This is a genomic window from Methylocystis sp. IM3 (genome assembly GCF_038070105.1).
Taxonomy (GTDB): Bacteria; Pseudomonadota; Alphaproteobacteria; order Rhizobiales; family Beijerinckiaceae; genus Methylocystis.
The window spans coordinates 1314997-1370706 of record NZ_JBBPBZ010000002.1 but is presented as its reverse complement, the minus strand read 5'-3'; the positions used below and the strand labels follow the sequence as shown (position 1 = coordinate 1370706).

General features: G+C 65.8%; 53 protein-coding genes and 1 pseudogene (2 of these 54 cut by a window edge). 29 read left to right on the top strand and 25 right to left on the bottom strand.

Annotated elements, in window-relative coordinates; genetic code table 11:
• Both WOC76_RS08475 and modA read right to left on the bottom strand, forming a co-directional pair.
• On the bottom strand, positions 1-222 hold the start of the coding sequence (locus WOC76_RS08475) for an alginate export family protein (protein WP_341431373.1). It extends 2370 nt beyond the left edge of the window; only the first 222 of its 2592 coding nucleotides appear in the window; its start codon is at positions 220-222; its stop codon lies off the left edge, out of view.
• 34 nt (positions 223-256) lie between these two features.
• The gene (modA, locus tag WOC76_RS08470) at positions 257-1039 is read right to left on the bottom strand and encodes a molybdate ABC transporter substrate-binding protein (protein ID WP_341387974.1); all 783 of its coding nucleotides are present in this window, start codon (positions 1037-1039) and stop codon (positions 257-259) included.
• Between the two features lie 210 nt (positions 1040-1249).
• On the opposite strand from modA, the gene WOC76_RS08465 reads away from it, so the two are divergent.
• Positions 1250-2149 (top strand): helix-turn-helix transcriptional regulator, encoded by a 900-nt coding sequence (locus WOC76_RS08465; protein ID WP_341107615.1) that lies wholly within the window; start codon positions 1250-1252, stop codon positions 2147-2149.
• A 151-nt stretch (positions 2150-2300) separates the two neighbouring features.
• On the opposite strand, the gene WOC76_RS08460 is transcribed toward WOC76_RS08465, so the two are convergent.
• From WOC76_RS08460 to WOC76_RS08450, 3 genes are all read right to left on the bottom strand, one after another.
• Positions 2301-2810 (bottom strand): c-type cytochrome, methanol metabolism-related, encoded by a 510-nt coding sequence (locus WOC76_RS08460; RefSeq protein ID WP_341107616.1) that lies wholly within the window; start codon positions 2808-2810, stop codon positions 2301-2303.
• A 99-nt stretch (positions 2811-2909) separates the two neighbouring features.
• Positions 2910-4823 (bottom strand): lanthanide-dependent methanol dehydrogenase XoxF5, encoded by a 1914-nt coding sequence (xoxF5, locus tag WOC76_RS08455; RefSeq protein ID WP_445730641.1) that lies wholly within the window; start codon positions 4821-4823, stop codon positions 2910-2912.
• Positions 4824-5035: 212 nt separating this feature from the next.
• Entirely contained in the window at positions 5036-5533 is a 498-nt protein-coding gene (locus WOC76_RS08450) for a hypothetical protein (protein WP_341107617.1), read from the bottom strand.
• A 133-nt stretch (positions 5534-5666) separates the two neighbouring features.
• On the opposite strand from WOC76_RS08450, the gene WOC76_RS08445 reads away from it, so the two are divergent.
• Positions 5667-5963, top strand: a complete 297-nt coding sequence (locus WOC76_RS08445) for a SemiSWEET family sugar transporter (RefSeq protein ID WP_341431372.1) — start codon at positions 5667-5669, stop codon at positions 5961-5963.
• A gap of 29 nt (positions 5964-5992) precedes the next feature.
• On the opposite strand, the gene WOC76_RS08440 is transcribed toward WOC76_RS08445, so the two are convergent.
• Both WOC76_RS08440 and WOC76_RS08435 read right to left on the bottom strand, forming a co-directional pair.
• Positions 5993-7174 carry a hypothetical protein gene (locus tag WOC76_RS08440; RefSeq protein WP_341107621.1) on the bottom strand — a complete coding sequence of 394 codons (1182 nt, stop codon included), beginning with the start codon at positions 7172-7174 and terminating at the stop codon, positions 5993-5995.
• 13 nt (positions 7175-7187) lie between these two features.
• Positions 7188-8381: an SGNH/GDSL hydrolase family protein gene (locus WOC76_RS08435; protein WP_341107624.1), complete on the bottom strand. Its 1194-nt coding sequence runs from the start codon at positions 8379-8381 to the stop codon at positions 7188-7190.
• Between the two features lie 229 nt (positions 8382-8610).
• Here WOC76_RS08435 and WOC76_RS08430 point away from each other — a divergent pair, with 229 nt between their 5' ends.
• Together WOC76_RS08430 and WOC76_RS08425 are read left to right on the top strand one after the other, a co-directional pair.
• Entirely contained in the window at positions 8611-9057 is a 447-nt protein-coding gene (locus WOC76_RS08430; protein WP_341107626.1) for an archease, read from the top strand.
• A gap of 24 nt (positions 9058-9081) precedes the next feature.
• Positions 9082-10511: pseudogene (locus tag WOC76_RS08425) on the top strand (RtcB family protein).
• A 6-nt stretch (positions 10512-10517) separates the two neighbouring features.
• On the opposite strand, the gene pncA reads toward WOC76_RS08425, so the two are convergent.
• The 3 genes from pncA to WOC76_RS08405 are packed head-to-tail and all read right to left on the bottom strand — an operon-like array spanning position 10518 to position 12904.
• Positions 10518-11162 carry a bifunctional nicotinamidase/pyrazinamidase gene (pncA, locus tag WOC76_RS08415; RefSeq protein WP_341107628.1) on the bottom strand — a complete coding sequence of 215 codons (645 nt, stop codon included), beginning with the start codon at positions 11160-11162 and terminating at the stop codon, positions 10518-10520.
• Entirely contained in the window at positions 11159-12511 is a 1353-nt protein-coding gene (locus WOC76_RS08410) for a nicotinate phosphoribosyltransferase (protein WP_341107630.1), read from the bottom strand. Before WOC76_RS08410 ends, pncA begins: the two co-directional genes overlap by 4 nt.
• A gap of 54 nt (positions 12512-12565) precedes the next feature.
• Positions 12566-12904 (bottom strand): STAS domain-containing protein, encoded by a 339-nt coding sequence (locus tag WOC76_RS08405; protein WP_341107632.1) that lies wholly within the window; start codon positions 12902-12904, stop codon positions 12566-12568.
• Positions 12905-13021: 117 nt separating this feature from the next.
• Between WOC76_RS08405 and WOC76_RS08400 the strand changes: the two genes are divergently transcribed.
• The 3 genes from WOC76_RS08400 to WOC76_RS08390 are packed head-to-tail and all read left to right on the top strand — an operon-like array spanning position 13022 to position 16640.
• Complete coding sequence (locus WOC76_RS08400; RefSeq protein WP_341431370.1) at positions 13022-14935, top strand: MFS transporter; 1914 nt, start codon at positions 13022-13024, stop codon at positions 14933-14935.
• Positions 14932-15351 (top strand): ATP-binding protein, encoded by a 420-nt coding sequence (locus WOC76_RS08395; RefSeq protein ID WP_341107636.1) that lies wholly within the window; start codon positions 14932-14934, stop codon positions 15349-15351. The genes WOC76_RS08400 and WOC76_RS08395 overlap by 4 nt, the downstream gene beginning before the upstream one ends.
• Positions 15348-16640 carry a PP2C family protein-serine/threonine phosphatase gene (locus WOC76_RS08390; protein ID WP_341107638.1) on the top strand — a complete coding sequence of 431 codons (1293 nt, stop codon included), beginning with the start codon at positions 15348-15350 and terminating at the stop codon, positions 16638-16640. The genes WOC76_RS08395 and WOC76_RS08390 overlap by 4 nt, the downstream gene beginning before the upstream one ends.
• A 4-nt stretch (positions 16641-16644) precedes the next feature.
• Here the strand turns inward: WOC76_RS08390 and WOC76_RS08385 are convergent, their stop codons facing one another.
• A complete protein-coding gene (locus WOC76_RS08385; protein ID WP_341107639.1) occupies positions 16645-17736 on the bottom strand; it encodes an SGNH/GDSL hydrolase family protein in 1092 nt (363 codons plus the stop codon).
• Between the two features lie 190 nt (positions 17737-17926).
• On the opposite strand from WOC76_RS08385, the gene WOC76_RS08380 reads away from it, so the two are divergent.
• The 10 genes from WOC76_RS08380 to WOC76_RS08335 all read left to right on the top strand — a co-directional run bounded on the left by WOC76_RS08380 (position 17927) and on the right by WOC76_RS08335 (position 25847).
• Complete coding sequence (locus tag WOC76_RS08380; protein WP_341107641.1) at positions 17927-19204, top strand: cystathionine gamma-synthase family protein; 1278 nt, start codon at positions 17927-17929, stop codon at positions 19202-19204.
• 122 nt (positions 19205-19326) lie between these two features.
• A complete protein-coding gene (gene atpD, locus WOC76_RS08375; RefSeq protein ID WP_341108816.1) occupies positions 19327-20742 on the top strand; it encodes a F0F1 ATP synthase subunit beta in 1416 nt (471 codons plus the stop codon).
• A 13-nt stretch (positions 20743-20755) separates the two neighbouring features.
• Positions 20756-21211, top strand: coding sequence for a F0F1 ATP synthase subunit epsilon (locus tag WOC76_RS08370; protein ID WP_341107642.1), 456 nt, complete (start codon positions 20756-20758; stop codon positions 21209-21211).
• A complete protein-coding gene (locus WOC76_RS08365; RefSeq protein WP_341107643.1) occupies positions 21208-21495 on the top strand; it encodes an AtpZ/AtpI family protein in 288 nt (95 codons plus the stop codon). Before WOC76_RS08370 ends, WOC76_RS08365 begins: the two co-directional genes overlap by 4 nt.
• Positions 21492-21776, top strand: a complete 285-nt coding sequence (locus WOC76_RS08360) for an N-ATPase subunit AtpR (RefSeq protein ID WP_341431369.1) — start codon at positions 21492-21494, stop codon at positions 21774-21776. The genes WOC76_RS08365 and WOC76_RS08360 overlap by 4 nt, the downstream gene beginning before the upstream one ends.
• On the top strand, positions 21773-22486 hold the full coding sequence (locus tag WOC76_RS08355) for a F0F1 ATP synthase subunit A (RefSeq protein ID WP_341387956.1): 714 nt from the start codon (positions 21773-21775) through the stop codon (positions 22484-22486). Before WOC76_RS08360 ends, WOC76_RS08355 begins: the two co-directional genes overlap by 4 nt.
• Positions 22473-22718, top strand: coding sequence for a F0F1 ATP synthase subunit C (locus WOC76_RS08350; protein ID WP_341107644.1), 246 nt, complete (start codon positions 22473-22475; stop codon positions 22716-22718). Before WOC76_RS08355 ends, WOC76_RS08350 begins: the two co-directional genes overlap by 14 nt.
• A gap of 9 nt (positions 22719-22727) precedes the next feature.
• Positions 22728-23489 carry a F0F1 ATP synthase subunit B family protein gene (locus tag WOC76_RS08345; protein ID WP_341107645.1) on the top strand — a complete coding sequence of 254 codons (762 nt, stop codon included), beginning with the start codon at positions 22728-22730 and terminating at the stop codon, positions 23487-23489.
• A complete protein-coding gene (locus WOC76_RS08340) occupies positions 23464-25023 on the top strand; it encodes a F0F1 ATP synthase subunit alpha (RefSeq protein ID WP_341107647.1) in 1560 nt (519 codons plus the stop codon). Before WOC76_RS08345 ends, WOC76_RS08340 begins: the two co-directional genes overlap by 26 nt.
• A complete protein-coding gene (locus WOC76_RS08335) occupies positions 25020-25847 on the top strand; it encodes a F0F1 ATP synthase subunit gamma (protein ID WP_341107649.1) in 828 nt (275 codons plus the stop codon). The genes WOC76_RS08340 and WOC76_RS08335 overlap by 4 nt, the downstream gene beginning before the upstream one ends.
• Before the next feature lie 3 nt (positions 25848-25850).
• Here the strand turns inward: WOC76_RS08335 and WOC76_RS08330 are convergent, their stop codons facing one another.
• The 7 genes from WOC76_RS08330 to WOC76_RS08300 all read right to left on the bottom strand — a co-directional run bounded on the left by WOC76_RS08330 (position 25851) and on the right by WOC76_RS08300 (position 32547).
• Positions 25851-26336, bottom strand: coding sequence for a hypothetical protein (locus tag WOC76_RS08330; RefSeq protein ID WP_341107652.1), 486 nt, complete (start codon positions 26334-26336; stop codon positions 25851-25853).
• A gap of 71 nt (positions 26337-26407) precedes the next feature.
• A complete protein-coding gene (locus WOC76_RS08325) occupies positions 26408-26932 on the bottom strand; it encodes an ABC transporter permease (protein WP_341107654.1) in 525 nt (174 codons plus the stop codon).
• A 350-nt stretch (positions 26933-27282) separates the two neighbouring features.
• Complete coding sequence (locus WOC76_RS08320; RefSeq protein ID WP_341107655.1) at positions 27283-27726, bottom strand: hypothetical protein; 444 nt, start codon at positions 27724-27726, stop codon at positions 27283-27285.
• A 162-nt stretch (positions 27727-27888) separates the two neighbouring features.
• Positions 27889-28974, bottom strand: a complete 1086-nt coding sequence (gene hrcA / locus WOC76_RS08315) for a heat-inducible transcriptional repressor HrcA (RefSeq protein WP_341107656.1) — start codon at positions 28972-28974, stop codon at positions 27889-27891.
• Between the two features lie 106 nt (positions 28975-29080).
• Positions 29081-29875 carry an outer membrane protein gene (locus WOC76_RS08310; RefSeq protein ID WP_341107658.1) on the bottom strand — a complete coding sequence of 265 codons (795 nt, stop codon included), beginning with the start codon at positions 29873-29875 and terminating at the stop codon, positions 29081-29083.
• Positions 29876-30058: 183 nt separating this feature from the next.
• Positions 30059-31291 (bottom strand): glycosyltransferase, encoded by a 1233-nt coding sequence (locus WOC76_RS08305; RefSeq protein ID WP_341107660.1) that lies wholly within the window; start codon positions 31289-31291, stop codon positions 30059-30061.
• Complete coding sequence (locus WOC76_RS08300; protein ID WP_341107662.1) at positions 31288-32547, bottom strand: glycosyltransferase; 1260 nt, start codon at positions 32545-32547, stop codon at positions 31288-31290. The genes WOC76_RS08305 and WOC76_RS08300 overlap by 4 nt, the downstream gene beginning before the upstream one ends.
• 50 nt (positions 32548-32597) lie before the next feature.
• Between WOC76_RS08300 and WOC76_RS08295 the strand changes: the two genes are divergently transcribed.
• From WOC76_RS08295 to WOC76_RS08285, 3 genes are all read left to right on the top strand, one after another.
• Positions 32598-33491 carry a hypothetical protein gene (locus WOC76_RS08295; RefSeq protein WP_341107663.1) on the top strand — a complete coding sequence of 298 codons (894 nt, stop codon included), beginning with the start codon at positions 32598-32600 and terminating at the stop codon, positions 33489-33491.
• A gap of 61 nt (positions 33492-33552) precedes the next feature.
• Positions 33553-34707, top strand: coding sequence for an LptF/LptG family permease (locus tag WOC76_RS08290; protein ID WP_341431368.1), 1155 nt, complete (start codon positions 33553-33555; stop codon positions 34705-34707).
• 138 nt (positions 34708-34845) lie between these two features.
• Positions 34846-35259, top strand: coding sequence for a hypothetical protein (locus WOC76_RS08285; RefSeq protein ID WP_341107668.1), 414 nt, complete (start codon positions 34846-34848; stop codon positions 35257-35259).
• A 3-nt stretch (positions 35260-35262) separates the two neighbouring features.
• Here WOC76_RS08285 and WOC76_RS08280 read toward each other — a convergent pair whose 3' ends face one another.
• From WOC76_RS08280 to glmU, 4 genes are all read right to left on the bottom strand, one after another.
• A complete protein-coding gene (locus WOC76_RS08280) occupies positions 35263-36003 on the bottom strand; it encodes an ABC transporter ATP-binding protein (protein ID WP_341107669.1) in 741 nt (246 codons plus the stop codon).
• Positions 35993-36817, bottom strand: coding sequence for an ABC transporter permease (locus WOC76_RS08275; protein ID WP_341107671.1), 825 nt, complete (start codon positions 36815-36817; stop codon positions 35993-35995). The genes WOC76_RS08280 and WOC76_RS08275 overlap by 11 nt, the downstream gene beginning before the upstream one ends.
• A 119-nt stretch (positions 36818-36936) precedes the next feature.
• Complete coding sequence (glmS, locus tag WOC76_RS08270) at positions 36937-38769, bottom strand: glutamine--fructose-6-phosphate transaminase (isomerizing) (RefSeq protein WP_341107673.1); 1833 nt, start codon at positions 38767-38769, stop codon at positions 36937-36939.
• Positions 38770-38881: 112 nt separating this feature from the next.
• A complete protein-coding gene (gene glmU, locus WOC76_RS08265; RefSeq protein WP_341107674.1) occupies positions 38882-40240 on the bottom strand; it encodes a bifunctional UDP-N-acetylglucosamine diphosphorylase/glucosamine-1-phosphate N-acetyltransferase GlmU in 1359 nt (452 codons plus the stop codon).
• Between the two features lie 197 nt (positions 40241-40437).
• On the opposite strand from glmU, the gene WOC76_RS08260 reads away from it, so the two are divergent.
• The 5 genes from WOC76_RS08260 to fae all read left to right on the top strand — a co-directional run bounded on the left by WOC76_RS08260 (position 40438) and on the right by fae (position 46315).
• The gene (locus WOC76_RS08260; RefSeq protein ID WP_341107675.1) at positions 40438-41973 is read left to right on the top strand and encodes a glucan biosynthesis protein; all 1536 of its coding nucleotides are present in this window, start codon (positions 40438-40440) and stop codon (positions 41971-41973) included.
• Complete coding sequence (gene mdoH / locus WOC76_RS08255) at positions 41961-44168, top strand: glucans biosynthesis glucosyltransferase MdoH (protein ID WP_341431367.1); 2208 nt, start codon at positions 41961-41963, stop codon at positions 44166-44168. The genes WOC76_RS08260 and mdoH overlap by 13 nt, the downstream gene beginning before the upstream one ends.
• 126 nt (positions 44169-44294) lie before the next feature.
• Positions 44295-44633, top strand: coding sequence for a DUF952 domain-containing protein (locus WOC76_RS08250; RefSeq protein ID WP_341107677.1), 339 nt, complete (start codon positions 44295-44297; stop codon positions 44631-44633).
• Positions 44630-45697 carry a quinone-dependent dihydroorotate dehydrogenase gene (locus WOC76_RS08245; protein WP_341107679.1) on the top strand — a complete coding sequence of 356 codons (1068 nt, stop codon included), beginning with the start codon at positions 44630-44632 and terminating at the stop codon, positions 45695-45697. Before WOC76_RS08250 ends, WOC76_RS08245 begins: the two co-directional genes overlap by 4 nt.
• 78 nt (positions 45698-45775) lie before the next feature.
• Positions 45776-46315, top strand: coding sequence for a formaldehyde-activating enzyme (gene fae / locus WOC76_RS08240; RefSeq protein WP_341107681.1), 540 nt, complete (start codon positions 45776-45778; stop codon positions 46313-46315).
• Here the strand turns inward: fae and WOC76_RS08235 are convergent.
• Positions 46285-47430: a GNAT family N-acetyltransferase gene (locus WOC76_RS08235; RefSeq protein WP_341107683.1), complete on the bottom strand. Its 1146-nt coding sequence runs from the start codon at positions 47428-47430 to the stop codon at positions 46285-46287. The two genes, fae and WOC76_RS08235, sit on opposite strands and share 31 nt — an antisense overlap.
• A 51-nt stretch (positions 47431-47481) precedes the next feature.
• Positions 47482-48591, bottom strand: a complete 1110-nt coding sequence (dinB, locus tag WOC76_RS08230; protein WP_341107685.1) for a DNA polymerase IV — start codon at positions 48589-48591, stop codon at positions 47482-47484.
• Between the two features lie 83 nt (positions 48592-48674).
• On the opposite strand from dinB, the gene WOC76_RS08225 reads away from it, so the two are divergent.
• From WOC76_RS08225 to WOC76_RS08210, 4 genes are all read left to right on the top strand, one after another.
• The gene (locus tag WOC76_RS08225) at positions 48675-49781 is read left to right on the top strand and encodes an AI-2E family transporter (RefSeq protein ID WP_341107687.1); all 1107 of its coding nucleotides are present in this window, start codon (positions 48675-48677) and stop codon (positions 49779-49781) included.
• A gap of 72 nt (positions 49782-49853) precedes the next feature.
• Positions 49854-50150, top strand: a complete 297-nt coding sequence (locus tag WOC76_RS08220) for a hypothetical protein (RefSeq protein ID WP_341107689.1) — start codon at positions 49854-49856, stop codon at positions 50148-50150.
• Between the two features lie 79 nt (positions 50151-50229).
• A complete protein-coding gene (locus tag WOC76_RS08215; protein WP_341107690.1) occupies positions 50230-51996 on the top strand; it encodes a c-type cytochrome in 1767 nt (588 codons plus the stop codon).
• A gap of 224 nt (positions 51997-52220) precedes the next feature.
• Positions 52221-54248: a M3 family metallopeptidase gene (locus WOC76_RS08210; RefSeq protein ID WP_341387940.1), complete on the top strand. Its 2028-nt coding sequence runs from the start codon at positions 52221-52223 to the stop codon at positions 54246-54248.
• A gap of 45 nt (positions 54249-54293) precedes the next feature.
• On the opposite strand, the gene WOC76_RS08205 is transcribed toward WOC76_RS08210, so the two are convergent.
• Positions 54294-55710 carry the 3' portion of an alginate export family protein gene (locus WOC76_RS08205; protein ID WP_341431366.1) on the bottom strand. It continues 1205 nt past the right edge of the window, so the window shows 1417 of its 2622 coding nt (coding positions 1206-2622); its start codon lies off the right edge, out of view; its stop codon occupies positions 54294-54296.

Genomic DNA, 55710 nt, shown 5'->3' with positions numbered 1-55710 from the left:
CGGCACGTAGTAGCTTTTGACGGCGGCGGCCGTGAGATCAGCGGCTTTAAGACCGGCGGCTTTCTGCTCACTCGCCTGCGGCTTCCCCTTCCCCGAAGATGCAGCCTCCTTGACAGAGTCCTGCGCCTTTCCCTCTTCGGCGGCAGCGCCGAGGGGCGCCGCTGCGAATAGCATGACGCCCCAGGCGGCGCCGCTCATCCAGCCATCCATCTTGCGCACCATGCGCCGCCCCCTACTGGCCAGCCTGCCCCAAATCCTAGTGCAATACGGCGAAGCCCTGCTCGCCAAAGATTCGCTTTGCGGCTGCGCTTTTCAGAAAAGCGAAAAGCTTTGCTGGCGCATCGCCCTGCGCGGTCGAGGCCAGGGCCGCCGGGTAGACGATCGGTGGATGGGAATCGTCCGGAAAAGCCGCGACGATCTTCACATTGGTCTCGGACCTGGCGTCAGTGAGATAGACAATGCCGAGCGGGGCTTCGTCGCGGGCGACGAACATCAGCGCCGCGCGCACATTGTCGGTGAACGCGAAATGAGGCTCCGCCACCGCCCACAGGCCAAGCTTCTCCAGGGCGGCCTTCGCATATTTGCCCACGGGAACCGAAGCCGGGTCGCCGGTCGCGATCTTGCCAGCGCCGACCGCCGCCGCGAAGGCCTGCGGAGTGAACGGCAGTTGCTGAATCTTCGACGTCTTCGGCGCGACGACGACCAGCGTATTGCCGAGAAGATTCGTGCGCGTGTCCGACTGGATGAGATTCTTTTGCGCGAGATAGTCCATGGAGGCGGCGTCTGCCGAGAAGAAAACATCGGCCGGGGCGCCCGCCTCGATCTGCTTCGCGAGCGCCATCGATCCTCCATAGCTGACCTTCAGTTCGAGGCCGGTCTCATTCGAGAAATCCGCCGAGACGGCGTCGAGCGCGTTCTTCAGGCTCGCTGCGGCGAAGACCGTAACCGACGACGAGGCGGCCGCCCTGGCCTCGGCAAGCTTGGGCGCAGAAGCGAGAATCAGCGCCAGCGCAAGCGCAATCCGAAGAAATCGAATCACCGGAAACTCCTCAAGGTCAGTCGCGAGCTGTTACGGCCCGCCTTCTTCGACTCGGCAAATATATGCATACATTGAGAGCTATCCCGGAGTCATCCGTAAATTTCACATATCTCGACATATCTTCGGTCATTCAACGCACCCAGCCATACGCCGGTCTTGCCGCACCTTCTGGGGCCATGCAAAGATTACGCTGATCTCCGGAAGGAATGCATGGCGAGTTCCGAATATTTCACGACACGGGAGCTTGCCGCACTGCTCCGCGTGAAGGAGCGCAAGGTCTATGACCTGGTCGCCGAAAAGGCGCTGCCGGTCCGGCGGGTGACTGGCAAACTGCTGTTTCCAAGAGAGGAGATCGAGGCCTGGATCGCGGCAAGCGCGGCGAGGACGACGGCTGCGGCCGCCCCGGCGCCGACGCTGCATGGGGTCCCGCCGGTCATGGCCGGGGGGCACGACCCGCTTCTGGAATGGGCGCTCAAGGAATCGCGATCCGGCATCGCCGCGCTGCTCGACGGGGCGCTCGACGGCATGGCCCGCTTCCAAACGCGTGGCTGCCTTGCCGCTGGCCTGCATATTCCGGCCGCGCGGCTCTCGGAATGGAATGTCGACGCCGTGTCGGAAGCCTTCGGACACGAAGCGGTCGTGCTGATCGAATGGGCCAAGCGCACGCGCGGGCTGATGTATCGCCCTTCAGAAAAGCGCGCCATTCGGACGCTTGCCGATATCGGCCCCTTGAGATTTCAATCGCGCCAGCCAGAGGCCGGTAGCGAACTCATTCTCGCGGAGCTGCTCGAGAGAGAGGGAGTGCCGAACACATCCCTCAACAGGGTCGAGGCGGTGGAGCGATCAGAGACAGATCTCGCCATGGCGATCGCCGCGGGACGCGCGGACATCGGTCTCGGGATCGAAGCGGCAGCCCGGCAGCTCCAGCTCGAATTTACGCCTATGGTGGTGGAGCGGTTCGATCTGCTCGTGTGGCGCAAGGCCTATTTCGATCCGCCGTTCCAGAAGCTTATGCATTTCTGCAGGAGCGAGGCGTTTCGAAAGCGCGCCGAAGCTTTCGGCGGCTATGACTGTTCACAGTTCGGCGTCGTTCATTTCAACGGGCCATGACCCCTGCGCTGATTTTGCAAAGGCGAAGGATCTGAGAAAGCTCCGCCGCGGCCCATCGGAACCGCGGCGGGGAACGAGAGAGGCGTTCGCTTTGGGCGCGCGCCGTACCTGACGCCCATGCTTGCTTGGCGCCAGGCTACTTGGCGCCCGGTTACTTCGCGCTCATGCAATCGGCTTCGGCCTTGGCGAAGGCCTCGGGACGCGCTTCCTTCTTCTCCGGGCGGCCGGGCTGGATGGCGCCGGTCGACAGCGCGCGCAGATACACATAAAGGTCGTCGATGTAGCAGACGGCGTTCTTGTTGTCGGCGAAGGCCGGCATGACGCTGTTGCCGTTCTGGCGGCCGCCGATGACGATGCCGGCGAATTCCGCATAGTTGAAGCGCTTGACCGAATCCTTCAGCGCCGGCGCATAGGTCGAGCCGCCACCGTTCGGGCCATGGCAGACGTGGCATTCGGCGTGATAGCGGCGATAGCCCGAGAAAGTGTACCAGTCCACGGTGCCGTCGGCCGCGACATTATAGGTGGGATCGCCCTTCGCGTCGAAATATTTGCCGTCCGTCGATTTGACGGCCTTGGGGTCTCCGGGCGCCTCGGCCATCGCGGAGGTTCCCACAAAGCTCATGACGCCCAGGGCCAGCGCCCCGAAAAGCGACGATCTCATCACTCTTTCTCCTGCTCACACTCGACTGTCGTTAAAAGACGGCGCCCGGCGAAATCTCTTCGCCGAGCGCCCGTTTTCGATCTGTGCGGTCTGCCCTGCTCAGTTCGGCAGCGCGAACACGCTCAGCACGCCGCCGAGCGCCGTGTAATTGGCGAGCGAGGCGTAGTTGCCGACGGCGCCGAGGCCCTCGTTCGACTTGGAGAGGCCGGCCGCAAGGCCGATGCCCGCCCAGCCGCCGACGCCCGACAGCACCGCCACATACTGCTTGCCGCCCGCCTCATAGGTGATCACATTGCCGATGATGCCCGACGGGGTCTTATACTTGTAGAGCTCCTTGCCGGTCTTGGTGTCGACCGCCTTCAGATACCCCTCGAGCGTCCCGTAGAAGGTCACGCCGCCGTCCGTCGACGTCGCGCCGCCCCAAACCGAGAACTGCTCCTTGTTCGACCACACGATCTTGCCGACCTTGGCGTCCCAGGCAATGAAATTGCCCGTGTTGTTCGTGCCGTCGCCCAGCACCTTGCCCGCCGGATACATCTCCAGCGTCGCGCCGACGTAGGGCTGGCCCGCCGTGTAGCTCACGCGGAACGGCTCATAGTCCATGCAGACATGGTTCGTCGGCACCAGGAACAGGCCCGTCGCCGCGTCATAGGACGCCGGCTGCTGGTCCTTCGAACCCAGAGCCGCCGGGCAGACGTTCTGCGTGTTCGTGTCCTCGCCATTGTGCTGGGTCGAATATTTGTCCACGACCAGCGGGCGGCCGTAGGTCTTCGACGACTTGTCCATGTCGACCTTGGTCGCCCAGTTCACCGCCGGATCATACTTCTCGGCGACGAGCAGGTCGCCGTTGGTGCGGTCGAGCGTATAGGCGAAGCCGTTGCGGTCGAAGTGGACGAGCGTCTTGACCGTCTTGCCGCCGATCGGCTGGTCGGCCAAAACCATCTCGTTGATGCCGTCATAGTCCCACTCGTCGTGGGGCGTCATCTGATAGAGCCACTTGGTCTTGCCGGTGTCGAGGTCGCGCGCCCAGATGGTCATCGACCAGCGATTGTCGCCGGGACGCTGCACCGGGTTCCAGGTCGAGGGATTGCCCGAGCCGTAGTAAACGAGGTTCAGCTCCGGATCGTAGCTGTACCAGCCCCAGGTGGTGCCGCCGCCCGTCTGCCACTGGTCGCCCTGCCACGTGCTGATGCCCGAGTCCTTGCCGACCGGCTGGCCGAGATGGGTGGTCTTGTCGGGGTCGATCAGCGTGTCGGCGTCGGGGCCCATGGAGTAGCCGCGCCACACCTGCTTGCCGTCCTTCACCGAATAGGCGGTGATGTGGCCGCGCACGCCGAACTCGCCGCCGGCGATGCCGACGAGCACCTTGTCCTTGAAGACATGCGGCGCGGCGGTGGAGGTCTGGCCCTTCGACGGATCGCCGTTCTTCACCGACCAGACGAGCTTGCCGGTCTTGGCGTCGAGCGCGACGAGGGTGGTGTCGGCCTGGGCGAGGAAGATCTTGCCGTCGCCATAGGCGAGGCCGCGGTTGACCGTGTCGCAGCACATGACCGGCACGACCGACGGGTCCTGCTTGGGCTCATACTTCCACAGGATCTTGTGGTCCGGATCCTTCAGGTCGAGGGCGTAGACGATATTCGGGAAGGGCGTGTGCAAAAACATCACGTCGCCCACGACCAGCGGCGCGCCCTCGTGGCCGCGCAGCACGCCGGTCGAAAACTGCCAGGCGAGCTGAAGCTTGCCGACATTGTCGCCGGTGATCTGCTTCAGGGCCGAGTGACGGACATTGGCGTAGTCGCCCGTCGGCGACACCCATTGCTTCGCGTCCTTCTGCAGCGCGAGCAACTCGTCGGAGGACGAAGAGGCGGCGGCGGAAGCGGCCGGGGCGGCGGGAGCGGCCGGCGCCATTTTCGCGGCGTCTTCCGGCGAGAGCTGCCACTTCTGGGCGTAGGACTGGCCCGATGTCACAAGCGCGAGGATACAAACTGAAGCCGACAGCAACAGCTTTCGCATAAGCTTTCCCTCCCAAAGACGGTTTTTATCGGCGACCGCTTTGCGGAGCCGGCGCTCTCTTACGTCATTTCAAAAGAGAAAACCAGAGCGGGCAGACAGCCGCGCGCTTGGGATTCGCGCGATTTTCGAGAAGAAAAGACCCCCGGAAGACTTTCCCGGAGGCCCATGATCAAGCTGCCGCTGGCGTTGCGAGGACGAAGATATGATCTCGATCAAACAGCGTGCTTTTTTCCCACGAGGAACCGCAGCCGCGTCGCCGCCGCATCCACCCAGCCGTCGAACAATTGGCGCCATTCCTCGAAGTTGCGTTTGGCCGCGAGCTTTCTCGCGCGCCTCGCGATCTGGCGTGACAGCGGGGCTCCGAGAAACGAGAACGCCCCGTAGCCGCAATCGCACAGCAAGGCATGCGCCTCCCGCAGGGACAGATTGAAAAAGGCCATGCCTTCGCCGACGCTGTCGCCCCTCAGTCCTTCCCGCCGGAATTGCTCGTCTCGATAGGCGACGGCGAGCGGCGACCGGTCGAGCCGCAGCATCAGGCGCTCCCGCCTCGGATAGCACTCCATCGTCGAGAACAGCTTGACCGATTCATGCGTAGATTCGAGCAAGCCCGCCAGACGCTCCAGACGGCGCCGACGCACGGCCCATTCCAAACCATCGGTCCCGAAAACCCGTGCCGTCCCGACAAGCTCTGCAATGGCGCGGCGTTTCATTTTCCGCCTCCCTTTTCGCGGATTTTTCCCCCAACCCGCACAACCGTCGTCGCTCTCCCGGGTTCCGAGAGCGGCAGAGGGGGCGGCGGAAATGGAAGGGCTGCGCCGCCGCTCTGAAAAGGGAGGACGGAAAATGAGCGTCGTCGACTACGTCGGGGCGGCGGCCGCCATCTGCTCGACGGCAAGCTTCGCCCCCCAGGCCTGGAAGATCATCAAGACCAGGGACACGGGGTCGATTTCCGGCAAGATGTACGCCCTGACGGTCGCCGCCTTCGCGCTGTGGTTGTCCTATGGCTTCATGCGCGGCGACTGGGCGCTCATCCTGCCCAACGCCATCTGTCTCGTCCTCGCGAGCTTCATCCTGACGATGAAGCATCTGCCCCAGCGCAAGAAGGAGGCTGTCGCCCATACGCTGGACCCGGAGAGATGAGGCCCTGCGCGCCGGCTTTCAGCGCGCGCCTATCGCCAGGCGGGCGCGAAATCCTTCAGGACGATGTCCCTAATCTGCCCGGCCCAGATGCGGTCGGTCAGGCCCGTGGGATGGCCGTCGCCCGGAATGAACAGGGGCTGGCCCGGATAGGCGGCGGGATCGATCGGCTGGACTTCGGCGACATGCAGGCCGGCCGCGCGAAGCTTCTCCATGATCCGGTCGTTGCCATAGGCCGGACCGAGCCGATAGCGTTCCGAGGAGACATTGTCGGGCAGGTACATGATCAGCGTATCGGCGCCATATTTCTGGCGGGCGAGTTCTCCGGCCCGGGCGAAAATGGCGACATAGAGATCGACGTCAGCCTCCTCGATCGGCGGCTCGCGCGACTCGAAGAAATAGTGGAACATCTCCGTCGAGCGCAGCAGCGCCCGCGCAGCGCCGAAGAGCCCGGACGCGGCCTCCGAGCAGGAGCCGCGATAAACCGGCTTCCCATCCTCGAAAACATAGCGCGGCGCATACCACTGGTTGCGCTCCTTGCAAGAGGTCCGGCCCGCGTGCCAGGGCGCCGTCAGCATGATGAAGAGACGGGGGTCCTTTTTCAGCAGCCCGTCGTGCTCGCCAATCTCCAGCGCGCGCAGGAATTGCTGCGGCCCATAGGCGGTGACGGCGAGATTGAGAACGCGGAAACGGCGGTCGGTCAGATCGGCGAACGCCTGCGGCAGCGTCTCATTGTCATTGAGGCCGGCGCCGAAAGTGATGGAATCGCCGAAAAAGGCGACGGTCGGCCCATCCGCGGCCGACTCCACCTTGCGCGTCAAATTGTCGTCGATGGTGTTGATCACGTCGTACACGACGTCGCCATTGGCCGCGATCTTCTTTTCGTGGATGGGGCCGGGCCGGGCCGGCCGCCAGCCGAGTTCGCCCACGCGCGCCCAACTTCCCCTGTCCTTGTAGGTCGTGGCGAATCCCCCGAGATGCAGCGACACGACCTCGATCAGGCCGAAGCCCAGGGTCAGCGTCGCGCAGAGCAGCGCCATGTCGCGCCAGCGTCCGCGCAGAACGGCGATGAAATAGACGAGCGTGACGAAAACGATCGCGACGATCAACAGGACGACATAGCGGGACGGCTGCACGAAATTGAGCACGCCGAAGACGGCGGCGCCGGCGAGAACGAGAGCCGCGGCTGTTTTGAGGAAGAGAGAGCGCGTCATAATCGGGCCTTGCCTATTTGGAGTCCGCGGCCTTGCTGGCCGCGCCGCCGAATTCTGCGGCCACGTAATCGCGCAGCCGCTCGCCCCATATCCGGTTGAGGAGTCCCGTCGGATGGCCGTCCCCCGGTATGATGAGCCGCTGCCCGGCGTAGGCGTTCAGGTCGATCGTCAAATCCATCACCTTCACGCCCGTTGCGCGCAGGCGCTCCATGAGCGAGTCGTTGGTGACGGACGGGCCCAGATGGTAGCGCGGGTTCGAAAGATCGTCGGGCAGATAGAGAACGACCGTCGGCACGCCATATTTCTGCTTCGCGATCTCGCCCGCCCTGCCGATGATCGCGACATAAAGGTCCATGTCCTGCGGATCGACGGGCTTCTCGCGGCTGCCGATGAAATGATCATAGGCTTCCGTCCAGCGCAGCAGCGTCGTGATCGCCCGCCTGAATGTCGACTGCCGCGAGGCGCAGGAGCCGCGATAGACCGGAACGCCGTTTTCGAGTTCGTAGCTCGGCCCGAACCAGGCGTTGTCCGCCTTGCAGGAGGTGCGGAAGGCGTGCCAGGGCGCGGTCTGAATCACGAAGAGACGCGGATTTTGCGTGAGTGCGGGATAGAGGTCGGTCTCGAGCGCGCGCAGGGCCTGCTGCGGGCCATATCCCGAGACGCCGTAATTCACCACGCGATAGGCGCCTTGGGTCAGATCGGCGAAGATTTGCGGCAGCGTGTCGCCGTCGTTGACGCCCGCGCCATAGGTGAAGGAATCGCCGAAGAAGGCCACGAGCGGGCCCGGCGGCGAATCGACCTTGCGCGTCAGATCGTCCTTGATCGTATAGGTGACGTCGAAGATCACGTCGCCATTTGCCGCCACTTTCTTCTCGTGGATGAGGCCGGGGCGAATCGGGCTGAGGCCGAGTTCGCCCTTGATCCCCCAGCTGCCTTTCTCACGAAAGGTGGTGGGCGAATTGTTCATCCGCCACAGCACGACTTCGACCGCCACGATCCCGAAGGCGAGCGACGCGCAAACCAGGGCCGCATCGCGCCAGCCACCGCGCAGCACGACGACGAGATAGCTGAACAGAAGAAAGACAAGGGTCACTTCATAGAGAACGAGATGACGGTTCGCCTCGATGAATTCATAGCCCGCCCACGCAAGCGCGGCGGCGACAATGAAGGCGCCGGAAACCTTGAGGCGACTTTTCAAATCGGACATGGAGCGTCGAACCCGGATCGCGGCCCGCCCGTGGCGGGGCCGGCGCCTGTCTGAAACCTGGCGGGAGAGCTAATTCATGGGCGCAAAAATTGCAATTCAAGCCCCGTCGACGAAAAATCGAGCGCGGCCAGAGGCTTCGCCGAAGGGCGCGGCGCCTGCGGCGAAACGCCGTGATTGACGCCGCGGCGTCCGCGCGCCACCCTCGACATCCGACAGGAGGCGCCCCGTCATGGGCTCTGTATTGGCAGCCCCTCCGATCCGCATAGGCTGGGAACATTTTCCGCACGATGCGGATCTCGGGGTCAGGGGCTTCGGCGGAACGCCGGCGCAAGCTTTCGAGCAGGCGGCCCTCGCGCTCGTCGCGGCCATCACGGACCCAGCTCTGGTCGAGCCGCGCGAGGCCATCGTGATCGAACGCGAGGCGCCGAGCCTCGATTTGCTGTTCCTCGACTGGCTCAACGCCCTCATCTACGAGATGGCCGAGCGGCGGATGATCTTCGCCGCCTTCGACATAACGATCGACCGGGGCCGGCTGAGCGCCCGCGCCCATGGCGAGAGGGTCTCGCGCGAACGTCATGCGCCGGCGCTCGAGGCCAAGGGCGCGACCTTCACCGAGCTGGCGGTGTCGGAGGATGCGCCGGGGCAGTGGCGGGCGCAATGCGTCGTCGATGTCTGACGGCCGGCGAGAAGGAAAACCCAAATGGACCTTTCCCGACTGGAAAAACTCTCGGACTCGGCCTGGCGGCTCGCCCCGACGGGGGGCATGCGCGCGCCGGCGATCATCTATGCGACGGAGGGGCTCGTCGCTGAGATGGACGACAAGGTTCTCGAACAGATCGCCAATGTGGCGAAGCTTCCTGGCGTCGTGCGCGCCGCCTACGCCATGCCCGACGCGCATTGGGGCTACGGCTTTCCCATCGGCGGCGTCGCCGCGTTCGACGCGGAGCAAGGCGGCGTCGTCTCGGCTGGGGGCGTCGGCTTCGACGTGTCCTGCGGCGTCCGCACGCATCTCACCGGGCTGACGCGCGACGAGATCCTCGCCGTGCAGGAAGAACTGGCCGCGGCGCTCTTTGAGCATGTGCCGGCGGGGCTCGGCGCCGAGGGCGATCTTCGTCTCGACGATCAGGAAATGACGGCGATGCTCTCGGGCGGCGCCCGATGGGCGGTGGAGAGAGGTTTTGGGCGCCCCGAGGATCTGGCGCGCATCGAGGAGCAGGGTCAGGCCCGGGACGCCGATCCGGCCGAGGTTTCGGAGTTCGCACGCAAGCGGCAACATCGTGAAATGGGGACGCTGGGCTCGGGCAACCACTATCTCGAGGTGCAGGAGGTCGCCGAGATTTTCGACGCCCGGATCGCGGAAGGCTTCGGCCTGAGACAGGGCGAATGCGTCGTCACCATTCATTGCGGCTCGCGCGGCCTCGGTCATCAGATCGGCACGGAATTCCTGCGCGAAATGGCGCTCGCCGCGCCGGGGCTCGGCGTCGCGCTTCCCGACCGGGAACTCGCCTGCGCGCCGATAAAGTCGGAGCTCGGGCGACGCTACCTCGGCGCCATGCGGGCGGCGATCAACTGCGCCCTCGCCAATCGCGAGATCATCGGCCATCTCACGCGGCAGATCTTCGCCCGTTTCTTCCACCACGGCGAACTCCCGCTGATGTTCGACGTCTCGCACAACACCTGCAAGGTGAGCGCCACGCGATCGACGGCGCAATCCGCAATCTCTACGTACATCGCAAGGGCGCGACGCGGGCCTTCGGCCCCGGCGACGAGAGGCTGCCCGAAGCGCTGCGGCCCTTTGGCCAGCCGGTCCTGATCGGCGGCAGCATGGGCGCCGGCTCCTATGTCTTGTCGGGCCTCGCGACGAGCGAAGAACGGGCCTTTTCTTCCGCCTGTCACGGCGCGGGCCGGCGCATGAGCCGCCACGCCGCGACGCGCATGTGGGGCGGACGGCAGATCGTCGACGATCTGCGCGCACAGGGAATCATCGTGAAAAGTCCCTCGATGCGCGGGGTCGCAGAGGAAGCGCCCGGCGCCTACAAGGATGTCGGCGCCGTCGTCGACGCTGCGGAAGCGTCCGGCCTTGCAAGAAAGGTCGCTTTCCTCAGACCGCTGATCTGCGTGAAAGGATAGCGCGCCCTACAGGCGCTCGATGGCGTCGCTCGGGACGAAGGCCGCATGATGCGCGGCGAGGCTCGCACGCGCCGCGGCGAGCGATCCGTTGCGGTCGATCGCACAGCAGGCGTCTTCGACGATGACGGCGTCGAACCCGAGCCGCGTCGCGTCCTCCGCCGAAAAACGCACACAGAAATCGAGCGCCAGCCCGGCGATGAAAACGCGCGTCATGCCGCGCTCGCGCAGATAGCCGGCAAGACCGGTCGGCGTCCTTCCGTCATTCTCGAAGAAGGCGGAATAGGAGTCGATTTCCACATGAGCTCCCTTGCGCAGGATGAGTTGCGCATGCGGGACGCACAAATCCGGATGAAAGTCTGCGCCGAATGTTCCCTGAATGCAGTGATCCGGCCAAAGAGCCTGCTCGCCATAGGGGAGTTGCATCACGTCGAACGGCTGGCGGCCTGCATGTGAAGAGGCGAAAGACACATGCCCCGGCGGATGCCAGTCCTGCGTCAGCGTCACATGCCGAAAGGCGCCCGCGAGGGCGTTGATGCGCGGGATCGCTTCGCCGGCATGCGCAATCGCCAGCGCGCCGCCGGGGCAGAAGTCGTTCTGCACATCCACGACGAGGAGCGCGTCATGCGCGCCAGCAAAGAGCGTCTGGCTCATGAAGCCTCCGGGACGCCGCCGGTGCGGCGATCGACATTGCGCGCCAGCGCCAGCAAGGGCTCGCCAATTTCGACGTCGTAAGTGGCGGCCGCGTCGAGCCGCTGCAAGGAGGCGGGAAGCCGCGCAAGATTGTCGCTGGCGCGCGCGCGGCTCTCCGCCATCGTTGGCGCGGCGGCGACGCGGCGCCCCTGCCGCATGACGGGAACGAGCAAGGGCTCGCCCGCCACGGCGTCCTGCTCCAGGGAAATCACGTCGCCGCACATGCGGCCATCGGCGCCGAAACGCCGCCAGACCTGCTTGCGTCCCGGCAGGGTCGCCTTGCCAGCCGAACGCTTGCGCTGCGCGACGCCCGCATATTCCTCGAGCTTGTAGGCGCAGTCGAGCGACGGCGCGTCGGCGGAAATCGTGAGGCTCGTGCCGATCCCAAATCCGTCGACCGGCGCGCGCGCGTCGAGGATCGTGCGAATGTCGGCGTCGTCCAAGCCGCCGCTGACGAGAATGCCCACCTCCGTCAGCCCGCCCTCGTCGAGAATCGCGCGCACGCTTTTCGACAGGGAGACGAGATCGCCGCTATCGAGCCGGACGGCCTTGATCGTCACGCCGCGCGCTTGGAGGCGCGGCGCCAGCGCAACGAGTTTGCGCGCCGCCGCCGCAGTGTCATAGGTGTCGAGCAGCAGCACGAGATCTTCCGGATGCGTCTGCGCGAAAGCCTCGAAGGCGCGGCTCTCGTCGTCGAACGCCTGGATGAAGGAATGCGCCATCGTGCCAAAGAGCGGCACGCCGAAACATTTGCCGGCGAGCACGGTCGCCGTGCCGTCATAGCCCGCAAGATAGCTCGCCCGCGCCGCCATCAGCCCGGCTTCGGCGCCATGAGCGCGGCGCAGGCCGAAATCCACGAGCCGCCGACCTTGCGCCAGCAGGACATGACGCGCCGCCTTCGAGGCGACGATCGTCTGGAAGTGCAGGATATTGATCAGCCGCGTTTCGACGAGCTGCGCCTGCGGCAACGGCGCGGTGACGCGCAGGATAGGCTCGTCGGGAAAAAAGACCGTCCCCTCCGGCATGGCGTGCACATCGCCGGTGAAGCGGAAATCGGCGAGCCGCTCGAGAACGGCCGGACCGAACATTCCCGAGCGCGCAAGCCAGGCGATGTCCTCGCTCGAAAAGGCGAGGCCTTCCAGAAAGTCGAGCGCCTGCTCGAGCCCCGCCGCCATGAGGAAGCCCCGGCCCGGCGGCAGCCTGCGCACGAAGAACTCGAAAACGGCCGTCTCGACGACGCCATGCGCCAGATAGGCGTCGATCATCTTGAGCTGGTAGAGATCGGTCAGAAGCGGGCTCGCGCGATCCATCCTCTCTCTCTCCGGTTTCAAGATGGTAACGCGCGAAGCTCTGATCCTGCGCGCTCAGCCCGCGAGAGCGGCCGCGGCCTCCTCGACGCCCGGATGCGCGCCGAGCATGGCGTCGAAGCCGCTCACCGCCATCACTTCGCTCACGCTCCCGCGCAGGCCGCACAGCGTCAACGCGCCGCCGAGGGATTTCGCTTTCTTCGCGGCGATGAGGAGCGCTCTCAGTCCGGCGGAGCTGACGTAATCCACCTCTGACAAGTCGATCACGATCTTGTGCGGACCCTTTTCGAGCAGGGCCGCGCATTGCGTCTCGAAGGACGCCGCTGTGCCGCTGTCGATGCGGCTCTTCGGCCTGACCACGAGCAGGCCGTTCGAAACCTCATGGCTCAGATCCATTTTGTCTTTTCCCCGGTGACGGTTATGTAACCGCCGCATATTATTGCGAAGCCGCCGTAGCTTTAGACCCTCTTCCCGCCCGCCGTCCAGCGGAAGAGGCTTCTTCGAGGAGCCGACATGAGCTTGACCGTTGATCGCCCTGCGTCGTCGACGCAGATCAGTCTGATCGAGGAATTTCTGCTCCTGACCCTCGAAGACAGCGGCGGCGAATTCGACAGCGTGCCGGAGATCTATCTCAATTGCGGCATCGCCGGCGCGGCCCTCATGGATCTCGCGCTGCGCGGACGCATCGACGCGGACCTCGGCGGCGTCTTCGCCGTGGACGCCACGCCCACGGGCGACGCCTCCCTCGATCTCGCGCTGGCCGAAATCGTCGCCGAACAGCGGCGTCTCGGCGCGCAGGAATGGATCACGCGCCTCTCGCGCCACGCGCCCGCCATGCGCAAGGCGGCGCTTTCCGCGCTCTGCGCGCGCGGCATTCTGCGCCAGAGCCATCACGCCTTCCTCTGGGTGCTCAAGGAGCGCCGCTATCCGGTGGTCGAGGGTCAGGAACGGCCGGAGGCAAAAAAGCGCATCCTCGCCCTGCTCTACAACGACGACATTCCATCGCCCGCCGATGTCGCGCTGACCTCTCTCGCCGACGCGTCTTTCGTCTTCGAGCGCATCCTGACGCCGAAAGAGCTCGAACGGGTCAAGCCGCGCATCCGCCAGATTGCGCGCATGGACCTGATCGGCGGCGAGATCGCGCGCACGGCGCATGAGGTCAATCTGGAGACGCGCGCCGCCGAACGGCGCACGGTCATCGCGGGCCTCGCCGGCAATGTGATGGAATGGTACGATTTCGGCGTCTATGGCTTCTTCGCCGCCGCCATCGGCACGCAATTCTTCCCGTCGCACGATCCCTCGACGTCGCTCATCGCCTCTTTCGGCGTCTTCGCCGTCGGCTTCATCGCGCGTCCGCTCGGCGGGCTGCTCTTCGGACATATCGGCGACCGTCTCGGCCGGCGCGCGGCCGTCGTCAGCTCCGTCATATTGATGATCATTCCGACGCTGCTGATGGCGTTGTTGCCGACCTATCAGCAGATCGGCATCGCGGCCCCTGCCCTGCTGATCCTCCTGCGCCTCGCGCAGGGCCTTGCGGTCGGCGGCGAATATACGACCTCCATGGTGCTGCTCGTCGAAGAGGCGCAGGCGCGCCGGCGCGGCCTCGTCGGCAGCTTCGCCCCCTTCGGCGCGCTGGGCGGTCTCCTTCTCGGCTCGGCCGTGGGCGCGACGCTGATGGCGTTTCTGCCCCAGCAGGCGGCCGCAAGCTGGGGATGGCGCCTCGCCTTCTTCACGGGCCTGCTCATCGGCCTCGTGGTCTTCGTCATCCGCCGCCGCCTGCCGCCCGATCAGGCGATCGTCCAGACCGAAGAGGCGCGCAAATCGCCGCTCTCGGACGCATTCCGCACGCAGTGGCGCACGATCTTGAAGGTCGTGGGCTTCACGCTCGGCAATGGCGTCGGTTTTTATCTCTGCTTCGTCTATGTCTCGACCTGGCTGAAGGAGCAGCATCACCTTTCCGCCTCGATGGCGCTGACGATCAACAGCATCGCGCTCTTTCTCATGCTGATCATCACGCCGCTCGCCGGCGCGTTATCCGACAGGATCGGGCGCAAGCCCGTGCTGATGATCGGCGCGGCGGGGCTCGCGCTGTTCGCCTGGCCGATTTTCCGGCTCATGAGCGTCCCGCATGTCGGGGCCATGCTCGCCGGCCAATGCGCCTTCGCGCTGTTCATGTCCTGCTACGGCGCGAGCCCGGCCTTTCTGGTCGAAGCCTTCCCCAAACATGTGAGATGCTCGGGCCTCTCCATCGGCTATAATCTCGCGCTTTCGGTCTTCGGCGGAACGGTTCCGATGGTGGCGGTCTTTCTCATCAAGGTCACCGGCTACGCCCTCGCCCCCGCCTTTTACCTGACGCTCGCCGCGCTGATCTCCCTCGCCATGGCGATCCTCATCGGCGCTGACGCGGAAGCCGAGGACGCGTCTTGACGCGGAGGGCGTCGGAACGGTTCAGCCTCGCCGCCGCCGACATTCAGACGGCGGTCGCCTGGATCGCCGCGCAAGCCGACGCGCTCGGCGCGACGCAACGACAATCCTTCGGCGCGCAGCTCTGCGCCGAGGAGATTCTCGTCAACGCGATCCGGCATGGAGGGCGCTCCCGCTTGACGCTCTCCGTTATGCTCGAATCCCTTCCGGATCGCCTCCGGCTGACACTCGAAGACGATGGCGCGGCCTTCGATCTCGCCGCGGCGCCTGAGAGACGAACCGACGCGTCGCTCGATGAGTCCCGACCGGGCGGCTGGGGCCTCTCGCTTGTCCGGCGCTTCGCGGCGCGCATCGACTACCGCCGCACGGAGAGCGGTAACTGGCTCATCCTCGACTTCAGCCGCGAGAGCGACCCATGACCGGCCCCGACAGGAATCCGTCTGAAGGCGCGACACGCGAAGCGATCACAAAGCTTCTTGGATCCGCGCGCGAGATCGACCTGCAACAAGGCGAGACGCTGGTTCGACAGGGCGAACCAAGCGATTCCGCCTTCTTCCTCGACGACGGCGCCGTCGAGGTCTATGCCGAGACCGCCTATGGCGCGGCGCCCCTCGCCACTTTGCACGCGCCCCGCCTCATCGGCGAGATCGGCGCCTTTGCCGGACTGCCGCGCACGGCGAGCATCGCGGCGGCGACGCCCGCGCGCCTGTACGAGATCGATCGCGCGGAACTGCTCGCGCTCGGGCGCCAGTCGCCGGACCTCCTCCTCGGGGCGCTGGAGCAACTCGGCCGACAAATCGCCGCCGTGAACGAGGCGCTGGCGCTTTACGCCAACGCGCTCGCCGCGCTCGAAAAGCGTCAGTTCGACAGCCGCATTCTCGAAGACCTCGACCATCCGCCGCCGGCGCTCGCGGCTTTCGCGGCGGCCTTCCGCCGCTTTGCGGGCGAGATCGTCCACAAGCGGCGCCGCGAGGACGAGATGGCGAGCGCGGCGCTCATCCAGCAGTCGCTCCTGCCCAAGGACGCCGCGCTGAATCGCCTGCGTCAGGATGTCGAAATCGCCGCGCGCATGCGCCCGGCGCGCGAGGTCGGCGGCGATTTCTACGATTTCTTCCTGATCGACGACGACAGGCTGGCCATCGCAATCGGCGATGTGTGCGGAAAAGGAACGCCCGCAAGCCTTTTCGCCTCGGTCGCCGTCACGCTTCTCAGAACGCTCGGCCGCGAGGGGCGGGACGTCGAGGCGGCGCTGCATCGCGCCAATGTCCAGCTCTGCGAGGAGAACGACGCGACGATGTTCGCCACGGTCTTTTTCGGCGTGCTGAACCTGCGCGACGGCGACATGCGCTACGCCAATTGCGGGCATGTCCCGCCGGTTCTGCTGTCGGCGGATGGAACGCTCACGCGACTGAAATCGACGGGGGCGCCTCTCGGCATCGACGCGGGCTGCGCCATAAGGGGCGCATCGCTGCGGATGAAGCCGAACGACAAGCTCGTTCTGGTCACGGACGGCGTCACCGAAGCGATGAACGTCGCCAAAGAGGAATATGGCGACGCCCGCTTCGTTCAGACGGTCGAAGCCGCAGCCCAGGCGCCGCCTTCCGAACTTCTGACGGCGCTCTTCGCTTCTGTCGACGCCTTTGCCGGAGAGGAGGAGCAGGCCGACGACATCGGCTGTCTGGCGATCGAGCGAAAGGGCGGCCAGTAAGCTTTTACTTGCCCCCCATCACGCCCAGCTCTTTGACCTGCTCCGCCAGAATGCGTCCCATGACCTCGTTGCCGCGCTCCGAGAGATGCGCGCCATCGGCGCCGAAGAGGTCGCTTTCGCCACGCATCTTCGCCTCGACGAGATAATCGGACGGCGCCGTAATCGGCGTGAAGCCAGCGTCCTTCGCGGCGTCGACCCAGATGCGGTTGAAGGAGGACTGTTCAATGGGACAATCGACCAGCACAGCCGGAATCGCATCGAAATCCTTGCGGATTTTGGCGAGAAGAAAGCGCGTCAGATCGATCGCCTCGGGATCGTAGGTCGTGGCTCTCACCTCTTTCAGATAGGCGTCCTTGTCCTTCTGCGAGATCATGAGATAGCCGCCGTAATGGTTGGACAGGGAAACCTGCAAGGCTCTGTCGAAGAGCCCGAAGAGCGAGGAGCGAAAGAGCATCGAGCGATAAAGCCGCGCCAGCGTCCCCTCGTGGAAAATGACCGTCTGCCGATCCTTGGCGAGATAGGGCCTGAGCATCCACTGGTTCAACACGACGGATTTATGTTCGAGCTCGAAACTGTTGTTGGCGAAATCATTGTCGCAGAACTGATGCACGAGGAGGGTCGGCGTGTAGAACGCCTTGACCTCCTCCGCCAGCATGAGGCTTTGCAGCGTGCCGTAGCCCCCCGACGCCGCCGCGACGACGTAAAAATCCTCCTGCGGCCGGTTGGTCAGCGCGGCGAGACGACGGACAAAGGCCGCGTACCACATCTGATCGTCGGAAGCGTAAGGCTCTCCCGTATAGGAGTCCCCCAGGACGAGGATTTTCACCGGGGCGTCGCGGTTCGCGCCGAAGGTGCGCGCGCCGTGGGCGTCGGTCGTGAGCGTCACGTCAAATTTTCGGCCGCTCAACGCGGTTTTTTCCCTGTGATAGACGAGGTTCTTTTTCAGTCGCCAGCCGAGCTTCGGATCGAGCTCGTTCACTCCGGTCGGCGAAAGACGCGAGATCGCCGCATCCAGGCCGACGACGGCGGCGCCGAACAAGGCCGCGCTGAAAATGAAGGCCGCGATCTTCACGCCCGGCGAAGTAGTTTTCTGCATCTTGACCTTGTCCCCAGGCGCCATCCGCGCCGCGCGGGACAGCTTTTTGAAATCGGCCGGAAACTGCCCCAATTCAGCAACGCGGACAAGTCCAAGCCCAGGCCGGGCCCTTCGATGGAAAGACCTTGCCGCGCCCGGCGCTATTTAGCTTTCATAAAGCAGACAGACCTCCAGCCGGAAAGGACCGGATATGGGCGCCTCGCGTTACCACAAATCGAAAATCGGCGGGCGTGAGCTGCAGGCGGAAACGCTGATGCTCAGCTATGGCTATGACCCGAGCCTTTCGGAGGGGTCCGTCAAGCCGCCGGTTTTCCTCACCTCGACATTCGTGTTCAAGACCGCCGAGCAGGGCCGCGACTTCTTCGATTACATGGCCGGACGGCAGCCAATGCCCGTCGATGCGCCGCCGGGGCTCGTCTATTCGCGCTTCAACCATCCCAATCTCGAGATCGTCGAGGATCGCCTCGCCATTCACGAGAAGGCCGAGGCCGGGCTCGTCTTCGCATCCGGCATGGCGGCGATCGCCACGACAATGCTCGCTTATGTGCGGCCGGGCGAAATGGTGCTGCACAGCCGGCCGCTTTACGGCGGCACCGAGGTTCTGATCGACAAGACGCTTGCGCCGCTCGGCGTCAAAGGCGTCGGCTTCACCAATGGACTCGATGCCGAAAACATCCGCGCCGCCGCCGCGCGCGCAGGCGACGAAGGCCGCATCGCGATGATTTTCATCGAGACGCCGTCCAACCCGATGAACAGCCTCGTCGACATCGCCCTCGTGCGGCGCATCGCCGAAGAAATCGGCGCGCGCCAGGGAGCGCGGCCCATCGTCTGCTGCGACAATACGCTGCTCGGACCCGTCTTTCAGTCGCCGCTCGCCCATGGCGCCGATCTGTCGCTCTATTCGCTCACGAAATATGTCGGCGGCCACAGCGACTTGATCGGCGGCGCCATCCTCGGCTCGGCGGCCGACCTCAAACCCGTGCGCACCATGCGCAGCGCGATCGGCACGCAACTCGATCCGCATTCCTGCTGGATGCTCACGCGCTCGCTCGAGACGCTGTCTCTGCGCATGGAGAGGGCCGCGAGCAATGCGGCGATCGTGGCGCGGTTCCTGTCGGAACATCCGAAGGTCGCCAGCGTACATTACCCGCCGCTGCTTGCGAACGACCATCCCGCCCGCCAGCTGATGGCGCGCCAATCGCGGTCCGCGGGATCGACCTTCTCCTTCGAGGTCGTGGGCGGACAGGCGGAAGCCTTCGACTTCCTCAACCGGCTGCAAATCTTCAAGCTTGCGGTCAGCCTCGGCGGCACCGAATCCCTCATCTGCCATCCGACGACGACGGTGCATTCGGGCCTCAGCGAAGAGGCGCGGCGCGAAATCGGCATTACCCCGGCGCTCGTACGCATGTCGATCGGCATCGAACATCCCGACGATCTTGTCGCCGACATTGCGCAGGCGTTCGGATGAGGTTCGTCCGGATTGCGCCCCACTGGAAAGAAACTCGGATCTGACCGATGATGCGCTCGCAAGGGCGACCGCGCGGGGGGACTCGAGTGGGCGAAGAGCAAGAACATGCGTCTCGGGCGCGGATGGGAAAAGTCGTCGCGGTGCGCGGCGCCGTCCTCGACGTGGCCTTCCCCGCCCACGCCCTGCCGGCGATCGACGAGGCGCTTCTGATCGAGCGGGACGACGGCGAGACGATCCTTGCGGAGGTGCAGGCTCATGTCGATCCGCATGTGGCGCGCGCCATCGCCTTGCGCTCGACCATTGGTCTGCGGCGCGGGACGCAGGCCGTCGCGACAGGCGCGCCGATTGAGACGCCGGTCGGCGACGCCGTGCTCGGGCGGCTGATCGACCTTGCCGGAAACATCGGCGACAATGGCCCGCCGCTGCCAGGGGACGCGCCGCGTCGCCCCATCCACCGCGCGCCGCCGCCGCTTTCGCAGCAAAGCGGCCGCGCCGAAATCTTCGAAACAGGCGTGAAGGCGATCGATCTGCTCACGCCGCTCGCGCTCGGCGGCAAGGCCGCCATGTTCGGCGGCGCCGGCGTCGGCAAGACGGTTCTGGTGATGGAGCTCATTCACGCCATGGCGTCGCGCTACAAGGGCCTTTCGGTCTTCGCGGGCGTCGGCGAGCGCTCGCGCGAGGGGCACGAAATGCTGCTCGACATGCGCCGCTACGGCGTGCTCGACAGAAGCGTGCTCGTCTATGGGCAAATGAACGAGCCGCCCGGCGCCCGCTGGCGCGCGCCGCTCACGGCTCTGACCATCGCCGAATATTTCCGCGACGAGAAACGGCAGAACGTTCTGCTCCTGATGGACAATGTCTTTCGCTTCGTTCAGGCGGGCGCGGAAGTCTCGGGGCTTCTCGGGCGCATGCCCTCGCGCGTCGGTTATCAGCCGACGCTCGCGAGCGAGGTCGCTGCCTTGCAGGAGCGCATCGCCTCGGTCGGCGGCGCGTCGGTGACGGCGATCGAAGCGGTCTATGTGCCGGCCGACGATTTCACCGATCCGGCGGTGACGACCATCGCCGCGCATGTCGACAGCATGGTGGTGCTCTCCCGCCAGATGGCGGCGGAGGGCATGTATCCGGCGATCGACCCCATTCAATCGTCGTCCGTCCTGCTCGACCCGCTGGTCGTCGGGCCGGACCACGCCGAGGTCGCGACGGAGTCGCGCCGCGTCATCGAACATTATCGCGAGTTGCAGGATGTGATCGCGCTGCTCGGCGTCGAGGAGCTTGCCGCCGAGGACCGGCTGCTCGTCGGCCGCGCGCGGCGGCTGCAACGCTTTCTCACGCAGCCCTTCGTCGTCACCGAGAGTTTCACGGGCATCGGCGGCCGCTCGGTGGCCGTGGCGGACACGATCGCAGGATGCCGCGCCATTCTTTCCGGCGCCTGCGACGAGTGGCTCGAAAGCTCCTTTTACATGGTCGGCGGTCTCGACGAGGCGCGCGCCAAGGAGGACGCGGCGCGCGCCCGCGCCGGCGCCGCGCAAAACCGATGACAGGAGCGGGTCGATGAGCCAGGGATTGAGGCTGATCATCTCGACGCCCACGGCGCTCCTCGTCGATATCGCCGACGCAACATCGGTTCGCGCCGAGGACGCCAGCGGCGGCTTCGGCGTTCTGCCGGGCCATGCCGAATTCGTTACGGCCCTCTCGGATCACGTGCTGAGGTGGCGCGGCGCGGACGACCGACAGCATTATTGCGCGGTGCGCGGCGGCGTCATGACGGTGCGCGGCGGCGCGACGGTGCGAGTCGCCTGCCGGCATGGCGTGCTGGGCGACGATCTCGCCAAGCTCGAGGCCGAGGTGCGCGCCGCGGCCGCCGCCCGCGCGGCCGGCGAAAGCCGCGCCCGCGTCGAGCAGACGCGCCTGCACGCCTATGCGGTGCGCCAGCTCGTGCGCTACCTTCGTCCCGCCGGCCTCTCGGAATCGATCCTGATGAGCGACGGCGAGGGAGACGCCGAATGACGCGGCGGGAAACGCAAGCGGGAGAGCGGCTCGCCGAGGCCGCGCGCAAGGCCGCGGCGCGCGCACGCGAGGGGGATCGCGACCCGGAACCCTCGCTCGGGCGGCGGCTCGGACAGATCGGCGTGCTCGGATGGACCATCGTCATCCCGGCGCTGCTTGGCCTCGCCGCCGGCCGCTGGCTCGACAAGACGATGCATTCCGGGGTCTTCTTCTCGGCGCCGCTCGTCATGCTCGGCGCGACGCTCGGCCTGTGGCTCGCGTGGAAATGGATGTCCCGCCAATGACCCTGTCGACCTTTCCGTCCCTCGCGCTGCAATTTTCCGCCGGCGCCCTCGCGGGGGCGCTGCTCGGCTACGCCTATTTCACGGCGCTCTGGTGGAATGTCGCGTTGATCGACAAGGGCTCGGCGGCGACCGCCCTGATTCTTTTCCTGACGCGCTTCGCGCTGCTCGCCGGCGCCTTTTTCGGCCTCGCCAAATTTGGCGCCCTCGCTCTCCTTGCGGGCGCGGCGGGACTGCTCGTGGCGAGGCGCGTGGCGCTGCGCCGTCTGGGGGGCGCGCCATGATCCGCTCGCCGCTTCACGTCGGCACGGCTTTCCATCTTGGCCCCATCCCCATCTCGACGCCCGTCGCGACGAGCTGGGGGATCATGGGCTTTCTCGTTATCGCGAGCCTCCTCGCGACGCGACGCCTCGCGCTCAGGCCGGGCGCCATGCAGGCGGCGGCCGAGCTTGTCGTCGACATGCTCGATTCGCTCGCGCGCGACACGATGCGCGTCGATCCGGCGCCCTATCGCGCGCTCTTTGGCGGGATTTTCCTCTTCATCCTCTTCGCCAACTGGTCGGCGCTCATCCCCGGCGTCGAGCCGCCGACGGCGCGGCTCGAAACCGACGCCGCCCTCGCGCTCGTCGTCTTCGCGGCGACGATCTACCACGGACTCAGAACCCAGGGGCCGCTCGGCTATCTCAAGACTTTCGCCGAGCCGAGCCTCTTCATGGCTCCGCTCAATCTCGTGGAGCAGATCACGCGCACCTTTTCCCTGATCGTGCGCCTCTTCGGCAATGTCATGAGCGGCGTCTTCGTCGTGGGCATCGTGCTGTCGCTCGCGGGGCTTCTCGTGCCCATTCCGCTGATGGCGCTCGATCTGCTGACGGGGGCGGTGCAGGCCTATATCTTTACGGTTTTGGCGATGGTTTTCACGGCGGCGGCCATTGCGCCCGACGAGGCGGCCAGGCCCGAGAATGCGTCTGCGGGAGCGGGACATGGACCAGATTGAGAATATCAGCGTGCTCGCGGCGGCCATCGCGGTTTCCTTCGGCGCCATCGGGCCGGCGCTGGCGGAAGGGCGCGCAGTGGCGGCGGCGATGGAGGCGATTGGGCGTCAGCCCGAGGCGGCGGGCGTTTTGTCGCGCACGCTGTTCGTCGGCCTCGCGATGATCGAGACCATGGCGATCTATTGCCTCGTCGTCGCGCTGCTGCTGCTCTTTGCCAATCCCTTCGTGAAATAGGCGCGCGCCATGCGCATCGACTGGTGGACGCTCGCGCTGCAGACCATCAATGCGCTCGTCCTGATCTGGCTGTTGAGCCGCGTCCTGTTCAAACCGGTCGCCGACATGATCGCCGAGCGAAAGGCCGCTGCCGCGCATTTGCTCGAAGAAGCCGAGGCCGCCAAAGCGGCGGCGCTGGCGCGCGAGAGCGACGCGCGGCAGGCGCTTTCGGACCTCGCCGACAAACGCGCCGCCGCTCTGGCTGCGGTCGTGGCCGAGGCGCAAAAACAGAAAGACGCCCTGCTCGCCGGCGCGCAGGCCGAGGCCGAGCGCCTGCGAGAGGGCGCACGAGCGGACTTGGAGCGTGAGACGCGGCTGGAGCGGGAGGCCCGGATGGCCGGCGCGAGCGCGCTCGCCGTCGTTATTTCGAGGCGGCTGGCGCAGCGCCTTCCTGCCTCCGCGCAGGTCGCTGGGTTCATCGAGGGCCTCGCCGGCGCGGCAGGCGCCGCCGCGCCCGAGACGAAAGCCGATTTCGACGGCGACGGCCCCGTGCGGCTGAAGGCGCCGCGGGCGCTCACGGCGCAGGAGGACGCCGAATGCCGCGGCGCCTTGGCGCGCGCCTTCGGCCGGCACCTCGACTTCGTCGTCGAGATCGACCCGGAGGTGATCGCGGGCCTCGAACTCGAAAACGCCCATGTGGCGATCCGCAACAGCCTGCGCGCGGATCTCGCGCGCATTGCGGCGGCGGTGCAGGAGCGGGAGGCGGATGAACCACAAAGACCCGCGCCCTGATCTTGCCGACCCCTGGCGGGCGTGGCTCGAACGCCAACGCGGCCGCGTCGCGCAAGCGGCGCTGGGCCCGACCCTGCAGGAGGTCGGCCGCGTCGAAAGCTTCGCCGATGGCGTCGCGCGGGTTTCCGGCCTGCCGCAGGCGCGGTTGAACGAGCTCTTGCGTTTCGAGGGCGGCCGTCTCGGCTTCGCCACCGTGCTCGACGCCGACGCGATCAGCGTCGTTCTGCTCGACGACGGCGCGTCGATCGAGGCGGGCGCACGGGTCTTCTGCTCCGGCGAGACGGCGAGCGCCCCGGTCGGTCCCGGTCTGCTCGGCCGGGTGATCGACCCGCTCGGGCGCCCGCTCGACGACCTCGGTCCGGTCGTCGCGGACGCGTTTCACCCCGTCGAGCGCGAGGCGCCGAGCATCATCGACCGCGACCTCGTCAGCGCGCCGGCGCTGACCGGCCTTCTCGTCATCGATTCGATGTTCTCGATCGGCCGGGGCCAGCGCGAGCTCATTCTCGGCGATCGCGCCACGGGCAAGACCTCGATCGCCGTCGACGCCATGCTCAATCAGAAGCGCTCCGACATGATCTGCGTCTATGTGGCCATCGGCCAGCGGGCGACCTCGGTCGAGCGCGTCATCGAAGCCGTGCGGGCGCGCGGCGCGCCGGAGCGCACGATCTTCGTCGTCGCGGCGGCTTCGAGCCCGCCCGGCCTGCAATGGATCGCGCCCTTCGCGGGATTCACGATGGCGGAATATTTCCGCGATCGTGGGCTCCATGCGCTCGTCGTCATTGACGATCTGACGAAGCACGCCGCGACGCATCGGGAGTTGGCGCTGCTCACCCGCGAGCCGCCGGGCCGCGAGGCCTATCCCGGCGATATTTTCTATCTGCATGCGCGGCTGCTGGAGCGCGCCGCGAAATTGTCTCAGGCCAGGGGCGGCGGCTCCCTCACGGCGCTGCCCATTGCCGAGACGGACGCCGGAAATCTCTCCGCCTATATCCCGACCAATCTCATTTCCATCACCGACGGCCAGATCGTTCTCGACTCTCGCCTCTTCGCCGCGAACCAGCGCCCCGCCGTCGATGTCGGGCTGAGCGTCAGCCGCGTCGGCGGCAAGGCGCAGCCCGAGGCGTTGCGGCAGGTCGCGGGACGCCTGCGCCTGCAATATTCGCAATTTCTCGAGCTCGAGATGTTCAGCCGCTTCGGCGGCATGTCCACAGGGCGCGTGCAAGGCGATATCCTTCGCGGCCAGCGTATTCGCGCGCTGCTCGATCAGCCGCGTTTCGCCCTGCTCAGGGTCGTGGATCAGGTCGCGCTGCTCGCCGCGCTCGAAGCCGGCGCGCTCGATGCGCTCCCGCCCGGCGACATCGCCTTACTGCGGGACAGACTCGGCCCCCGCATCGACAGCGCCGCGCCGGGCGTCGCCGCCGCTTGCGAGACCGGCGCGCCGCTCGACGACGCGACGCGCGAGACGCTGGTCGGGCTCGTCGCCTCGATCGCCGCAGAAATCGGCGTCAAGACCGCGAAGGCAGCCGCGTCATGAGCGGCGAGCGCCTCGGCGAGGTGCGCGCACGCATCGCCGCCACACGCCAGCTCGAGACGGTGTTCACCGCCATGCGCGGCCTTGCGGCGGCGCGCAGCCGGGAGGCGCAGCAGAGTCTCGAAGGCGTGCGCGCCTATGCGCATGCGCTCGGCGAGACCATCGGCGTGGCGCTCGCCCTCGCGCCAGACGAGCGGACGGCCCGCGCTCCGGCGACGCGCCACATCGTCCTTGCCTTCTGCGCCGAGCAGGGCTTCGTGGGCGGCTTCGACCGGCGCGTGCTCGACGCGGCGAGCCGCGCCGGCGCCCGGTCGGCGCTCTACATTGTCGGGCAGAAGGGTCTCGCCAGCGCCGACGAACTGGGCATGAAGGCGGCGTGGTCCGCGCCGATGATCGCCCATGCCGCGGACGCGCCGCTGCTCGCGGAGCGCATCGCCGGCAAGCTCTACGCGACCGTCTCCGGAACGGAAACAGTCCGCGTCACGCTCGTCCATGGCGCTCCGTCGCCATCGGGCGCCGACGAGATTGTCGCAAGACCGCTGATCCCCCTCGACCTCACCCGGTTTCCCGTCTCTGGGCGCGAGGCGAAGCCGCTCGTCAATCTGCCGCCTGCGGAACTGATCGCAACGCTCGCGGAGGAATATATTTTCGCCGAGCTCTGCGAAGCGGCGCTGCTCTCCTTCGCCGCCGAGAACATGGCGCGCATGATGGCGATGACCGCCGCGCGCAGCAATGTGCGCAAGACGATCGACGATCTCATCATGCGCCATCGCCGGTTGCGTCAGGAACAGATTACCGAGGAGCTCGTCGAGCTTTCCCGCCCGTGACAACTACAGCGAGTGTGCGCGCGCGACGAGCAGCCAGAGAACGGTGAAGACGGCGAGCAGAATGAAGGCGGATTCCGTGATGCGCAGCGAGAGGAAATATCTTTCCCGCCGCTCGGAAATCTCCGTCAGCATCAAATTCTCGAACTCGTCGGATGAGCTCACGCCGAGCGTGCGCGCGGGGCCAAGCACCTTGAGGCAGCGCAGATCGACCCATGCCGCAAAGCCGAAAACGCCCATGAAGCCGAATATGGCGACCCTGATGACATGCGCATAAGGGGCGCCGCCGTCGACCAGGCCGAGCGAAAAGGTCAACGCGGCGAGCACGACGGAGATAAATTGCAGCAGGGCCGCGCTTTTCGAGTCCAGCGTCGCCATGTCGTGCAGGATGCTGTCGCTGATCGACAGCGCGCCGCCGCTCACCGCAATGCGCATCTTGTGAAACGTGCGTTCGTGCTCGCGGTCGTCGCGAAAAGGGGCGTGGATATTCATGCGCCTTGGATATTCATGCCTGACCTGCGCCGGACTGGCGCGCGGCGATCGACCGCGCGCAGGGCATGAGATCAATCGGCGCCTTGCTCGTCGCCCAGGCCGGCGGCGACCGGAAGCTGGGTGCGAATGGCCGTGACGATGCGCTGGATCGCTGCATTGGCTTCGTCCGCGCGCTTCTCGGCGGAGGCGGCGCGCTGCTCGGTCGCGGCGAGATCTGCTTCCCTGGAGGCGAGCAGGGATTGCAGCATCTCGAGATCCTTGTGCGCCTGCATGGCGTTGGCGGTGAGTTCGTTGATCTCCGCCTCGGCCTGGCGCAGCGCCGACTCGGCGCGCTCGGCGCGAGCCACCGTGCGCTCCAGCTTCTCCATCACCGTATTGGCGGCGTTGTGCGCGCGGGCGACGGCCTGAGCCGATTGCTCCTCCAGCTTGCGGATCGCCTCGGCCGCTTCGGAGACGAGCGCAAGCGCCGCATCCGCTTCGTCGACGCCGTTCAGGGACTGGCGCAGAGCCAAATCGACCGGACGCAGGGTTTTCGAGTTTTGATCGCCTCTGGGGATGATTTCATCGACGACCTGATCGAGATCCAGCGAGTCCATTTATGCCTCCGCAATGACGCCAGCCGAAGGATTAGCGTTTCTCAAAGCCATATTGAAGAAGATTGCGGCAAAATCTCAACATGCAAATAGGCCAAGCTCTGGCTAAAAGCCTCGCGTGCACGGCCTGTTATCTCTTTCTTTCAGCGTGTTGCATTTAGCTGTGAAGAGTTGCGGGCTTGGTGAATATTTGACGTTAACCAGGCAGAAAAAACGTGAGCTTTGCTGTTTGCTCCTCGAATCGCGCCTGTGGCCCGCGTAAACTTCAACCCTTGCGCGTGTTGCTCAGCGAAAACTGAGCTTGACCGCGTCCGGCCCGCGCCTTGGCGCGGGCCGGAGCTCTGCGTTGATCCTCACCACCAGACGGGCGAGGTCAACGCGCCCGCCGCCCAGAGCGGCGCAGCGGCGACATCCGCGGCGACGCCCAGGGCGCCCGCGGCTGGGCTGTAGCCCCAGGCGCCATAGTTGCAGTAAGGCGCGGCGCTGCCCCAGACCGTCGGCGCATAGCCCCAACGTGAATAGCCCCACCGCGGCGCATAGCCCCAACGTGAATAGCCCCACCGTGGCGCATAGCCCCAGTGACGGGCGCCTGGGCCGTAGCCCCAGCGCCATCCGGGATGCCACCGATGATGCCGATGGACGTAAGGCCGCCAATCGACCTGGGTCGTCTGCGAGTCGACGCCGACCGACGCCTTGTCGGCGATGCTCATCACGCCCGCATGAGAAACAGCCGGCGCCGACGCCAGCGCGACGCCCCCGGCGAACGCCGCAAGCCCTGCTTTCGTAATTTGCCGCATGATCTGGTCTCCTTCCTCCCACATCGACAGGAGGCGGCGGCGACGCCGTCGCCTGCCTTCGAGACGTTTGAGATTTGCCAAATAGACGCGGGGCTCTCCGGGTCTATCCATCAAGATCGGACACTTCGTCGCACCTGCCGATCAACGGCGGTCGCGCCTGCGTCAGGCGCCGCCGACCACGCGCGCCACGATCTTGGCCGTGTAATCCACCATGGGAATGATGCGCGCGTAATTCAGCCGCGTCGGCCCGATGACGCCGAGCGCGCCAATGATGCGGCGCTCGCTGTCGCGCAGCGGGGCCGCGACCAGGGACGAACCCGACAGAGAGAAGAGCTTGTTCTCCGAACCGATGAAGATACGCACGCCTTCGCCCTGCTCGGCGCGCTCCAGAAGGTCGATGACGCCTGTCTTGGTCTCGAGGTCAGCGAAGAGGAGGCGAACGCGCTCGAGATCGGCCGCGGCGGTGAGATCCTCGAGAAGATGCGCCTGGCCACGCACGATCAGCTGGCGGCTCTCGCCCGAAACGCCGGCCCAGCTCACGAGCCCAGCCTCGACGAGCCGGGCGGTAAGTTCATCGAGTTCTCTCTGCGCGGCGAGACGCGAGGCTTCTATTCCCTCGCGCGCCTCCGCCAGCGTGCGGCCCGTGATGCGGGCGTTCAGATAATTGGCGGCCTCGACCAGCGCGGAAGGCGGAAGATCGCGCGAGACGGGAATAACACGGTTTTCCACCGACCCGTCGTCGGCGACGAGAATGGCCAGCGCGCGCTCCGGCTCCAGCCGTACGAAATCGATCTGCTTGAGCCGCACATTCTCCTTGGTGGCGACGACGATGCCCGCGACTCGGGTGAGCCCCGAAAGCAGACTGGTCGCCTCGGCGAGAACGCCCTCGAAATCGTGGTCCTTGGACGCGGCCTCGACGCCGGCCTGGATGCGCACGCGCTCGGCGTCGGCGAGATCGCCGATCTGGAGCATGGAATCCACGAAAAAGCGAAGGCCAAGTTCGGTCGGCAGCCGACCGGCGCTCGTATGCGGCGCATAGACGAGGCCCAGCTCCTCGAGATCCTGCATGACGTTGCGGACAGAGGCCGGCGAGAGCGTCATCGGCAGCAGCCGCGACAATTGCCGCGAGCCGACGGGCTCGCCGGTCGCGAGATAGCTGTCGACGAGCTGTCGGAAGATCTCGCGTGAGCGTTCGGTCAGCAGGGAGAGATTGGCGGCGGGCGGAACGAGCGGCGCGTGTCGGATCATGACCAGAAGAATAACGCATCGGCGTGCGCCGTCGAGGCGGGGCGAAGAGCCAAAGAAAAAGCCCAGCCTGACAGGCCGGGCTTTTTCTGCGTGCAAGAGTTGGCGATTACAGGCCCAGCTGGGGCATCCCGATCAGAGCGCCGAGGCTCTTGAGCTGGTAGTTGACGCCGACGCGCGCGATATGCGTGTCGAAGCCCGTGCCGACGAAGGTACGATAAGCCGTCGGCACGCCGAAGCTCGAGCCGTAGTTCCCCTGGAGGCTCGAGTAGAGATATTCGGCCTTCACGCTGATTTTGTCGAAGACGGCGTATTCCAGACCCGCGCCGACTGTCCAGCCCGCCTGCCAATGGCCAACCGAGGTCGGGAAAGCGATGCCCGCGAAGTTGTAGACGCCCGTCGTGTGGAGCTGACCATAGGCCAGACCGCCGGTGATGTAGGGCATCAGACGGCCGAACGCATAGCCGAAGCGCAGCCGCTCGGTTCCGAACCAGCGCAGATTGCTCTGCAGGGAATCGCCCCACGTCCCGCCATTCGTCGAATTCACGTCGGCGTAGTTGAAATCGGACTCGTAGCCGAGCACGACATTGTTCGCGAGCTGCCAGCTGGCGCCGCTCTGGAAGCCGACGAGATAGCCGGTCGTGCCATAGGAAGAGGAGGCGTTGGTCCAGCTGATGAGGCCGGGCGCGCCGGGGAAGGGACCAAGCGCGGTAATGTTCGAATTATAGCCCGCCGTGCCGCCGCCCCAAGCGCCGCTGACGCCGAAGTGATAGCCGCTCCAGTCGAAGGCCGCCGGCGGGGGCGGAGGCGGCGGCGCCTTGTAGCTCGGCAGATCGGCCGCGACGGCCGCCCCGAGCGCGACGAATGACGCGAGCGCGCCAAGAACCGTAGCCTTGAAAGTCATTTGATCAGCTCTCCAACAGCAAGGCCGCCCGGTTTTCGGCGCAGCGACAAAAAAGGTCATGCTCCAAACTAACACCCGAACTTTGATGGCGAAATCCGCGGGCGCCGGCGGTTGGCCGATTTTGCGGCAGCGTTGCCGCAGGGTCACAGTCCAACACAAGCCTATGTTTTTTAATGATAAATGTCAGAACGCAGCCGAAAGCGTCGCCTCGGCCAACGTTTCGAGGCCCGTCCGATAGGCGGCAAGCGAGAAGCGGCTCTCGTAATAAGCTCTCGCCGCGCTCGAGGCGCGCGTCGAATCGCTGGGGTGCGGCGCGGCGGCGGCCTGGATGAGCGCGGCCGCGAAGGCTTCGGCGCTTTCGGCCACTGTGACGCCCGGCAGCGAAAGGGCCTCTGCGTCCATGCCGCGCAGCGCCTGGGGCGTCGCAATCAGCGGCAGGCCGCTCGACATCGCCTCGACCGTCTTGATCGACAGGCCGGTGCCGCCGACCGTCGGCAGCAGAGCCAGCCGGGCCCTGGCATAGATGGCGCCGGGGTCCTCGACGCGGCCGAGGAACCAGTCCCGATGGGCGGCATATAGCGCGCCTGCACGCGCCCTGACGCCTTCGGCCACGCTGCCCGCGATCTTCACTTTGACGCCCGGCGCCCTTGGGACGACCTCGCGCAGAAACCAGATGAGGCTCTCCACATTCGCCGTATTGTTGCTGGACACGATCACGATATCCGGCCCACCCGGTCCGGTGGGCGCGGGCGGCGTCGGCGGATAGAGCAGCGCGTGGCGCTTCTGAGGCAGAAGGGCGCGAAATTCCTCCGCCTCCAGCGCATTGAGATGCAGCAGAAGATCGGCGCCGCGCATGGCCTCGACCTCCTGCGCCAGCATGTCTTCATAGCTCACGCGCGGGCGAAGCCAGGGCATGCGCTCGTTGATCAGCGCGAACTGTCGGGCCTGAAGGTCGTGCGTGTCGAGCAGGATGGGCGCGCGGTCGCGCGCCAGGCGCCGCGCGACGGGCATGAGAAAGAAGTGATTGCAGTGGACGAGGTCGTAATCCTCGCCCTCCACGCCCGGCGAAAGCCGCGCGCGCGCGGCGAGGCCCAATCGGATCGCCGCCTGATCGCCGTGCAGATAGGGCCAGACGACTCTTGCAAAAAAGGCCGGCTCGAAGAGGACATGGAGCGGCGCGCCGCCGAGATGGCGGGGATCGCCGCCAAGCTCCGGGGTCGCCGCCAGAAACGATTTCCAGAGCCAGCGGCGCTCCGGCGCGAAGCCCGGATCGATGCTCACGGCGACGGGCGAGACCCGTGCGCCGAGGGCGCGGTAGGCCGCGATCTGCCCGAGTACGACGCGATAGGTGCCGCAGGAATGCCAGGCCGGGTGGAGAAGCGCCACGCGACGGCCGGCGAGCGCCGAGCCGCTCATGCGGGGACAGCGTCCAGCGCCCCGGCGAGCGCGCGCGCATAGGCCTGCGGGCTGAACGCCTGCTCGTAAAGGCGGCGGGTATCGCTTTCGAGCGGCGGCGTTTCGCCGCGGTCGGCGCGCGCCTGCGCCTCGCGCCAATAGCGGGCGAATTGCGTGGCGTCCGAGGCCAGCGCGACATTGGAAAGCGCCGCCGGATCGATATTCATGCCGCGGAAGGCGAGCGGCGTCGCCACCAGCGGCGCCCCGCAGGAGAGCGCCTCGACCGCCTTGATCGAAAGCCCGTGTCCCTCGACCGTCGGTAGCAGGACGCAGCCCGCATTGGCGTAAATCGCGCCGATGTCCTCGACGCGGCCCCTGAACAGTGCGCGGTGGGCTTCATAGAGCGCCGGATCCCGGCGTTTCACGCCGCCGTCGATATTGCCGTAAACGCCGACGCGCGCGCCGCCCGCCAGGGGGACGACCTCCTCGAGGAACCAGCGCAGGCTGAGATAATTGGCGTAATTGTCGCTCGCGACGATGATGACGTCGCGCCCGCGCGCCCTCGGCGCTTCCGGCACGGCGGGATAGATCAGCCGGTGTCTGGCGTCCGGCAGCAGGCGCCGGAAGTCGCGATCCTCTTCCTCGTTGAGATGCACGCAGAGATCGGCACGGCGCATCCAGTCGAGCTCGATTTTTAGCATGTCGTCGTAAGTCGCATAAGGCGGAATGAAAAAGCCGCCCTTGTTGCGCAGCGCATATTGGCGCGCCTGAATGTCCTGGGTCTCGAGCAGCACCGGTATGCGGCGGCCGCCCTTGAGCGTCTCGACGAAGGGGAGCGTGAAATAATGGTTGGCGTGGATCAGGTCGATCGTTTCCTCGCCTATCCCTTCGGGCGGCGGCGCGCGCCTGGCGAGTTCGACGAGCCAGCTCGCCTGATCGCCATGGATGAGCCGCCACCAGCCGTCGATCAGAAGGCGGCCCAGGAGCGCGGAAACCGGCGCGCCGGAAAAGAAGCGCCGATCTGCGCCGATCCCCCGCGTCGCCTCGACATAGGCCGGCCAGCGGGCGCCGTTCAGCGGAGGCGCCGCGATGTCGTCCATCATGGCGATGGACAGGACGCGCGCCCCGAGCGCCCGATAGGCGGCGATCTGACTGACATTGACCTGATAGCTGCCGCAACTGTGCCAGGCAGCGTGCACGACGGCGACGGTTTTTCCCAAAAGGGGCCTGCCGAGGGGCGGCGTCCCGCCCGGCGGCGCCTCGGAAATCTCGACCAATCGACCGCCCCCCTTGCTTTTGCCCGAATTTTACAAGTACACCCCCCTATATGAGCCTTCGTCTCCCGAATCCACCCCTGCGGTCCCCCGACGCCGAGGCCGGCGCCGCCGCCCCGCAAAAGCGCTATGGCGTCGCCATTGTCGGCAACGACAAGATCATCGACTGGCTCTTGCCGTTCCTGGAGAGCTATCGCGACACCAATTCGTCGCTCCCGCTCTATCTCATTCCCTATGACGACAATGTCGAGATGACGCGCCGCGCCGCGGATCTCTACGGCGCCACCTATGTCGCCGAGGAGCCCGTGGAGATCGACAAGCTCTCCCATGAACTCTATCCGGGAATCTTCAACAGCAACCGCCGCAGACTGCGCAAATTGCAGGCGCTCGCTCTGCCGCTCGACGAAGTCGCCTATGTCGACGTGGACGTGATCCTCTTTCGCGACTTCACGCCGATCTTCGGCAAGCTCGAGGCCAAAAAGACGGAATTCATCGTCGCCTCGCCTAGCTTCGAATATGTCTACAACGATCGGCGCAGCAAATATTCATTCCTCGACAATGTACTGCTCTTCAACGACGGTTTCTGGGTCACCTCGAACGCATATCTGAAGCTCTCGGATTTCATCGAGACGATGAAGGAAGACTCGGCGATCTTCCACGACGTACGCAAGCGCGGGCAGCTCTTCGCCCAGCCGCTCGTCAATTTCGTCACGCATCGTCGGGGGCTCGCGATCGAGCTCCTGCCCAATGTCGTACCGGGGTCCTCGCATGAAAGCTTCTACAAGGCGCCGGGCGTGACCTTCAAGGACGGCAAGCCGCTCGATTACGAGGGCAAGGAAATCTATTTCGCCCATTGGGCGGGCGCGACCGCCCTGCCCTCGCGCGGCGTCTTCGACCCCGCCTGGACGGAATATTCCAAAGCCGCCTGGGCGCGCTTCAAGAAATGACGCGGCAGGACGGCGCGCCCCCGAGCGCCATTCCATAACGACCGAGAAGCGAGCCAAGGCGATGCCCCGCCTGCTGTTTTCCTATCTATTGAAGCGCGTGGGCCTATCGGTCCTCATCGTGCAGCTCGCGCTCTCGGTTCCTGTCGTCCTGTCCTATCTCCTCTATCAACTGCCCCCGGCCGCCGTGCGCGGCGGGCTCGTTTGGCCCGCCCTCGTCGGCGTGACGCCGACGGTGGCTTTCGTCACCCTGCCCATGGCCATCGGCGTCGCCTCCGCGCTCGAATTTTCGCGCATGGCGAGCGAGGGCATGATCGCCGTGCTCTACGCCTTGCGCCTGTCGCCCTGGGCGATCTGCCGGCCGGCGCTGAGCCTTGCGTCGGGCATCGTGGTTCTGGGCTATCTTCTCGCAAACTTCATCGCGCCGCATTATTCGAGCAACATGCAGGACGTGCTCAACGTCGTGCGCAATTCGCTGAACCACCGCATGCTCGACGCGGCGCATTTCTACACTTTCTCCTCGGGCGGCAAGACCCTCTACATCGAGCGCTGGATCACCCCCGATATCGCCGCCAATCTCTATCTGCGGCAGATTTCACTTGAAAAGATGCAGGAGGAAACCATCACCGCCGCCCGCGCGGAGTTCCGCCGCAACGAGGCTGGCGTCATCATCGCGCTCTCGAACGGCAGCATCCAGACGCGCTCCGTCAACAGCAGCGAAGTGCGGATCGCCAAATTCGACGAATACGCCATGGCGCTGCCGATGCAGGGCAGCGGCTCCCTTCCGGAGCGCGGCTGGCGCGGCGTCTATGAACTCTCCGCGCTAGACTTCCTGGCCAATCGCGCGACCGCCAAAGGCGATCACCGCCAGTATGGCGAGTGGATGGCGGAAGCGGCCAAGCGTTTCGGCGTGCCGTCGCTCGCCGTCGCCCATACGCTTCTGGCCATCGCGCTGACGCTCGCCTTCGGCAATATCACGGGCCGGCGCGGCGCATCGGGCAGCCTGCCCATCATCGCTGTCCCGGCGGCGCATATCGTCTATCTCGTGGCGCTTGAATCGCTGCTGCGCGTGAGCGCCTGGTTCGCGATTCTGCTCCTGGCGTTGCTGGTTCTGGAAATCGGCGTTTCCTTGTGGCTCATCGCGCGATTGAGCTACAGCCCCAGACCGAGGCTCACGACAGGGGCCGCGCCCCCCGGCTACGCCGCGCCCCTGGCATGATCGCTCCCCCGCGAAGATTGGCCCCCGCTCGACCATCATCTGATCTGAAAATTGACGCAACCATGTCGACGTTTGTTTGCAATTGAGTGGTAGCTATGAACTGGCACTATTTTTTCCGATAGGATCTGGTTTCATTCCATGACTAAAGCTTTGATTTGCGGCGGTCGAAATGTCGGGCGCACCGACCCGCGGGTCGCCGGTTCGCAGGCAGGCCTCGAACTGAGGAAAGCCTCAGCCGAGCGCATGTTCGTCTCGAAGAAGATGGACGAACTCCATCAAGCGAAAAACTTCACCCTCATCATCGCGGGGAACGAAGGCGGCGCGGAGCGCCTGGGAGCGCAATGGGGGGCGGCGAACAAGGTCGCCGTGCAGCTTTTCGAGCGCAAGAAGAGCAGCCGGGAAAGCGTCATGCAGCGAAACACGCGAATGCTGGACGAGGCCGCGCCAGAACTCGTGATCGCCTTCGGCGGCGGCGAAAGCACGCAAGCTCTCCTCGTAGAAGCGAACAGGCGCGGCGTCGCCGTGCTGGAGTTCGCCCTGCCAAAGGATTGAGACTCAGGCCGTCTCGAGCATGGCGGCGCGGTAATCCGCAATGATCCGCGCCGGCTCTCCGATCTCGCGCACGACGCCGTCTTCCAGCCAAAGCACGCGGTCGCACAGATTCTCGAGAAAGCTGAGATCGTGGGAGACCATGAGGATGGTCCCCGTCCTGCTGAAGCTCTCGATGAATTTCTCGCATTTCCGCTGGAAGATTTCATCGCCGACCGACAGCGCCTCATCGACGATGAGCACGTCGGCGTCGGCATGGGCGCAGATGGCGAAGGCGACGCGTGCGATCATGCCCATGGAATAGGTGCGCATCGGCTGCTCAAAGAACGTCCCGATATCGGCGAAGGCGGCGATGGCCTCGATCCGCGCGTCGACTTCCTTGCGCGACAGGCCGAGAATCGCGGCGCCAATGCGGGCGTTCTCCCGCCCTGTCAGCAGACCGTCGAAGCCGGAGCCGAGCGCGAGAATAGGCGCGATGCGACCCTTGACCTCGAACTCGCCTTTCGTGGGCATGGTGATGCCGCACAGAATCTGCAACAGGGTGGTCTTGCCCGCGCCGTTGCGCCCGACGATGCCGACCCGCTCGCCCTTGGCTACGGTGAAGTTCACATCGTGGAGGACCCACTTCTCTCTGTAGAATTTCTTCCACAGTCCGAAGAGGACCTGCTTCAGCTGGTCGTTCTGATGCGCATAAAGCTGAAAGGCTTTTCCGATGCCCGTGCAGCGGATGGAGGGCTCAGATGACATCGACGATGACCGACTTGTAACGCATGAAGAACTTGTAGCCGCCGAGAAAGACCGCATAAGACGCGGCGACGACGATGAGGTAGCCGAGAAGGTTCGGCACTCGGCCGTCGAGCGCGACGGCCCGCATCATCTCGATGTAATCTCCGACAATATTGAGGCGCAGCCAGTAGGCCGTCGAGGGGGACATCTGCTCGATCTGCTCCAGCCGATAGAAGATCGGCGTTGCGAACATGAGCACGGGCACGATCGAGGCCATGATGTGGGCCACGTCGCGCGTGAAGGCGCCGAGCGCCATGAGGAACCAGACGACGCCCAGAATGAACAGCGCAAACGGGACGACGAGCAGCGGCGTCAGCAGGATGGTCAGCGGCAGCGTCCCGGCGGCGACCAGCCGGAAACCGATATAGACGCCGAAGGCCACGCCTGCATAGGTGAAGGCGCGAATGGTCGCGGTCCAGGCGATGGTTTCACTGGGAAAGATCGACCGCTTGACGAAATTCACATGCTCATGGAGCAGGATCGGCGCGCGATAGGCGAGCTCGCTGAACAGGTTGAAGACAATGAGCCCGATGAAGATGCCGCTTGCATATTCCGTCACGCTCATGCCGGCGGACAGCTGGGGCACGGTGATGGAAAACAGCACCGTATAGGTCAGCAGCATGATGAGCGGCGAGAGCACAGCCCAGGCCGGGCCGAGCAGCGAGCCGCGAAAGCGCGAGATGAATTCGCGCCGCACGACGGCGCGGATCAGCTCCCGATGGCGCCAGGCCCGCTCGAAAGGGGCGGCATAGGCGGGCGGGATGGATGCGAGCAACGTGTCGTTGTCCTCTGGCTTTGGCGTGGCGGCGCGGGCCGCGCTGGCCTCGCATAGACCAGTTCGGGCGGCCGGCTGTCAATGGCGGGGCGCTGGCGGGGCTGCGACGCGTCCCCGCCCTACTCCACCGTAACGCTTTTCGCGAGATTTCGCGGCTGATCCACATCTTTGCCCATGAAGGTCGCGACGTGGTAGGCCAGAAGCTGCGCCGGCACGGCGTAAACGAGCGGCGCGAAGGGTCCGGCGACGGCTTCGGGCATTTCGACATAGCCAGCGAGCTCCGCCGCCGCCGCCTCGCGGGCGCGCGGCGAACCGATCAGGATGAGATGCCCGCCACGGGCGGCGACTTCCTGGAGGTTCGAAACCGTCTTTTCGAGGCTCGAATCCGGCGGCGCCAGGACGATCACCGGCATGGCGTAATCGATGAGCGCGATGGGGCCGTGTTTCAATTCGCCCGCCGCATAGCCCTCGGCGTGGATATAGGACAGCTCCTTGAGCTTGAGCGCGCCCTCGAGCGCCAGCGGGTAGGACGGGCCGCGCCCGAGATAAAGCACGCTCGAAGCGCGCGCCACGTCGCGGGCGACGGGCTCGATTTGCGCCTCCCGGTTCAGCGCATCGGCCATCTGGCCCGGCGCGGCGACGAGTTCGGCGACGAGCGCACGCTCCTCCTCCCTGGTCAGAACGCCGCGCGCCCGGCCCAGCGCCAGCGCGAGGCAGGCGAAGACGGCGAGCTGACAGGTGAACGCCTTGGTCGAGGCGACCCCGATCTCCGGCCCGGCGAGAGTCTTGGCCACCGTGTCGCTCTCGCGGGCGATGGTCGAGGTCTCGACATTCACGACGGAAAGAATGTGCTGCCCATGCTCCCGGGCGTAGCGCAGCGCTGCCAGCGTATCCGCGGTCTCGCCCGATTGCGAGACGACGATCATCAGGCCCTTCTCGGGAAGCGGCGGGTCGCGGTAGCGAAACTCGGAAGCAATGTCGATCTCGACCGAGAGGCAGGCGAAACGCTCCAGCCAGTAGCGGGCCACAAGGCCGGCGTAAAAAGCGGTGCCGCAGGCTGAAATCGTCACCCGCGAAAGAGATTTGGCGTCGAAATCCAGATCGAAGGGCAGGCGCACGACGCCCTCGGCGAGGTCGAGGTAATGAGCGAGCGTCCGGCCCACGACCTCGGGCTGCTCGTGGATTTCCTTGGCCATGAAGTGGCGGTAATTGCCCTTGTCGACAAGGAAAGAGCCCGGCGTCAGCGGCAGGCGGCGACGTTCGACGGGCCTGTCGGCGGCGTCGAAAAACTGCGTCCCGTCGCGGCGCAGCGCCACCCAGTCGCCCTCTTCGAGATAGGCGATGGAGGTGGCGAAGGGGGCAAGCGCCAGAGCGTCCGATCCGAGATAGGCGCCCTCCTCGCTCCAGCCCACGGCGAGCGGCGAGCCGCGCCGTGCGCCGATCAGCAGATCGGGCCGGTCGTCGAAGAGAAAGGCCAGGGCGAAGGCGCCCTTGAGGCGCTTGAGCGCCGCCGCGACCGCTGCCTCGGGCGCGTCGCCCGCCGCCAGGCGCTCGGCGACAAGATGGGCGACCACCTCGGAATCGGTCTCGGAGGAAAACTTATGGCCCCGCCCCATCAACTCCTGGCGCAGCTCCCGAAAGTTTTCGATGATGCCGTTGTGAACGACCGCGACGCGGTCGGCGGCGTGGGGATGGGCGTTGTCCTCGGTCGGCTTGCCATGCGTCGCCCAGCGGGTATGGCCAATGCCGACGGCGCCCTGAAGCGGCGTGGCCGCGAGCTTTTCTTCGAGGTTCTTGAGCTTGCCGCTCGCCCTGAGGCGCGTGAGCGCGCCGCCGCGCTCGAGCGTGGCGACGCCCGCGGAATCATAGCCGCGATATTCGAGCCGCTTGAGCGCCTCGACGAGCTGCCCCGCGACCGGCCCCTTTCCCAGTATCCCGACAATTCCGCACATGGCAGCCTCCAAAAGAACCTGGCAAAAACTCGGCCAATGCGGCGGGGGGCGCAGGCCAGCGTGATCGAAAAGCAACAAGCCGCGCCCTTGCGGCTAAAATGCAGCAGCGCGGCTATTTTTTTGCTTTCCTGGCGGCCTGCGCGGCGCGGAACGACGCGGCCCAGCCGATTTTCTCCATCTGCCGCCCGCGCGCGACGGCGAGCGCGTCGGCGGCCACGTCCTTGGTCACGACCGAGCCCGAGCCGACATAGGCCCCCGCCCCGATCTTTACCGGCGCGACCAGCGCCGAGTTCGAACCGATGAAGGCGTTCTCGCCAATTTCGGTCCGGTATTTGAAGAAGCCGTCGTAATTGCAGGTGATCGTTCCGGCGCCGATGTTCGCGTTGGCGCCGACGTCGGCGTCGCCGATATAGGTCAGATGGTTGACCTTGGCCCCGGCCGCGACATTGGCGTTCTTGATTTCCACGAAATTGCCGACCTTCGCCCGTTCGGAAAGCGCCGCGCCGGGCCTGAGCCGCGCATAGGGGCCGATCGTCGCGCCCGCGCCGACACGCGCCCCTTCGAGATGGGAGAACGAATGGATCACCGTCCCGTCGGCGATCGAGACGCCCGGCCCGATGACCACATGCGGCTCGATCAGCACGTCGCGGCCGAGCGTCGTATCGAAGCTCAGAAAGACGGTCTCGGGCGCGATCATGGTGACGCCCGCGGCCATGGCGGCGCGGCGCAGGCGGGTCTGTGCGACGGCCTCGGCCTGAGCGAGCTGAATACGATCGTTGACGCCGAGCACTTCCGTCTCCTCGGCGAGGACGACCCGCGCCGGACGGCCGGCTTCCCGCGCGATCTCGATGACGTCGGTGAGATAATACTCGCCCTTCGCGTTGGCGGCGCCGATCCGGCCCAGCCAGCCCAGCGCGCTCCTGCCGTCGAGCGCCATGAGGCCGGCGTTGCTCAGGCGAATGGCGCGCTCGGCCTCGGTTGCGTCCTTCTCCTCGCGGATCGCGAGCAGGTCGCCCGACTCGTCCTGGATCAGCCGGCCATAGCCGAACGGATCCGCCGCCATGAAGCCCAACGCCGCGACGCCCGCGCCTTCGGCAAGGGCGCCGCGCAGGGCGAGGATAGTCGCGCCGGTGACGAGCGGCGTGTCGGCGAAGAGCACGACAAGGTCGTCGAACCCTTCCGCGATGGCCTCCCGCGCCGCAAGAACGGCATGGGCGGTGCCGAGCCGCTCGGTCTGCACATAGACCCGCGCCCCGGGGGCGAGCCGCAAGGCTTCGTCCCGGACGTCGTCCCGGCCCGGGCCGACGACGACGGCGACCGATTCGACGCCGGCCTCGGCGACGGCGGCGAGCACATGGGCGAGCATGGAGCGCCCCGCCACCTGGTGCAACACTTTCGGCCGGTCGGATTTCATGCGCGTGCCTTCGCCCGCGGCGAGGACGACGGCGAGCGCTTTGCGGGAGCTCGGCATTTTAGGCCTTTGGTTTTTAACGAGGCGCGGCGAAAGCGCGCGGCTGGCCGCCTGTTTGTTGCAGATTCGAACCGGAAAGGGCAAGCGCCGCCGCCGCGAGGCCGCAGGGGGAACAATGCTCTTTCGGTTCCCCGAATTTCTTTTATAGAGGAAAGACGCGTCAAAGCCGCGCTATCTACCCCGCTCCCGGTTGCTCAATGTTTGAACGAAGAGATCTATTGAAAGCGGCCCTCGGCGCCCTCGCCTCGGGCCTCGCGCCTTCTGTCGCGCAGGCGCAAGGGAAGGAGACGCCGTCCGCGCCGTCCGCGCCCTTTTCGCGCGAAGCAATCCTGGATCTGGCCCGCGCGCTCGCATCGAAGCCCTATGCGCCGCCGCCGAGCGACCTGCGCGAGCCTTTCGCCAGCCTCTCCTATGAGCAGCTCGTCGGGATCAAGACGCGGCCCGGCTCTGCTCTATGGACCGGCGAAAACAAAGGCTTCTCCATCGAGCCGCTGCACCGCGGCAATATTTTCACCACGGCGGTCGACCTCTTCGTCGTGGAGAACGGCGCGGCGACTCGGATCGCGTATGACCAGAACCGGTTCGACTACGGCGGGCTGAAGGTCCCCGAAAAGCTGCCCGATCTCGGCTATTCCGGCTTTCGCGTGCTGCGCGCCGAGCCCGGCGGCGGCGAAGCGGAGCTGGCGATCTTCCAGGGCGCGAGTTTCTACCGCGCCGTGGCGGCGGGGCAAAACCTCGGGGTCACCGCGCGCGGCCTCTCGATTCGCACCGCCGACCCGCGCGGCGAGGAATTCCCGGCCTTCCGCATGTTCTGGATCGAGAAGCCGACGCTCGGAGAAAACGCGCTCGTCATCCATGCGCTACTCGATTCGCCCAGCGTAGCCGGAATTTATCGTTTTACTGTCCGTCCGGGAGAGGCGACGCTGATCGACACGGAGCTGACGCTCTTTTCCCGCACGACGGTCGATCATTACGGCCTCGCGGGCTTTGCGGCGGCCTCGCTCCACACGCCGCTCGACTCGCGCCGGCGCAACGACGATCTGCGCCCCATGGCGGCGGCGATCAATGGCATCCAGATGCTCACCGGCGCGGGCGAATGGCTGTGGCGGCCGGTCTCCAATCGCGAGGAGCTGCAGTTCTCATCCTTCGTGGATCATAATCCCAAAGGATTCGGCGCGCTTCAGAGGAAACGCGACATCGCGGACTATCAGGACGACGACCAGCACTGGGAGCGGCGTCCCTCGCTCTGGATCGAGCCGCTCGGCGACTGGAGCGACGGCGCAATGCAGCTCGTGGAAATCCCCTCTGAGTCCGAGAACAATGAAAACATCGTCGCCTATTGGCGCCCGAAGACGCCCCTCGTCGGGGGCGGCGCGGCGACTTTCGCCTATCGTCAGTTCTGGTGCTGGGAGCCGCCGAGCCGGCCGCCCATGGCGGTGGCCATCGACGCCCGCGCCGGCCATGTCCCCGGCCTGAAGCGGCGCCGCTTTATTGTCGTTTTTTCGGGCGATGTTCTCGCAGATCCACAGAAAACCGCGCGACTTTCGGCCGCCTTGACCACATCTCCCGGATCGGCCACCAACGTCCGCACGTTCCTCAATCCGCAGGGAAAGACGTGCCGCGTTGTGTTCGACCTCGACGCGGCCGGCGAAAATTACTGCGAAATGCGACTCGTCCTGCGCGCGGATGAGGAGCCAATCAGCGAAACCTGGCTTTACAGATGGACTCCCTGACACTCGCGCCCGTCGACGCCGTTCCGCCGGCGCAAAGCTATGTCGATCCCGTGGCCGCCCCGCCGACGCCGGTCGAGCAGCGTCTCTCGATGCCGGCGCAAAATCTCTTCAAGTTCGACAGCCGGCAGGTTCGCAAGAGGCTTGCTCCTCAGTTGTGGGAGACGCCCTGGCTCGCGCGCCTCGTGACGTTCGGCGGCGGCCTTGCGCTCACCGTCTACGGCGGCTGGCAGATGTACAAGGTCATCGACGTGGGCGGCGTCACGACCCTGAAATGGGCGCTGCTGACGCTCTTCGTTCTCAACTTCTCCTGGATTGCGCTCAGCTTCGCGAGCGCCGTCGTCGGCTTCGGGGCGCTTCTGTCCAGACGGCCCGCGCCCGGCCTTCCGGCGACGCTTTCGCAAAAAACCGCCGTCGTCATGCCAATCTACAATGAGGCGCCGAGCCGCGTCTTCGCGGCGCTTCAGACGATTTACGAGGACGTGCAGGCGACGGGCCTCGGCGACCATTTCGACTGGTTTTTCCTCTCCGACACGACGAATCCCGACGTATGGATCGCGGAAGAGCGGGCCTTCATCGGCATTCGCCGTCGTCTCGGGCCCAAGGCGCGCATTTTCTACCGCCGGCGCGAGAAGAACGTCGGCCGAAAGGCCGGCAATATCGAAGACTTCGTCTCGCGCTGGGGGGGCGCCTATGCGCAAATGGTGGTGCTCGACGCCGACAGCCTGATGACCGGGCCAACCATCGTCCGCCTCGCCGCGGCGATGGAGGCGGACCCCGATTCCGGCATCATCCAGACGCTGCCGCTCATCATCAACCGCAACACGCTCTTCGCCCGCGTGCAGCAGTTCGCAGCGCGCATCTATGGGCCGGTGATCGCCGTGGGCCTCTCCTGCTGGATGGGTCGCGACGGCAATTACTGGGGCCACAACGCCATCATCCGCACAGAGGCCTTCGCCCGCCACTGCGGCCTCCCGGACCTGCGCGGCCGGCCGCCGTTTGGCGGCCATATTCTCTCGCACGACTTCGTCGAGGCGGCGCTGATCCGCCGCGCGGGCTATGCGGTTTACATGATGCCGACGCTCGGCGGCTCCTATGAGGAAAGCCCGCCCTCGCTCATCGACCTCTCGATCCGCGACCGGCGCTGGTGCCAGGGCAATCTCCAGCATTCGCGCGTCCTCTTCGCGCGCGGCCTGAGCTGGGCCTCGCGCCAGCACTTTCTCACCGGCATCTTCGGCTATCTCACCTCGCCGCTGTGGCTGCTTCAGCTCCTCGTCGGCATCGTGATCGTCTTCCAGGCGAGCTATTTCAAGCCGGAGTATTTCACGAGCGAATTCGCGCTCTTCCCGACCTTCCCGCGCTTCGACGCCGAACGTTCTCTCGAGCTCTTCGCCCTCACCATGGGCATTCTGCTCGCGCCCAAATTCTTCGGCCTGCTCGTCGCGATCTACGAGCCCGAGACGCGCCGGGGCTCGGGCGGCGTCATCATGCTGCTGATCTCGACCCTCTTCGAAATCGTACTCTCGGCGCTGCTTGCGCCAATCATGATGCTGATCCAGACCGGCCATGTCGTGCATATCGTCTTCGGCTTCGACACGGGCTGGGACCCGCAGCGGCGCGACGACGGCTCCGTGCCCTTCATCGACATCGTGCGCCGCCACCGCTCGCATGTGGCGCTCGGCGCGCTGAGCCTCGTCGCGGGCCTGATGATCTCGCCCTCGCTCGTCGCCTGGATGTCGCCGACGATCGCGGGCCTCATACTCGCCATTCCGATTTCCTGGCTCACCAGCCAGCGCTGGCTTGGCCTCGTCTTCCGCCGCGCCGGCGTGCTCGTCACCCCCGAAGAGACCACGACGCCGCCCATCGCCAAGCGCGGCAAGGCCCTTTCCAAGGCGCTGGCGCGCGTCGAGGACGATGAAACCAACGGCGTTCTCGCCATCCACGAAGATCCCGAACTGCGCGCGCTGCACGAAGCCTGGCTGCCGACGCGCAAGCCGCGCCAGCGCGGGGCCGTCACGGCGGACCGCGCCGTCGCCGAGGCCAAGATCGCCGACGCCGAAACCATCGAGGACGCCGTCGCCTGGCTCAATCGCGGCGAGCGTCTGGTGGCCCTCTCCGACCGCGCCATGATCGCCATGATCGCGCGCCTGCCGAGCAAGGCCGAAAAACAGGCGGCCAGCGCCAAGGCGGCGGAGTAACGCCCTTCTGGCTCTCCCTACTCGACGCGGGCGGGGAAGCCGAGGCAAAGCATCCTTCTGCGGAGCAGACGCGAACGCCCCACTCCCGCATCAGCGGGTAAGGGCCACGGAGGGGACAAAGCCGCAGTGACGCTCATCTACAAAATTGTCTCCACCCCCGAATGGCGCGCGGCGGAAGCGAGCGGCGTCTTCACTGGCGCGGCCATCGACCTCGCTGACGGCTACATCCATTTTTCCACCGCCGAACAGTCGGAAGAGACGGCCGCGAAGCATTTCGCCGGACAGGCCGATCTGCTGCTCGTCGCGGTGGCTGCCGAGAGGCTCGGCGACGCGCTGAAATGGGAGGTCTCGCGCGGCGGGGCGTTGTTCCCGCATCTTTACGCGCCTCTCTCCCTTTCCGCCGTGACGCGCGTCGCGCCGCTGCCGCTCAGAAGCGGGCGCCACGATTTCACGGGCCTGTTATGATCGACGCGTTCAGCCTCGCTTCGCCCCTGCTGCGACTTCTCGACGCTGAGGACGCGCATCGCGCGACGATCGCCGCCTTGAAGCTCCTTCCGACGCGCCGGCCCCCGACGGACGATCCGCGCCTCGCCGTCTCCGCCTTCGGGCTCGACTTCCCCAACCCCGTCGGCTTGGCGGCGGGCTTCGACAAGAATGCCGAGGTCGCCGGCCCTATGCTGGGTTTGGGCTTCGGCTTCGTCGAGGTGGGCACGCTGACGCCGCGCGCGCAGCCGGGAAATCCCCGGCCGAGGGCTTTCCGTCTCGTTCAGGATCGCGGCGTCATCAACCGCTACGGCTTCAACAATGAGGGCCATGCGCCGGCGCTGGCGCGCCTGTCGCTGGCGAGGCCCGACGGAATTCTCGGCGTCAACGTGGGCGCCAACAAGGACGCGGACGACCGCGTCGCCGATTATGTCGCGGGCGTCCGGACCTTTACGGAGGCGGCGAGCTATTTCACGATCAATGTGAGTTCGCCCAACACGCCGGGCCTGCGCGATTTGCAGGAGCCCGAGGCGCTCTCCGACCTTCTCGCGCGCGTCATCGAGGCGCGCGACGCCGCCGCGGTCCGGCGGCCAGTGCTGCTGAAGATTGCACCCGATCTTTCCCTGCCCCAGCTCGACGGCGTCGTGCGCGTGGCGCGGGAGCGGCGGATCGACGGAATGATCGTCTCCAACACCACCATTTCCCGCCCGGCGAGCCTCCGCGCGCCGGCGGCGCGGGAGGGCGGCGGACTCTCCGGCGCGCCGCTCTTTGCGCTCTCCACATACATGCTCGCGCAGACCGCTTTGCGCGTCGAGAGGCAGTTCCCGCTCATCGGCGCCGGCGGCGTCGAGAGCGCGGAGACGGCGCTCGCCAAGATCGAGGCGGGCGCGAGCCTCGTGCAGCTCTATTCGGCCCTCGTTTATGAGGGGCCGGCGCTTGTTTCGCGGATCAAATCGGGCCTTCTCGCCACGATCGAGAGAGAAAGAACCGCCCTATCGGCCCTCGTCGGCCGCAAGTCGCGGGAGATCGCGGCGGAACGGCCCTGAGCCGCGCTCGGGCGGCCGGCTTTCCTGCGGCGGCCCGCAATGCTATGCGCGCGCATCCCAAACACAAGAGGACGCACCATGAGCGATATTTGGCTGGCGACGGGCGAAGCGACGGTTCTCGCGGCGGACGGGCAATATACGGACGCGATGCCGGAAGTTCTGATCGGCAATGTGAAGGGGCCGGTCGGGCACGCCTTCGCCTCCATGACCGGACAGGTCGCGGGCCATCCGCGCATGTTCGTCATCCGCGACCTCAACCAGCAGGTCCGCCCGGCGACGATGATGACCACCAAGATGACGGTGAAGTCCGAAGCCTTTGTCGAGCTGCTCGGCGGCGTGGTGCAGGCGGCGACCGCCGACGCCATCGTCGATTGCGTCGCGGAAGGACTCATTCCGAAGGATCGGGCGAATGAGCTCTGCATGATCATCATGATCTGGCTCGACCCGCGCTGCGCCACGGACGAGAACCTCGACAGAAGGGATCTCTACCGCACGAATTACGAGGCGACGAAGCTCGCGATCTCCCGCGCGCTCAAGGGCGAGCCCACGGTCGATGAGCTCATCGCCAACCGCAAGACCATCTCTCACTACGCGCTGGAAGGCGTGTTCGACGAGTAAGACGGCGGCGCGGCGGCGTTCTTCGCGCCGCCGCCGCTTTCCGGCCGCCATAGGCCCCGCAGCGTCTGCCCCATACGGCGGGCTACGAGAATGACCCGAGAAACCCGGCCGCGTGGTCCGAACACGATACGCCCGCTGACACGGCTTTCCGCTTTCCACCTCGATTTGTAATCCTCGGCCCCGCGCATGAAGTCGAATTCACGCGCGCCCTCGTCGATCGCCGTCAGGATGGCATGGTTTATGACGAGAGCGCCGGGGCTGAAGCGCGAAAAAGCCGGATCGAATCCGCCGAGGTAGTAATAGGTCGTCCCTCGCAAATGAAAGCAGTACAGGGCCGCGATGCAGGAGCCGCCCGCCATCGCCCGATGGAGCCGAAGCCATCCGCGCTCCAGGAATTTTCCGGCGATTTCCTGGTGAAACAGGCGAGAACTTGACTGTGCGAAGGCGCCACGGTCGCCCTTCTTGTTCAGCCGCGCCGTATGGAGGCGGAAAAGATCATCCATCGCGGCGGGCAGATCCTCGGGCCGCGCCACGGTGGAGAAGGAGACGTCGCCACACTCATCCTTCAGCAGCGTGGCCCCCCGCTTGAGCGACCAACGCAGCTTTCGGGCCATGGCGCGTTCGAAGTCCTCGCGGGAAGCCGGCAAGCTCAACGCTGCGCAAGGCTGAAGCTCCGTCGAGACCGGGCCCAGCGGAGCCGATAGCCGCGACAACGCCTCCGGGCGCAACCCCCTCAGGTCGCAAAGGCGCCAACCGGGCCTGTCGTCGAGATGCGCGAGAAACGCGGCTGCGCATTCTTCCCGCCGGCGGCCGCCGACCATGTCGTGATAGTCGGAATCGGGAGCGCCCATCCATCTCAGCATATTGAACGGCCAGGAAACCCGCATAAGCGGCATGGCGGCGATGGGGATGTCGTCCTCATAGGCGACGAGAGCGAGAGGCTCCCCACGTCCGCGGCGGCGACGCCAAGCCGACAGCCATTCGTAACTGTCAAAGGGCGTCGCGTCGGGCGTGGCGTCGAACAGGTCGCGCCAGGTCGTCGCAAGAGCGGCAAAGGCCGCGTCTCCCGCAATCTCGGCGACTCGGATGGGCGAAGGGCTGGGCTGGTCCGTCATTGTTCGGCGCGGATTCCAAGTCTGAGCGGCAACTGGACCCGGAAGATGTCATCAGGAAGTTAAGTCAAGCCTAAGCTGTCTGGGCGCATCGGCTGCGCCTTCGAGCGCCGACAGGCTGAGCCCGAGCAGACGCACGCCCTTCGCGCTGGGAAAAAGCGGGGTGAGCAGCATCAGCGCGATTTCCAGGAACTCCGCCTGCCCGCCGATCGGCGCCGCGCCGGTTCGCGAGCGGGTGACCACACGGAAATCGGCATATTTCACCTTGAGGGTGACGGCGCGGCCGCGGATCCGATCCTTCTCGCAGGCGCGCCAGACCTTTTCGGCGATCGGCGCAAGCGCCGCCCGCGCCGCGGCGAGGTCGAGAATATCCTGCGAAAACGTGTTTTCCGCGCCGATCGACTTGCGAATCCGGTTGGCGCGCACAGGCCGAGCGTCGACGCCACGCGCAATCGAAAAATAATAAGCGCCCGCCTTGCCGAAATGCCGCTCCAGAAATTCGAGCGGCTGCGCCTTGAGGTCGGCGCCCGTCTCGATGCCGAGCCGGTTCATCTTCTCCCGCGTCGCGGGGCCGACGCCATGGAAGCGGCCGACCTCCAGCGTTTCTACGAAAGCCGGCCCCAACTGCGGCGTGATGACGAAAAGCCCGTCAGGCTTGCGGTAATCCGAGGCGATCTTGGCGAGGAATTTGTTGTAGGAGACGCCGGCGGATGCCGTGAGGCCTGTCTCTTCACGGATTTTGACTCGGATTTCTTCGGCGATCCGGGTCGCCGAGGCTATGCCCTTGAGGTTTTCGGTGACGTCGAGATAGGCCTCGTCGAGCGCGAGCGGCTCGATGACGGGCGTGAACTGCGCGAAAATCTCGCGAATTTGGAGAGAAATCTGGCGGTAAACGTCAAATCGCGGCCTCACGAAGATGAGGTCGGGGCATTTTCGCCGCGCCGTCACCGACGGCATCGCAGACCGCACGCCAAACCGGCGCGCCTCGTAACTCGCCGCCGCCACAACGCCCCGCTCCCGCGCGCCCCCGACCGCGACAGGCTTGCCGCGCAACTGCGGGTCGTCACGCTGCTCGACGGAGGCGTAGAAGGCGTCCATGTCGATATGAATGATTTTACGCGGCGCGGAGGGGCCGGCCGAGCAATGTGTTTTTTTATCCTCCATGTGCGAGTCCCCCTCGCCGGAACTCAATGAAGGGCCGACCGAGCGTCAGAGCTCGTGGCCGGCCCATGCAAGGAAGCGTCTCGATGGAAATTACTACAGCCCCGGCGAGCCAGGATGAAGTCATGTCGTGGCGGCAGATCGTCGCCTCGGCGATTGTGTGCGCCCTGCTGCTCGGCGCAGGCGTTTATGTCCTCTCCGACTATCTGCACGCCCTCGTCTGGGCGCTCATCTTCGGGACGGCGCTCTGGCCGCTGCATCAGCGATTGAGGGGCCGCGCGCATGTCTCCGCCGAAATGACGGCCTTGCTGTTGACCGCGCTCGTTGGGGCGATCGTGATCGCCCCGATTGTAACGCTTGCGGTAGACGCGCTTGTGGAGCTGCGCCAGCTCATCGATTATGCGCGGGCGGCGGGAGATGCAGGGCTTCCGGTTCCGCAGGAGGTTGCGCGCCTGCCCTATGCCGGCCCCTGGCTCACCCAATGGTGGGCCGGCCACCTCTCCCACGCCGGCTGGGCGAAAGAGCTCTTGCATCAGCTCAACACAGCCTCGGCGCGGGAGCTCGGCGCCGTGGTCGGCGCCAACGCCATTCGCCGCACGATGCTCTTCATCGTCTCGCTGCTGGCGCTGTTCTTTCTCCTCCTCTACGGCGAAACCTTCATTGCGCAGTCGCGAGCGGCCTCCCGCAAGCTGTTTGGCGCCCGCGGCGAAACCCTCGCCACGCAAGTTATCGCCTCGGTGCGCGGCACGCTCAACGGCCTCGTCCTCGTCGCGCTGGGCGAAGGCCTCGTCATGACCGTCAGCTATATTCTCACGCGCACCCCGCACCCGATCCTGCTCGGCATACTGACCGTCATCGCCGCCATGATCCCCTTTGCGGCGGCGGTCGCCATTGGCGTGGCGGCGATTGTGGCGGCCGTGAGCGTCGGCGCGACGGCGGCGCTGATCATAATCGTCACGGGCGTAGTCGTCGTCTTTGTGGCGGACCATTTCATCCGTCCGGCTTTGATCGGGAGCCAGACGCAATTGCCTTTCATCTGGGTGCTGCTCGGCATCCTGGGAGGCGTCGAAACCTTTCAGCTTTTAGGCCTTTTCGTCGGACCGGCGATCATGGCGGCGCTGGTGTCGCTGTGGCGCGACCTCGCCGCCACGCCGCCCGTCGCGGGCGGGGTGCACGACAAAATAGGCGGCTGAACCGGCCCGAGACAGCGGCGAGGGGCGACGGCCGCCCCATAATTGGACAGGGGGAGCGAAAGGAGCGCGCCGATGATCCCATCTCTCTCGTCCGGCCTTTCCAAGGTCATCAAGGCGCATCGTGCGGCGTTCGAGAAGTTCGAGGCGACGCACGAAGACGACGACGCCTTCCTGAGCGCCAGCCGCGAAGAAGATCTCGCACGCTATGACGTCGCCATGCGCCCCTGCGGGAGCGACGCCGAGTTCATCGAAAAACTGCGCTATCTTATGGCCACCGAACGCTGCCTGTGGGGCGAGCCGGAATTCCTGACGGAATTCGGGTCTGTCGTGATCGCCGTGCGGGAGCACCTCGAACGGATCGAAAACTGACAGAGAGGGCGCGGTTCTGCTTCCGAGGCGCAGTTTGGCGTCCGAACGAGTAGGCTGCGCGACAAGGGAGGCGCAAGCGATGCGGCAAGTCTCACTGGGCGCCTTGTGCGCCGTCTCACTCGCGTCGCTCGCGCTGGCTTCGTCGATGCGAACGCCCACCCTGGCGCAAGGGGCCGGACCGGCGGCCTGTCCCGGCGGCGATACTGGCGTCAAGCTCCCGCGCGGCTTTTGCGCAACGATCTTCGCCGATAACATGGGCCACGCGCGGCACATGGCGGTCGCGCCGAACGGCGTCGTCTATGTCAACACCTGGAGCGGCAGATACTATGGTCGCTCCCGCCCGCCCGCCGGCGGCTTCCTCGTCGCCTTGCGGGACGCCGACGGCGACGGCCGCGCCGAGATCGTGAAACGCTTCGGCGAGACCCCTGCCGCCGGCGGCTCCGGCGGCACGGGCGTCGCGTTGTTCGACGGCGCGCTCTATGCCGAAGAAGGCGACAGGATCCTGCGTTACGCCCTTTCGCCGGGCGACATCGTTCCTTCCGAAAAACCGCAAACCGTCATCTCCGGTCTGCCGCTGACGGGCGACCATCCGATGCATCCCTTCGCCATCGACGAACGGGGCAATCTCTATCTCGACTCCGGCTCCGCGACCAACGCCTGTCAGGCGCAGAACCGGATACCCGAATCGCCTGGCCTCGTTCCCTGCCGCGAACTCGAGACGCGCGCCGGAATCTGGCGCTACGACGCGCGCAAAACCGACCAGAAATTCTCGGCCCGCGAACGCTACGCGACGGGCAACCGAAATGGCGAAGGCATCGCCATCGATGGCGACCACATCTACGTCACACAGCACGGCCGCGACCAGTTGTCGGAGAACTGGCCGAAGCTCTACACGCCCGAACAGGGCCGCGACCTGCCCGCCGAGGAAGTCGTCGAGCTGAAGGACGGCGCCGATTACGGCTGGCCGGAATGTTATTATGACGGGGTGCAGCACAAGCTCGTTCTTGCGCCGGAGTATGGGGGCGACGGCGGCGGCGCCGTCGGAGTCTGCGCCGAAAAACGGGGTCCGATCGCCGCTTTCCCAGCCCATTGGGCGCCCAACGATCTCGCTCTTTATCGCGGCCGGCAGTTCCCGGCCGCCTATGACGGCGGCTTCTTCGTCGCCTTTCACGGTTCGTGGAACCGCGCGCCCTTCCCGCAAGGCGGCTACAATGTCGTGTTCCAGCCGATGGCCGGCGGCAAGCCCAAGGGCGATTATGTCGTCTTCGCAGACGGCTTCGCCGGCAAGAGCAAGGATCCCGGCGGCGCCGCGCACCGGCCTTCCGGCCTAGCCGTCGGCCCAGACGGCGCGCTCTATGTCTCCGACGACGTGGGCGGGCGCATTTGGCGGATCACATTCCATGGCGATGTCGCGACGACGGGCGTCGAGTCGGCGCCTGCGGCTTACGCGCAAAGCGCCGGAGCGGACGCGGGGCCGCCGGAGGGAACGAATCCGCAGGCAGGCGTGGAAGAAGGCCGCAAGCTCCCGACGCCGCAAGGCGCGAGCGACGCCGAGGTGGCGCGGGGCGAGCGCATCTTCAATGGCCAGGAGGCCGGCGGCAATTGCTCGGGCTGCCACGGCGCCAATGGCAAGGGGTCCCCGCTTGGGCCCGATCTCACGCGCGACAAATGGCTGTGGGCGGATGGCAGCCTCGCGTCGATCCGCAGCGTCATCGCAAAGGGCGTGAGCCAGCCGAAAGACTTCCGAAGCCCGATGCCGCCCAGGGGAGGCGCGGATTTGAGCGACGCCGATGTCTCGGCGGTGGCGGCCTATGTGTGGTCGATCAGCCGGCGACCGGGGCGATGACGCGGCCTGCCATTATTTTGCTTCAATGCTTCGCCAGCCTCATCCTCAAGCCAGCAGCAATGCCGGCGCGAGAGGCGCCCCGACCGTGGATGTAACGGCGGGGCGTTTTTCTTTGCGCGCAGGCCCCCGACGTCCTCCGGCCGAGCCTTTTTCTTTCGACGCTTTGGTTTAAATTCCCAATCAAACGGCTGCGCCTTCCCTGCGCGCCGCTCCCGAGGAAAACCATGTCCAATCCGCTGCTCAAAAGCTGGAACGCGCCTTTCGGCCTTCCGCCCTTCAAGGAAATTCAAAGCGACCATTTCCGCCCCGCCTTCGACGCGGCCCTCGCCTCTCACAAGGTCGAGATCGCGGCGATCGCGCAAAACCGCGAGGCTCCGACCTTCGCGAATACAATTGCCGCTCTCGAGCGCGCAGGAAAGCCGCTGACGGACGTGAGTTCGGTATTCTGGAACCTCACGGCGACGGACGCGAATGCGCAGCTTCAGGATATAGAGCGGGACATGGCGGCGGCGCTGTCGCGGCACGCCAGCGAAATCTCCATGAACCGGGATCTCTTCCAGCGCATCGACGCGCTGTACGAGAAGCGCGCGGCGCTCGGCCTGACGCCGGAGCAGATTCGCGTTCTGGAGCTCACGCACAAGAATTTCGTGCGCGCCGGCGCGAAGCTGGATGAGCGCCAGCAAGAGCGGCTCAAGGCGATCATGGAGCGCCTCGCGACGCTCTCGACGCACTTTTCGCAAAATGTGCTCGCCGATGAATCTTCCTGGCTGCTGCTCGCCGAAGAAGGCGACCTCGAGGGGCTTTCGGCGGATTTTCGCGCGGCGGCGGCGCGGCTTGCGGCCGAGCGCGGCGCGCCGGGGAAATATGCGATAAGCCTCGCGCGCTCGAGCGCCGAGACTTTCCTGCAAAGCGCCGCGCGTCGCGATCTGCGCGAGACCGTCTATCAGGCCTGGACGCGCCGCGGCGAGAATGGCGGCGAGACCGACAACGCTGCGATCATCCGCGAAATCCTGGCCTTGCGCGAAGAGCGCGCCAAGCTTCTCGGCTTCGAGAGCTTCGCCGATTACAAGCTCGACGACACGATGGCGAAGACGCCGCGCTCGGTGCGCGACCTTCTCGATCGCATATGGGCGCCCGCGCGCGCGCGGGCCGCAGAGGAACGCGCGGCCATTCAGGCGCTCGTCGACGCGGAAGGAGCGAATTTCAATGTCGCCGGCCATGACTGGCGCTATTACGCCGAGCGCGTCCGCAAACAGTCTTACGACCTCGATCAGACCACGCTGCGCCCCTACTTCCAGCTCGACAGGATGATCGAGGCGGCCTTCCATGTCGCCGAGCGGCTTTTCGGCCTGCGTTTCATCGAGCACGAGGGGCTCGATCTTTATCACCCCGACGTGCGCGCCTTCGAGGTTCAGGATCGCGACGGCCGACATGTGGCGCTCTTTCTCGCTGATTACTTCGCCCGTCCCTCGAAGCGCAGCGGCGCCTGGATGTCGGACTTCCGCGCGCAGCACAAGCTCGATGGCGAGGTGCGGCCAATCATCGTCAATGTGATGAATTTCACCAAGGGCGCAGACGGCGAGGCCACGCTTCTCAGCCTTGACGACGCCCGCACGCTGTTTCACGAATTCGGCCACGCCCTGCACGGCATGTTGTCGGACGTGACCTACCCGCTGGTGTCTGGAACGAATGTCGCCCGCGATTTCGTCGAATTGCCGTCGCAGCTCTTCGAGCATTGGCTGCTCGAGCCTGCCGTGTTGAAGCAGTTCGCGCTGCACGCCGAGACCGGCGCGCCCATGCCGGACGATCTCCTCCAGCGCATCGTCGCGTCGCGCCATTTCAATCAGGGCTTCGCGACCGTCGAGTTCTGCGCGTCGGCTTATGTCGATCTCGACATTCACCAGGGCTTTAGCGGGGATGTCGGCGCCTTCGAGCGAGAGAGTCTCGGCAGGCTTTCCATGCCGGAGGAAATCGCCATGCGGCACCGGCTCCCGCATTTCAGCCATATCTTCTCGGGCGACGGCTATTCGGCCGGCTATTACAGCTATCTCTGGGCCGAGGCCCTAGACGCCGACGCTTTTGAGGCTTTCAAGGAGACGGGCGACCCTTTCCATCCGGAAGTGGCGGAGAAGCTCAAGAGCTTCATCTATTCCGCCGGCGGCCGGCAGGACGCGGCCGAGGCCTATATGTCCTTCCGGGGCCGGATGCCGACCGCAGAGCCGCTGTTGCGCCAGCGCGGTTTCTCCGCTTGATGCGAAAAAGGCCTGCGCATGTCGCGCAGGCCGCTTTCGCTACGCTCAGTCCTCAGCGAACAGATCGAAGTGCCGGTTGATCCCGGCCTGCACGAGATTGCCGTCGAATTTGGTGCGCGTCGCGAGGCCATAATTATAGGCCACATTCGGCAGTCCGACATTGGCGCCGCTGAACCGCAGGGCGTTGTAGCCGGTCGCGGTCGCATTGCCGAGATTGTAGTAGAGATACTCCGCCTTGGCGCTCCAGTTCGGCATGAACATCCATTCGACGCCGCCGCCCGCCGTCCAGCCGATCAATGAATCCGCAAATTGCGCGCTCGACAGCGTCCAGTTCGACACGGTCGGATTGCCATTCGGCGCCGTGAACAAGGCGGTGTTGGAGATGACCCCGCCATAGGCGAGACCGCCCGTGCCATAGAGCTGCAGCGTCGCGGTCGGCAGATAGCCGAGCCGTCCGCGTATCGTGCCGAGATAATTCAGCGTCGTCGTGCGCTGTCCGTAATTGACATAGCGCGTCTTGCCCACGCCGATTACCGAGCCCTGCATCGTCGTGTCGGTATTGCCCGAGACGCCGCGCAGATCGGCTTCGAGGCCCGCGACGACGCCGGGATCGAAGCGCCAGTTCGCTCCCAGCTGGAGGCCGCCGACGAAGCCCGCGAGGCGGTTGCCGCCGTCAAGCAGCCGCGACGCCTGAGCAATCGGCTCGCTGGCCACAGTTGGCGAGACGGCCGCCGTCACTGTCTGGGTCGTCGGGTTCGACCAGGCGCCGCCGCCGTTCAGCCCCACGTAAATATCGCGCCAGCTCGGCGCCGGCGGCTTCCCGCCCGGCCCCACCGCGCCCCAAAGCTGCGTGACCGGGTCCTTGGTGATCGGCTGGCCGTCGCCGAAGGCATTGGCCGTCGCTTCGAGATAGAAGAAGTCGGTCGGCTTCGAGGTCAGGCCCCAGGTCGTGCCGGTCTGCGTGACGCCAAAGGCCGCATTGGAATAAGGCGCCGGCCATTGCTGGAAGGCGACCGGCGGCGCGAAGCTCGACGTGAACGAACCTGGCCAGAAGCGCGCATAGCTCGCCGTGATGTTGACGAATTGCGACAGCTTGTAGCGGGCGCGAATGTCGAACTCCGTGCCGAGGAAATTGCCCCTGTTGCCGAGCGGCGCGAAAAGATTGGCCCGGTCCCAGGCGTTGGCGGGGCTCGCCAGCCAATAGGCGCTGAAGGCGGTGTCGATCTGCAGATTCTTCGCCGGCGTGAATTCGAGGCGAATCTTCGGGTCCTTGATGTTGTTCCAGGCGAAATAGTCGTTGCGCGAGAACGGCTGGTTGAAGCCGTAGAAAATATCGAAGTTGCTGTTTGAATAGTTGAAGGGGCTGCCGCTGCCCGAGCCATAGACATAGACCGTGCTGATGCGCGGTTTCCACGGATGGTCGGAGAAAGTGTAACCGAGCTCCAGGCCCCAGGCGAGCGCG

Coding starts and splice junctions, on each gene's coding strand:
- WOC76_RS08465 (WP_341107615.1), top strand. CDS start 1,250: ATGGCGAGTTCCGAATATTTCACGACACGGGAGCTTGCCGCACTGCTC.
- WOC76_RS08460 (WP_341107616.1), bottom strand. CDS start 2,810: ATGAGATCGTCGCTTTTCGGGGCGCTGGCCCTGGGCGTCATGAGCTTT.
- xoxF5 (WP_445730641.1), bottom strand. CDS start 4,823: ATGCGAAAGCTGTTGCTGTCGGCTTCAGTTTGTATCCTCGCGCTTGTG.
- WOC76_RS08450 (WP_341107617.1), bottom strand. CDS start 5,533: ATGAAACGCCGCGCCATTGCAGAGCTTGTCGGGACGGCACGGGTTTTC.
- WOC76_RS08445 (WP_341431372.1), top strand. CDS start 5,667: ATGAGCGTCGTCGACTACGTCGGGGCGGCGGCCGCCATCTGCTCGACG.
- WOC76_RS08440 (WP_341107621.1), bottom strand. CDS start 7,174: ATGACGCGCTCTCTCTTCCTCAAAACAGCCGCGGCTCTCGTTCTCGCC.
- WOC76_RS08435 (WP_341107624.1), bottom strand. CDS start 8,381: ATGTCCGATTTGAAAAGTCGCCTCAAGGTTTCCGGCGCCTTCATTGTC.
- WOC76_RS08430 (WP_341107626.1), top strand. CDS start 8,611: ATGGGCTCTGTATTGGCAGCCCCTCCGATCCGCATAGGCTGGGAACAT.
- pncA (WP_341107628.1), bottom strand. CDS start 11,162: ATGAGCCAGACGCTCTTTGCTGGCGCGCATGACGCGCTCCTCGTCGTG.
- WOC76_RS08410 (WP_341107630.1), bottom strand. CDS start 12,511: ATGGATCGCGCGAGCCCGCTTCTGACCGATCTCTACCAGCTCAAGATG.
- WOC76_RS08405 (WP_341107632.1), bottom strand. CDS start 12,904: ATGGATCTGAGCCATGAGGTTTCGAACGGCCTGCTCGTGGTCAGGCCG.
- WOC76_RS08400 (WP_341431370.1), top strand. CDS start 13,022: ATGAGCTTGACCGTTGATCGCCCTGCGTCGTCGACGCAGATCAGTCTG.
- WOC76_RS08390 (WP_341107638.1), top strand. CDS start 15,348: ATGACCGGCCCCGACAGGAATCCGTCTGAAGGCGCGACACGCGAAGCG.
- WOC76_RS08385 (WP_341107639.1), bottom strand. CDS start 17,736: ATGCAGAAAACTACTTCGCCGGGCGTGAAGATCGCGGCCTTCATTTTC.
- WOC76_RS08380 (WP_341107641.1), top strand. CDS start 17,927: ATGGGCGCCTCGCGTTACCACAAATCGAAAATCGGCGGGCGTGAGCTG.
- atpD (WP_341108816.1), top strand. CDS start 19,327: ATGGGAAAAGTCGTCGCGGTGCGCGGCGCCGTCCTCGACGTGGCCTTC.
- WOC76_RS08370 (WP_341107642.1), top strand. CDS start 20,756: ATGAGCCAGGGATTGAGGCTGATCATCTCGACGCCCACGGCGCTCCTC.
- WOC76_RS08365 (WP_341107643.1), top strand. CDS start 21,208: ATGACGCGGCGGGAAACGCAAGCGGGAGAGCGGCTCGCCGAGGCCGCG.
- WOC76_RS08360 (WP_341431369.1), top strand. CDS start 21,492: ATGACCCTGTCGACCTTTCCGTCCCTCGCGCTGCAATTTTCCGCCGGC.
- WOC76_RS08355 (WP_341387956.1), top strand. CDS start 21,773: ATGATCCGCTCGCCGCTTCACGTCGGCACGGCTTTCCATCTTGGCCCC.
- WOC76_RS08350 (WP_341107644.1), top strand. CDS start 22,473: ATGGACCAGATTGAGAATATCAGCGTGCTCGCGGCGGCCATCGCGGTT.
- WOC76_RS08345 (WP_341107645.1), top strand. CDS start 22,728: ATGCGCATCGACTGGTGGACGCTCGCGCTGCAGACCATCAATGCGCTC.
- WOC76_RS08340 (WP_341107647.1), top strand. CDS start 23,464: ATGAACCACAAAGACCCGCGCCCTGATCTTGCCGACCCCTGGCGGGCG.
- WOC76_RS08335 (WP_341107649.1), top strand. CDS start 25,020: ATGAGCGGCGAGCGCCTCGGCGAGGTGCGCGCACGCATCGCCGCCACA.
- WOC76_RS08330 (WP_341107652.1), bottom strand. CDS start 26,336: ATGAATATCCACGCCCCTTTTCGCGACGACCGCGAGCACGAACGCACG.
- WOC76_RS08325 (WP_341107654.1), bottom strand. CDS start 26,932: ATGGACTCGCTGGATCTCGATCAGGTCGTCGATGAAATCATCCCCAGA.
- WOC76_RS08320 (WP_341107655.1), bottom strand. CDS start 27,726: ATGCGGCAAATTACGAAAGCAGGGCTTGCGGCGTTCGCCGGGGGCGTC.
- hrcA (WP_341107656.1), bottom strand. CDS start 28,974: ATGATCCGACACGCGCCGCTCGTTCCGCCCGCCGCCAATCTCTCCCTG.
- WOC76_RS08310 (WP_341107658.1), bottom strand. CDS start 29,875: ATGACTTTCAAGGCTACGGTTCTTGGCGCGCTCGCGTCATTCGTCGCG.
- WOC76_RS08305 (WP_341107660.1), bottom strand. CDS start 31,291: ATGAGCGGCTCGGCGCTCGCCGGCCGTCGCGTGGCGCTTCTCCACCCG.
- WOC76_RS08295 (WP_341107663.1), top strand. CDS start 32,598: ATGAGCCTTCGTCTCCCGAATCCACCCCTGCGGTCCCCCGACGCCGAG.
- WOC76_RS08290 (WP_341431368.1), top strand. CDS start 33,553: ATGCCCCGCCTGCTGTTTTCCTATCTATTGAAGCGCGTGGGCCTATCG.
- WOC76_RS08285 (WP_341107668.1), top strand. CDS start 34,846: ATGACTAAAGCTTTGATTTGCGGCGGTCGAAATGTCGGGCGCACCGAC.
- WOC76_RS08280 (WP_341107669.1), bottom strand. CDS start 36,003: ATGTCATCTGAGCCCTCCATCCGCTGCACGGGCATCGGAAAAGCCTTT.
- glmS (WP_341107673.1), bottom strand. CDS start 38,769: ATGTGCGGAATTGTCGGGATACTGGGAAAGGGGCCGGTCGCGGGGCAG.
- glmU (WP_341107674.1), bottom strand. CDS start 40,240: ATGCCGAGCTCCCGCAAAGCGCTCGCCGTCGTCCTCGCCGCGGGCGAA.
- WOC76_RS08260 (WP_341107675.1), top strand. CDS start 40,438: ATGTTTGAACGAAGAGATCTATTGAAAGCGGCCCTCGGCGCCCTCGCC.
- mdoH (WP_341431367.1), top strand. CDS start 41,961: ATGGACTCCCTGACACTCGCGCCCGTCGACGCCGTTCCGCCGGCGCAA.
- WOC76_RS08245 (WP_341107679.1), top strand. CDS start 44,630: ATGATCGACGCGTTCAGCCTCGCTTCGCCCCTGCTGCGACTTCTCGAC.
- fae (WP_341107681.1), top strand. CDS start 45,776: ATGAGCGATATTTGGCTGGCGACGGGCGAAGCGACGGTTCTCGCGGCG.
- WOC76_RS08235 (WP_341107683.1), bottom strand. CDS start 47,430: ATGACGGACCAGCCCAGCCCTTCGCCCATCCGAGTCGCCGAGATTGCG.
- dinB (WP_341107685.1), bottom strand. CDS start 48,591: ATGGAGGATAAAAAAACACATTGCTCGGCCGGCCCCTCCGCGCCGCGT.
- WOC76_RS08225 (WP_341107687.1), top strand. CDS start 48,675: ATGGAAATTACTACAGCCCCGGCGAGCCAGGATGAAGTCATGTCGTGG.
- WOC76_RS08220 (WP_341107689.1), top strand. CDS start 49,854: ATGATCCCATCTCTCTCGTCCGGCCTTTCCAAGGTCATCAAGGCGCAT.
- WOC76_RS08215 (WP_341107690.1), top strand. CDS start 50,230: ATGCGGCAAGTCTCACTGGGCGCCTTGTGCGCCGTCTCACTCGCGTCG.
- WOC76_RS08210 (WP_341387940.1), top strand. CDS start 52,221: ATGTCCAATCCGCTGCTCAAAAGCTGGAACGCGCCTTTCGGCCTTCCG.